Origin of the sequence: Streptococcus azizii (genome assembly GCF_001984715.1) — a bacterium.
GTDB classification, from domain to species: domain Bacteria; phylum Bacillota; class Bacilli; order Lactobacillales; family Streptococcaceae; genus Streptococcus; species Streptococcus azizii.
Genome location: NZ_MSPR01000014.1, coordinates 1 through 57,671 on the forward strand (window position 1 = coordinate 1; position 57,671 = coordinate 57,671).

Below are 57,671 nucleotides of genomic sequence, written 5' to 3' on the forward strand. Positions count from 1 at the left end.
GTGTGTAGCCAGGGATATGTGGCAATGGTGGGTTATCACTTGGGTTTTCTGGGGTCTCATCGTACGGTACTGGTGGACGGTCACCTGGGTTTTCCTCATTTGGAATGTATGGTAGGTAGCTGCCTAGTTCACGGTAGACGTAGGTGACATCTGTGTTGCCCTCTACCACTTGACCAGTTTCCTGACCTTGGGTCCGCTCTGGAATGAGCTTGTACTTCTTGCCATCTTTTTCGATGATGGTTGGCTTCTCACTGTCATTTTCACCCGTATTGTAGTCTGTGCCGACTGGTGCGTCAGTGGTATCCGTGTAGTCATCCTTGATGGTATTGCCCTCGGTGTCCTTATAGTGGACGATGACGCTGCCTTTTGGCACCTCAATCAATCTATAGATAACCTTATCATGATAGTCTTGATCCGTTGCTTGAACCCTTTCGTGTCCCCCTGTGGAGTCTTTAGAAGTAGAGTCCCCTCTGTCCACTTCTTCGGCATAAAGGGTATAGCCCTCTAAGGTTGGATTTGGGTAGTCTGCAAAAGAACCTGTTTTCTGATTGGTCACTAATTCATAGCGCTCATCAGTGACGGTCCAATCATTCCAAACAACCTCACCTGTCACCAGATTGATAGTACCGGTCCGTCTGAAATGCAGACTATCGGTCTTGGTCGCAATCTTATCTGCAGCTACTGGTTGACGATTGCTACCGTCAGTATTCTCAGTGTAGTAGGTCACTGTCCGTGTGACCGTTTTCTTCATGCTGTTTGGATCCTTGGCATCCGGATCTTTTGGATCTGGATAGGTTGGCTTATTGGGATCATTTGGCACCTCACTGCCTGGGACAACCGGTTTGTTTGGCTCAAATGGTACGATTTTCGGTGTCAAGTCAATGTAGTAGGTATCTACTCCATCTTGACCGTTAAAGTCTTTTCCAGCTCCGTATTGGTCTGCGACTAGCTGATAGCCTTGCTTCAAGTATCTATCAATCACAGCTTGCTTAGTGGCTTCGGTATACGGAATGGCAGTAGCACCTCTGCCTTCGAACTCCTCTGTCCGTTCCAATTCCTGCACAACCTTGGTTCCGTCTTCATTGACATGACGGAAGATGACAACCGCCTTATCCTTTTTGACTTCTCTGTAGACGTAGGTGACGTCCTTGGTACCTTCTGTTACCTTGCCAGTCGTTGGGGCAGAGCTTACTAGGTGATTGTCCCCATCAACCCGACCAACAGGATAGGTACCTGCTGGCACCAATTCATAGGTCTTACCATCTGTTCCAGTAAAGGTTGGCAACTTATGCTCACTGGTATTGTAGTCAGTACCTGTAGCCAGCTGGTCAGAGTCGGTCACGGGTGCTTTAATGGTCACTCCATTTTCATTGACATAGTGAACGACAACCGTTCCCTTAGCCAATTCGTAGTAGTAGACGATACGGGTTGTTCCTTCGACAACCTTACCAGTTTCATTACCGCCAACTCTCCCCTCGATACGGTTATATACCTTACCATCTGCCGTGGTAATTTTCGCAGGTCGATTATCAGTAGTGCTATAATCTGTGCCTGTAGAGCTTGCCCTAGTATCTACCACCGCTCCTTCCCAGGCTGTCTTTTCTTGGGTTTCTGAATCAGAGACACGACCGATTGTTTTGCCGTCTGAGGAAATTCCTGTAATCGGGGCATTGCTTCCGTCTACCCTGTAAAGGACAACAACATCCCCCTTCACCTCTTGGTAGACATAGGTCACCGTTTGATCGGTCTCTGTCACTTTTCCAGAAACAGGGGCGCTAGATGCCAGATGACTGTCTGCTTCGACACGTCCAACAGGATAGTTACCAGCTGGAGCTAGCTTATAGGTTTTCCCGTCCGCTGTTTTAATGGTATTCGGCTTGTGATCATTTGTATCGTAGGCCGTATCATACTTCCCATCCTGGGTATCAGTCACCCGATCCACGTAAGTTCCGCCTTTTGGAACTTGGAGGGTATTTCCATTGACATCCTTATAGGTTACATAGACATTGGCCGTCTTCGCACGATAGTAGTAAATCACATCGTCTGGTTGATAGACGGAATTATTCACATCCAATGTTCGATTTAAATTGTAGCGTGAATTAGTAGCTGTAAACGGTTCTAGAGTTACTTCACGATAGGCAGTTGCATATTCATCTGGTGTTGGAGCTACATTTGAACCCGTTGGGCTGGAGTAGCGGACTTGGATAAACTCAACCATTCCTCGAACTCCGTTAAGCGTTCTTCTGGTCTGCTCTTCCTGAGTTTTATCCAAATCTGTATAAATGAAGTAGTTCCCTCTATTCTCAAAGAATTCGCGAGCAGAAGGTAGTGTGGCTGCCACACGATCTTTGTCCACCTTGACTGAATTAGAAAATGTCCCCGCTGCTTTCGCCCATGTTATATAGGCTTCAACCTTTGTTTTTCCACCCTCTAACATCGTTAACTTACGGTACAAGGTTCCCCTATTTGTGACAGTGCGCTTATAGAGGATATCTCCAACTTTTTCAGCACTATCACTATTGATAACATAATTCTCATTACCTTCTGTTTTAATCAAGTCATAGCCCTTGATATCAACTGGTCTAGTAGTATAGTTGGTCAAATCATCCCAGCCGTATTGAATAAACTCTGGGCGCAATTCCCGATTTGTTCCTTCTTCCAAGAACTTAGTCACCTGAATTCCCCAATGACCAGGAATAACTGTATTATTTACTGAAGGTTGTGTCTGCGTATAAACATTAGTCCCGTAAATCGGCAAGAAATTAGCAAGGGAATTGTCAATACGTTTTTTTATCTGAAGAATTGGCTTTCCAGTTACTGGTGAGAAAGACACATCAATAACCGCATAGGAACCGCTTCCATTTGCAGCCTGATCCAGAGGGATACTCTGCCCAGCAGTCAAAGTTTGCATATCTATTGTGGTTGTAGCAATAACTCCACCGCCTTTAGATACGGTAACATACAAGTATCTCGGCTCTCCTTGCTGGTCTACATCTCTTTTAGAAACCGAGAAGGTATATTGACGTCCTATTTCAGATGGCTTATCTCCTTGACCTCGTTCAGGTGTGTATAAATTTTCAATAACTGATACTGTCTTCCGTCCCGGAGTTGGATCGATATAAGGTGTATAGCCATCTTTTTTTAAGATACGCTCTGAGGTTGTATATCCATCATTCGGCTTATCTGATGATGTCTCGGTCGCCGCCCTAAAGACTCCCCCTGTCGTCCCTCCTCTTTGACGGAGATTTTGGTAGTTCCGGTTAAAGGTCAAAGCCCGAATCTGTTCCTCACTCAGCTGTGAAAAAATTTCCTGCGTCATGTGGAAATCACCAAAATCCCTCTCGCCTAACTGGGCAATCTCTTGTGCTGACATTTCTTTCAAACGACTGACAGTCAAAATCTTGTAGGCAGATTCCTCCAGTGCCTTGTCCTCAAGATTAACATCGTGCTCTCCCACTTCTTGGGACGGAGGAGTTACCTCAGCTAATCCCGCTGGAGTAGTGGATGCTTCAGCTTCAGCTACGGGAGCAACAGGAGCCGCACTGATCGTTCCTTCTGAACCAGCCACTTCTTTGCCTTGCTGATCAAGAGCCTTTGGCTCAGCCTTTTCCTCCACTGCAACTTGAGTTCCTGACGGATCAGCTGTGTCCCCTGACTCCCCTTCTTCTTTTGTAGCCTCCGCTCTCACCTCTGCTACTGGAGTAGGTTGAAGGGGTAGTCCTGCTGCTTCGACCTCCTTGTCAGCTACACTATCTTGCCTCATCACAAGAGCCGTAGTCGACTGATCTTCCAAAGCCACGTTCTCCTCGGCACGTGCCACCTCAGGTCCTGTTACCAGAAGAGCCCCCAATAAAACGCTGACTAGCCCAAAGTGATACTTCCGAAATGAGAAGCATTGCTTCAGTGTATACCAATCAAAACCTTTACGATTTTTCATATAGAACCTTTCCTTTCCATTTATAGTTCCTTCCCCATTATACCCCCCCCCCGACTTTTGCAACTAATATGAGTTAATATTTCAAATTTTATTATCCTATCAAAAAAAGAGGCAAACTTCTTTGTCCTGATAGACCATGCCTTACCTCTTATGAATCAAAAAAAGAACTCGCAAAAGCAAGTTCTTTGGCACACTGATAAAATGACTATTTCGCAATAGGATAGACGGATACTTGTTTTCTGTCACGTCCCTTACGTTCAAAGCGTACGACGCCTTCTACTTTCGCATAGAGCGTGTCGTCTCCTCCGCGTCCTACATTAGTCCCTGGGTAGATTTTTGTACCACGTTGGCGGTAAAGAATAGAACCACCTGATACTGTTTGACCGTCAGCAGCTTTTGCTCCAAGACGTTTTGCTTGAGAGTCACGACCATTTGACGTTGAACCTCCACCTTTTTTGTGGGCGAATAGTTGTAAGTTTGCAAGATTCAAGTTTAACATACTGTTATTCCTCCAATATTCTGTGATGAGTGTTGTTTGCTAGAACAGCATTAAGCGTTGATAGCCTTGATAACAACTTTTGTATAAGGTTGACGATGACCTTGTTTACGGTGGCTACCTTTTTTAGGTTTGTATTTGAAAGTAACAACTTTCTTTTGTTTTCCTTGTTTTTCAACAGTTCCAACAACAGTAGCACCTGCTACAAGTGGAGTTCCGACAACAGTCTTTTCACCACCAACAAGAACAACTTCGTTAAATGTAACGTCTTGACCAGCTTCAACGTTTAATTTTTCAACGTAGACTGCTTGTCCAACTTCAACTTTAACTTGCTTTCCGCCAGTTTTAATGATTGCGTATGTGCTCATTATGCACCTCCTATGATAGTATGGGGATCTCCCAATTTTTGTGAAGACTCGCCTAGCATCGTGGGACGAACCACTTAAACGATGATCGAGCGGTTGCACAGGCTGTGCATAGTCAACATTCTTATTCTACCACCCTTCTTTCTATTTGACAAGTATTTTGTGCCTTAAAAATTATAAACACATTCTAGATTTTCTAACTGTTGGTACAAACTCTCTTTCATCAACAGGTCGGGTGTCCATCCTAAACATTCTTTAAAAAAGTATTTTTAAATATATCACCTACTTCAAAGGTTTACCTGTTTATTTTTTGTTCCAAGAAGAATTTATGCTATAATACTATTTGGCACCAACAAAACACCGCCTGTCGAAAGGAGTGAGTTGTTAGTGTGATCAAATATCTTTCAAAATCTCATCGCACCAATCTTGGTTGGGATAGTCCTTGCACTACTTTCTAAATGGCTAGATAAGAAAGACGATGAGTAAGTGCCACTAGCTCGGACGTAGTCAAGTTACAGACTACGCAAAAAAATCCCCTTGTAAAGTCCTACAAATGCAAGGGGATTTTCCGTTGCCTCGTGTAGAGGTCAGACATCTTTCCTCACACTGTTATTGTAGCATGCAAGCGTTGAAATTGTCAAGAAAAAACACCAGCCTTTCACAGCTGGCAGAAATAATGTATATTAACTCCTCACTCTTCAATACTTGCCATCCAATCGTTTAGGAGAACTGGCACTGGTAGCTTAGTGAATAGTAACAACTCCTGTAATTGCGGCTACAGCGCCAGAGGCTTTGATCCCCTCCAACTATTCTTGTCCTGCATAGTATTCTTGACCATAGCCGTCAACTTCTGCATTGATTTGCCAAGAAATCCCGAACTTATCTGTCAAGCTACCATAGGCTGGAGACCACGGAACTGCCTGTAGTTCCATAGTAATAGCGCTTGCGTCAACAGATAGATTGCTGTACAGTTCTTGAGCTGTTGTCGCGTCATCTGTAATAAGGGCAACTGTCATATTGTCACCAACTGTATAGGGCATCTCAGGATGATTGTCTGAAATCATAAAACGTTGACCATTCACGTAAAGCTGGGCATTCATCACGTAGTTCTCCCATTCCTTCGGGCAATCTGGCACGAAGTCTTTAAACATGTTCACCTGCTCAACGCTTGCTCCTAGAGCAGCCTGATAAAACTCGATAGCTTCTAACCCTCTCCCTTTTATCACCAAATAAACTTCCATTGATTTCAGCATACATAACCTCCAAGATAGTGATAGCCCATTATATCATGACTTCATCCTGCGGACAAACGTTTCATACTCTTCTTTAAAAGCCCGACGATACCTTGGCCTCCTGCGACTGAAGCCAGCCTAAAACTCTAGGCAAAAAAAGAGAACCGACCTCTCAGTTCCCTTAGATATTTTAGAATCTGTCTTACAGTAGATCAGCAAGCCATTCATCGACCTGGTCCTGCTCTACTTGTGGGGTAATGGTCGTTACCATGATACCGCTGACCGCTCTCTCTACCAGCCCTTTTACATCCAGACGGCTTTCGTACTGCTCAACATTTTTAATCTTCGGATTGGTCTTGGGACGATCTGGGGCAAAAATCGTACAGCAGTCCTCAAAGGGCTGAATCGAAATCTCAAAGGTATCGATTTTTTCAGCGATCTCGATAATTTCGAGCTTGTCCATGGTCACAACAGGACGGATAACAGGGGTAGTGGTCACGGCGTTAATAGCCTGCATACTCTCTAGAGTCTGACTGGCTACCTGCCCTAGACTTTCTCCATTGATGATGACGAGACCTCCACGGTCCTCGCGAATGCGATCGGTAATCCGCATCATGAAACGGCGCGTCAGGGTCATGAGATAGGCCTCAGGTGCCTTTGCCTTAATCTCTTCTTGGATCTCTGTAAAAGGAACCTCGATGAACTGGATATTGCCACCGAACTTAGTCAATTTGCGGGTCAGATCCTGGGCCTTTTTTAAGGCGCCTGGGCTAGTGTAGGGGGGACTAGCAAAATGGACAGCTTCAATATCAACACCACGTTTCAAGGCCAGATAACCTGCTACAGGGGAGTCTATCCCCCCAGATAGCATGAGCATCCCCTTGCCGGAAGTTCCGACCGGAAGTCCACCTGCCCCACGAATGGTTTCATAGGAAATATAGGCTGCTTCTGTGCGAATCTCTACCCGTAGCTCAATATCGGGTGCCTTCATCTTGACCTGGGCTGTTGGAATAACTTCAAACACAGCATTTCCTAAGGTTTGATTGAGCTCACGGCTGTCTAGCTCAAAACTGTGGTCACTCCGCCTACTGGACACCTTAAAGGTCATTCCTTCTTGGTAGATGTCCGTCATGATTTCTTGCACCGCCTCGATCAAGGCTGGAACCGATTTTTCAATCCTATAAGACGGGGAGAAATTTTGAATCCCAAAAACCTGCTGGAGACTTTCTGCTACTGGCTGATAGTCTGTTCCATTGAGATAGACATGAGCCCTGTCACGGTCTGCCATGACCTTTACGGCTGGATAAATGGACAGGACATCCTGAATATTGCGTTTAAGTTTAGTGATAAATCGCATCCGGTTCTTGCCCTTTGTAGACAATTCCCCATAACGAATCATCATTTCTGAATAGTTTAAAACCATGTACTATGTTTCCCTTTCCTGTAAGAAAGGAAAGACTCCTTCCTTCGCTAGCTGCCACTTTTCATTTAATTCCCTTGCTTCAGCCAGCCCACGCTCAGCTGTGACCAAGGCAAAATAACCAACGTTGTCGGTGTAGGCCCACTTACTATCTGCCAGGTCCATCTGGTGGGCATCCATGAACCGCATGCGCTCTTCTCGATGTTTAATGGCTGCCAGTTGTCTCTTATCAAATTGATTGGAGACACTCAATGGATTATTGCGCCATGTGTAGATGACTTTGTTCAGATGAAAGATCTTATTTGCCTTTGGATACAATTTCCAAATAAGGGCGCCGTCCCCATCTAACTCATCTTCTACAAATCTAATCGTATCAAATAATTCTTTTTTAAACAGAGAACCCCAAACCGTGGTGATAAGATTGGTTTTGGATACTCCTAATGCAGTCTTCTATGTGCTTCACTCCATTATAAACAGGCAGAACAATAGAAATTAGGCTGCTCTGCTCTGCTCTGCTCTGCTCTGCTCTGCTCTGCTCTGCTCTGCTCTGCTCATAATTATACCCTCTTTTATCTTACTTTGCACGTTTTGTGATATATTTTCTTAAAAATTGTTAAAAATTTCTCTATCTGGCTCCTATCATTTTCCAAGTCTAGACTCAGGCGAATGGCGGTTGTGGCCAGTTGAGGCTGGACTCCCATAGACAAGAGAGTTCCTGCTGGCTTTCCGACCTTGGAAGAGCAAGCCGAGGTCGTCGAGACGTAGATACCGTAGTCCTCAAAAGCATGGAGCAAGACTTCCCCTCGCACACCTTTGATGCCAAAGGTCAGAATATGGGGGGCAAAGTGGTCTGTTCCTGAAAAGATACTGACATCTTTATAGGTGGACAGGTTCTGGATGAGTGCCTGTTTCATCTGACCAGTTTTCCTGCTAAAGTCCTCTTGCTGCTCCATCGCCATACGGAGAGCCTTAGCAGTTGCGGCAATACCTGCTACATTTTCGGTCGTTGAGCGCTTATCCGCTTCTTGACCGCCACCTGCTAGTAGCGAGGTAATCTTCTTTCCGTTTTTGATGTAGGCAAAGCCGACACCGCGAACTCCATGAAACTTATGGCTGGAAAAGGTCGCAAAATCAACACGATCTGTCAGATAGTCAGCTGTAGGGATTTTAGCCAGTGCCTGAACTCCGTCCACGTGAAAAGAGATGGTCGGTCTGTCTTTTAGCAGGTCGGAAATAGCTTGGATGGGCTGAATCGATCCAATCTCATTATTGACGGCCATAACAGATACCAAAATAGTATCCGGACGCAGTAAGGCAGCTAGTTTTGTCACATTGACGAAGCCGTACTGATCAACTGGGGCAAGATCGACCTCAAATCCTTGTGTCGCCAGCCAGAGTGCTGCCTCCTTAACTGCGGGATGTTCCATCTCTGACACAATGATGTGCTTGCCAAATGGCGCCTTTTCAAAGGCAACCCCCTTGATAACCCAGTTATCCCCTTCTGTCCCACCAGAGGTAAAAAAAATCTCCTGTGGCGCAACTCCTAATAAGTCTGCAATTTGCTGTCTGGAAGCCTGCAAGACTCTGTTTGCTTGACTGCCAAGACCATGCAGGCTGGAGGGATTCCCCCACATTTTGCTGGCGACTTCTGCATAGGTTGCTAGCACCTCTGGATAGGGTCGAGTCGTTGCTGCGTTGTCGAAATAAATCATATGTACTCCTCTTTTTCTATCTGTCAACTTCACACCTGATGGCGACAATACACCTGGCTGAGTGAAAAGCTCCCGTCTAGCCTTTCAGACTGTTCTCTGCAAACAGGATGGAACGATTGGGAAAAGTCGGGAATCTTCTGGTAGGTCTAGTGAAAGAGGATAGCCTTGCTAGCCCGTATTTCCGTCGTTACCTTTCACAATTTTCCATTTATAGTCATTTAGTTTATCTTTTATTACTTCGTTAACTCGCTTTGCCGTACTCCAGTACAGCCTTCAGCTCGTTGCCTAGTACTAAAAGCAAACTAAAAGACTGTAAAATCTTGATGTTCATAAGGCACAGACCTGACAGATAAAAACTCTGTGGTGATAGAACTTCTGTTACAACATCTGCGCTAGAGCATTGACATCGGCTTGACTGGTAGACCAACTGGTTGCCAATCGGATAATGGTATAGGTATCATCGTATTTCTCCCAGAAGCCATAGCAGACACCAGACTGCTCTAACTTTTCTAATTCAGCATCTGTCACCAGTAAAAATTGCTGATTCGTAGGGGATTTGAGATAAAAGCGATAGCCTTTTTCTTCCAGCAGTGCGACCAACTGTTCTGCCATGCTAATCGCATGCTGTCCTAATTGTAGGTAGAGATCGTCTGTAAAGAGACGGTCAAACTGGACTCCTGTCAAACGTCCCTTGGCTAAGAGAGCCCCGTGCTGTTTCACAAGAGTCGTAAAATGCTTGGGCTGATTCCCCTTGGTAAAAACAACAGCCTCTCCCATGAGCGCCCCCATCTTGGTTCCACCGATGTAAAAGACATCCGTCAGGTCTGCAATCGCTGGCAAATCAAGGTCGGTCGAGCGAGCTGCTAGGGCATAGCCCAGACGCGCCCCGTCTAAGAAGAGGGGAATGTGGTAGTCCCTGCACACCTTGGATAAGTCAGATAACTCCTGTTTGCTATAGAGCGTCCCGTATTCTGTAGGGTGTGAGACATAGACCATTCCTGGAAAGACCATATGCTCATGGTTAGCATCTGCATAGAAAGCCTCCAAGAACTGACGGACAGCATATGCCTCTATCTTACCATCCTTGTGGGGCAGGCTCAAGACCTTATGGCCTGTATACTCAATCGCCCCTGCTTCGTGTATAGCAATGTGACCTGTATCCGCTGCAATCACTCCCTCGTAGGAAGCAAGCAGGGAGGCAATCACCACTTGATTGGTCTGGGTGCCACCTGTCAAAAAGCTGATCTGGGCCTGGGGACAATTAGTAGCTATGCGAATTTTCTCAGCGGCACGCTGACTATACTCATCTGCACCATAGCCTGCTAAGCCCTCATCATTGGTCGCAAGGAGGGCATCCAGTATCGCTTTATGCGCCCCTTTGTTGTAGTCATTTTCAAAATGTAGCATGGTACTCCTGACCTTTCATAAACTAAAAAGCCTTGGTTTCAAGGCTTTTTATACTAGACAATCCGTCCTGAGGGAATCGAACCCCCATCTCAAGAACCGGAATCTTACGTGATATCCATTACACTAAGGACGGCAAGAGAAAGACTTGCACAGGGCAAGTCAAGTGATTACAATTCAATGTCACCGAAAAGGTCAGCCATTGAGAATCCAGTTTGCGTTTCTGGAAGTTCAAAATCACGTTTTTCTTGACGTTTTGGACGACGTGGACGTGATTCACGTCTCTCAGCTCTCTCTTCACCTTCAGCTTGTGCTGGACGCTCTTCTAAGGCTTTGATAGAAAGAGATACACGTTCATCTGCAGCATTCACCTCAAGAACTTTAACCGTTACATCTTGACCAACTGTTAGAGCATCTTTAGGATTTTCAACACGTTTGTGTGAAATTTGTGAGATGTGGACAAGTCCATCAATACCTGGCAATACTTCGACGAATGCACCGAAGTCTGTCAAACGTTTTACCTTACCTTCGATCACATCACCAGCCGCTAGCTTTTGCTCAACGCCATCCCAAGGTCCAGGTGTTGTCGCCTTCAATGAAAGGGATACACGACCTTCTTCTTCGTCAATGGCAAGAACTTTTACCTCAACTTCTTCGCCCACTGACACAGCCGCTTTAGGGGATACGTTACGCTCATGTGACAATTCAGTCAAGTGAACAAGTCCGTCTACACCACCAAGATCGATGAAGGCACCGAAACTTGTAATACGAGCGACTTTACCAGTGACATTCTCACCGACTGTCAGCTTGCTAAATACTTCTTGACGAGCTGCTACTGCTGCTGCTTCTACCACATCACGACGTGACAAGATGAAGCGGTTATCTGCTGGAGCAACTTCCTTGATTTTTGCTTCAAACTCTTGCCCTACGAAACGTTCTGTGTTACGAGTAAAGCGCGTATCAATCATGGAAGCTGGGATAAATCCACGTAGCCCTTCAAATTCAACGGAAAGTCCACCTTTTACTGCGCGGGTCGCCTTAACAGTAACCACTTCACCTTCACGTCCAACAAGTTTGTCCCATGCCTTGCGTGCTTCTAAACGTTTTTTAGATACAAGATAAGTAACAGTGTCTGTATCTTTACCAACTACTTGGCGAAGTACAAGCAATTCAAGCGTTTCACCAACTGTAACAAGTTCGTTGATGTCAGCTTCGCGGTCGTTTGTCAACTCACGAAGAGTTAGGACACCCTCAACACCTGTTCCAGCAATCGCTACATTCGCTTGACCAGCATCAACTGTCAATACTTCTGCAGTTACCACATCACCAGGTGCAACTTCACTTACACTGTTCAACAAATCTTCAAATTCGTTCATTATAAAAAAACCTCCGACAATCAAGTCTCTCGACTCAACATAAAATATATTTTAATTAAGGCACACGCAAGGACTAACAAAAGAGCAGCTTTGACGAATTAGGAAGCCTTCCTAATACCTTGACTGGGGTAGCTGGATTCGAACCAACGCATGAGGGAGTCAAAGTCCCTTGCCTTACCGCTTGGCTATACCCCAAAGTGATTTTGCTCTAAGATATTTTAGAAATGAACTCGGGCTAAACGCGGTGTAAAAAAGATAAATTGCCTAGCAAACCAGGATTTGCTGTCAATTTCCTATTTTTACTTTGCGTTTTAAACGTCCTTTGTATCCTAGGCATGGAGAGAGAGGGATTCGAACCCCCGAACCCGAAGGAGCGGATTTACAGTCCGCCGCGTTTAGCCTCTTCGCTATCTCTCCTCAGCACTAACAGTCACTATTCTAGCATAAAATAGTGACTATTACAAGAGGTTAGTGGTGCAAATTGTAATTTTCAATAACATTTCCGACAGCTTTTTCTAACTTTTTATAAAAACTCTCTGTATTTCCGTTTTTTACAACGGCAAAATGATGATCGGCTAGCTCTGCAATCTCACCGATGACTTTTTTTCCAATCGTTAATGTATAGCCTGGAAAGTCCTCTCCATTTACTTGCACACTACTTTCTTCTAGTTGAATTTCAATTTTTTTCTCTTTTTTACTCATATCTGACCTCACTTTTTTCATTTTACACGAAAAGAATAGAGCTTGCAAGTGCAAGCCCTAGTTTTCATCTACTTTTACAATCCAGCCCGCTGGAGCTTCAATATCGCCAAATTGAATCCCTGTTAATTCGTCATACAATCTACGTGTGACCGGTCCAACTTCTGTCTCACTGTAAAACACATGGAAGTCATCCGCATGCTGCACACCACCGATCGGGGAGATGACAGCCGCCGTACCACAGGCTCCTGCTTCCACAAATTCTGATAGCTCATCCACAAAGACCTCCCGCTCAATCGCTTTCATCCCCAAGCGGTGTTCTGCTAGATAGAGCAAGGAATACTTGGTAATGGACGGCAAAATGGAGGGACTGATGGGGGTGACAAATTCATTGTTTTTCGTAATTCCAAAGAAATTGGCAGACCCGACTTCTTCAATCTTGGTATGGGTCGCTGGATCCAGGTAAATCACGTCAGAAAAGCCTCTTTCCTTCGCATATTGGCCTGGTAAGAGTGAGGCAGCGTAATTTCCACCAACCTTGGCTGCACCTGTACCATGTGGGGCTGCTCGGTCATACTGATCTTGGATGAGGAAGTTGGTCGGAGCAAGCCCACCCTTGAAATAATTCCCAACTGGCATGGCAAAGACTGTAAAGATATAGTCCTCTGCTGGCTTGACCCCGATAACATCGCCAATTCCAATCAGGAGCGGACGCAGATAAAGAGTGCCCCCCGTTCCGTAAGGTGGGACATAGTCACTGTTGGCACTGGCGACTGCCTTGCAGGCTTCAATAAACATCTCTGTCGGTACTTGGGGCATCAAGAGGCGCTCAGCAGTCCGTTGTAGGCGCTCGGCATTTTGGTCAGGGCGAAAGAGTTGGATAGAACCATCCTTTGCTCGATAGGCCTTTAAGCCCTCAAAGGCTTGCTGTCCATAGTGGAGGGCTGGTGAGGATTCAGACAGATGTAGAGTGGCATCTTCTGTCAAAATCCCCTCCGTCCATCTGCCGTCTGTATAAGTGGCTACGTAGCGATAGGGCAATTTCATATAGGAAAAACCAAGGTTTTCCCAGTCAAGTGATAGGGTCATATCTGTATCTCCAACTATATTTTTTACTATTCTACTACTTTTAAGAATGATTTTCAATTAAAAATTCAGAAAATTTTGTGAATAGTAAGAAAACCCGCCCTTGCGAGTTCTCTTTTCTATTTCAACCAAGCAGCTGCTACTTCCTCATCTGAAATCGTATCGGAGATGAAGCTGCCATTGCTGGTGCGTTCTGATAGAGAAAGGTCTGCTAGGTTGACCTCATATCGTTGCCCCGTCGTCGAAACAACCTGCAATATCTGAGTTTCATCAAGGCTATCTCCTTGGTGGAACAAATCAAGATTAGCCCCTTCTCCCTGGACCATTCCTGCGAGAAAGACGCGATGGGGTTTGGCCTTTAATTCGCGTAACACCTGCAGGCCTCTGTTGGCGCGGCTACTTGCTGGAATATCAGCGACGGCTACTTTTTTCAAGGCTCCACGCTGGGTCAAGAGATAGAAGGCACTACCGGACACCAGAAAGACCGCAGCTACCCTATCGTCCCCTTTTAGGTTGATAGCCTTCACACCAGCTGCCTTGGCACCAACGAGAGGGACTTCCTCACTATGGAAGCGAAGGGCATAGCCAGTCTTTGTCACCACCATGACATCTTCTAGCTGGACGGGGGCGACAAAGACCACTTGATCCTCGTCATTTTTTAATTTAGCAAACTTGAGTGATTTGGACTTATAGGTCCGCCAAGGGCTGAACTCCTTACGCTCCACACGCTTGATTTGCCCCATTTTGGTTGCAGCTAGGTAGACACCTGTGTCGATATTTTCTACCAACTCCGCATAGATAACCTCTTCTCTCACCTCAAAGTTTGAAATGGTCTGACTGAGATGCTCCCCAATCTCCTTCCACTTGATGTCCGACAGTTCATGGACAGGTCGATAAATGACATTTCCGAGATTTGTGAACAGTAAGAGCTGTTGGGTAGTCTTAGCAGGACTCATAAAAATCAAGCGATCATCATCCCGCTTGCCGATTTCTTCCGCCGTTGAAGCCGCAAAGGAGCGGGGACTGGTACGCTTGATATAGCCTGCCTTGGTAATGCTGACATAGGTCTCTTCTTCAACTACGAGACTCGCCGTATCAATTTCAATGGTTTTGGCTATATCTTGCAATTCGCTAAGGCGTGGTGTCCCAAATTTCTTTTTGACCTCTCGGAGTTCTTTTTTCATGAGATTATACATGGTTCGCTCATCGCCGATAATCGCTGCTAGATAGGCAATCTGCTCACGCAAGTCGGCCTCTTCTTCCTCAAGGACTACGACGTCCGTATTGGTCAGACGGTAGAGTTGCAGGGTAACGATGGCTTCTGCCTGCTCCTCGGTAAAGTCATAGCTGACCTTGAGATTTTCCTTGGCATCTGCCTTATTGTCACTGGCACGAATCAGGGCAATGACCTCATCTAAGATTGAAATAACACGGATCAAGCCTTCCACAATATGGAGGCGTTTTTCCGCCTTCTCCTTGTCAAAACGAGAGCGGGCTAAGATGACATCTTTTCTGTGGGCAATGTAGCTGGTCAAAATCGGTACCAGACCAACCTGACGTGGTGTGAAGTGATCGATGGCTACCATGTTGAAATTATAATTGACCTGCAAGTCGGTGTATTTAAACAGGTAATTCAAAATCAAGTCACGGTTGGCATCTTTTTTCAGCTCAATGGCAATGCGTAGCCCTGTCCTGTCCGACTCGTCACGGACTTCAGCAATCCCTGCCACCTTGTTATGAACCCGCACATCGTCAATCTTTTTAACGAGGACAGACTTGTTGATTTCATAGGGAATTTCTGTGACAACGATTTGCTCTTTGCCACCTTTTAGTTGTTCGATTTCAGTTTTAGAGCGTACAACGACACGCCCTTTCCCTGTCTCGTAAGCCTTTTTAATTTCATCGCGCCCCTGGATAATCGCACCTGTCGGGAAGTCTGGTCCCGGCAAGAATTCCATGAGTTTATCCACCTTGGCTGCTGGATGGTCAATCATGTAGATGACCGCATCGATGACCTCTGAGAGGTTATGAGGAGGAATATCTGTAGCATAGCCTGCTGAAATCCCTGTTGCCCCATTGACCAAGAGATTGGGAAAGGCTGCGGGCAAGACTGTCGGCTCTTTTTCCGTATCATCAAAATTCCAAGCAAAAGGCACGGTCTTTTTCTCGATGTCCTCTAGCAGGAAGCCTGCCATTTCAGACAAGCGAGCTTCTGTATACCGCATAGCGGCAGGGGGATCACCGTCCATGGAACCGTTGTTCCCGTGCATTTCCACTAGAATCTCACGATTTTTCCAGTCCTGACTCATGCGGACCATGGCATCATATATGGACGAATCACCGTGCGGATGGAAATTTCCCATGATATTTCCGACGGACTTGGCTGACTTTCGATAGGCCTTATCGAAGGTATTGCCGTCCTTATTCATAGAATAAAGAATCCGACGTTGCACAGGCTTCAAACCATCCCGAATGTCTGGCAAGGCCCGCTCTTGAATGATGTATTTGGAATAGCGACCAAAGCGCTCTCCCATGATGTCCTCGAGGGACATGTTTTGAATATTTGACATAAATTAAGATACAAAGGGACGATTCGGCTCGCCGAAAAATTCCGTAGGAAAATCGAAAATCGACCGACGATGAAAAACATCTAGGGAGATTTCTCTTTTTCACTAGGAATTTAGTCCCGTGTTCAGTTAGGCAGGCTAGCTGAACATTCCTTTCTTTGTTTCTTGGCAAAAAGTGATTATTTCTTTTTTTGATAATCGCCTTAGGTAGTGGGAACAAAAGCGAACCTCCTGCGGAGTTCCATTCCTAAGTTGGAAGCCTTCTGGCCTCCAACTTCCCTAAAGCTCATCATTTTATTAGTAGCTTCGGCTTCAATTATAGGGAAATTAGCCGTGCTAATCTCCTATCCCTTTTTTATTCCACAAACTTCCTTTTATACTTGACATGGCTAGCAATATTGGCTTCTACATCTTTCTCGTCCCACAGTTGCAATTCCCATGGGTAGTAAAAGTTACTCTTGTTTTTAAAATAAACATGAATACCGATATAGCCGTCCTTATCTCGCAGATACCAATTTTTCAGACCATATTTTTTCTGCCAGTCATCCAGACACTCCATGACCTCCGCAATCTCTTCAGAAGTCAGAATCATACGAGCACCGAAAATATCATTTAGAATGGAATTGACAGGATAGCCCTCACTCCTTGCCTTAAATCGCCCTATCTTATCCAAAATCGACTCCGATGTTTTGACACGATAAAAATAGGCAATATCCTTGACATTCGCTCGCATTAAATAGTCATTGATTGCTTCGTGTAAGTTGAGCCGATAAGCCAGTATCGGCTGGGTAGGCACCTTGGCAAAGGTATGCTTGAGATTGACCTTTTCAACCTTTCCTGTTTCAAAATAATCTTTTGAATACTCCAAATGAATACGGTTAACCTCACTTATTAGTCGTTCAACTTTCTCTAACATCACTTTCTCCTCTTGAAAATAGCTGAGCTAGTCTTCTAGCTTGTGCTGACTTGCTTGCCAGTCACGGAAGTCGGTTAAGTCTGACTTGATGAGTTTGAGGCAGGCAGACAGGACAACTGCATCGTCCAGCAAGCCAGCTCCCAGAAGGAAATCAGGCAGGGCATCAATCGGGCTAAAGAAATAGATCAAAGCCCCCACCATTGCCAAGAGGGAACCCTTGGGAACTTCACGATAATCACGTCTGATATAGCTTCGGATAAGGGAAATCATCCCTGGTATCACTGCTAGATTCTCACCAGCAAAAGGGACTTGTTTCAGCTTGAGTTCGACACCTTGGAGAAATTCCTCCATCCTATCCGAATCAGCTAGAAGCTGAGCCGCCTCTGTTTCTGTCTTTTTAGACTTCCAAGACTGGAGGGCTAGGGAAAATTTCTCCTTCAAATCCACCTGAGCCAACTGTTTCTTCTGCTTATCCGTCCAATTCTTCGCAGTCTGTGTCAAACGATTAGGAAGTTTGGGAATGGGTATTGGCATAAAACACCTCACATAGTTTGTTTGTGCTAGATTTACAATTCCTCTGTCCGATAGAGGTTATAGCCTTCATAATAATAGGAATGGTCGATCCCCTTCATGTAGAGCTCTTTACTATCAATCCTATTCGTTAAGGCATTCTTTAAGACATAGTTAATTTCGATATCACGGATTGGACTCCGCTCCATCGCTAGCAGATAATCCTCTTTATCCACCAGTGACCAATCAATAACCTGCCCTAATTCAGACTTCAACAAATGGTCCAACCAAATCCTCATACTACGACCATTTCCCTCACGGAAGGGATGAGCCACATTCATCTCTACATATTTTTCAATGATTTGGTCAAAGGTACACTGGGACATTTTGTCAATCATTTCTAAGGACGTGTGAAGATACATGAGAGGTGCAAAGCGAAAACCTCCTTTTGCTATGTTGACATCTCTTACCCTACCTGCAAAGTCATAGATGTCTTCAAATAGAAAGCGGTGAATGAAAGCTAGGGTTTCAAAAGTACCAGCTTTTTTATCTGCTAGTAATTGTTCCTCAAACAGCCGTTTGGCTTTCTCTTTACTGGCTTTTTCTTCTATTTTTGCCAACTCTAAAGAGTCCCTTATCCCCAATTTATTTTCTAAAACCATGCGCTACCTCCATTTTCCCGAGACTATTTTGCAAAAGCAGTCGCCTCTTCTAAGGTAAAGGTGACATTCTCCTCAATCCATTTCCGGCGGGGTTCAACCTTGTCGCCCATGAGGATAGAGACGCGGCGTTCAGCGCGGGCTAGGTCCTCGATTGTGACACGGATAAGGGTGCGAGTCTCTGGATTCATGGTCGTTTCCCAGAGTTGGTCTGCATTCATCTCCCCCAACCCTTTATACCGTTGTAGCATGGCTCCCTTACCAAAATCCCTGCGGAGTTGCTCCAGCTCGTTGTCTGACCAGGCATAGGCAATTTTCTCTGTCTTTCCCTTGCCCTTACTCATCTTGTAAAGAGGGGGGAGGGCAATATACACCCTTCCAGCCTCCACCAAGGGACGCATGTAGCGGTAAAAGAAGGTCAACAGCAGGGTCTGGATATGGGCGCCGTCTGTATCTGCATCGGTCATGATGATAATCTTATCATAATTTGCATCTTCTAGGTTAAAGTCTGAGCCAACACCTGCACCGATTGTGTAAATCATGGTATTGATTTCTTCATTTTTTAAAATATCTGCCATCTTTGCCTTGGCGGTATTGATGACCTTACCTCGGAGGGGCAAAATAGCTTGGAATTTGCGATCCCGCCCCTGCTTGGCAGAGCCACCGGCTGAATCCCCCTCGACGAGATAGAGTTCATTTTTAGCAGCATTCTTAGACTGGGCAGGGGTGAGCTTCCCAGATAGGAGTCCCTTGTCCTTCTTGTTTTTCTTGCCATTTCGACTTTCATCGCGAGCCTTGCGTGCGGCTTCTCGCGCATCTCTAGCACGGATGGCCTTTCTGATGAGATTAGAAGCCAATTCCCCATTTTCCAAAAGGAAGAAGGTCAATTTGTCAGAGACAATACTATCCACTACTGGACGGGCAAGGGGACTGCCGAGCTTGTCCTTGGTCTGCCCCTCAAACTGCAAATGCTCCTCAGGTACTAGGATGGATAAGACTGCTGCGAGACCTTCACGATAATCTGAGCCCTCGAGGTTTTTATCCTTTTCTTTGAGCAGACCTGTCTTTCTAGCATAGTCATTCATGGCCTTGGTAATGGCTGTTTTAAGACCTGTCTCATGGGTACCGCCGTCCTTGGTGCGGACATTATTGACAAAGGAGAGGATATTATCTGAGTAGCCGTCATTGTACTGGAGGGCTACCTCTACTTGGAAGCCTCCCTCCTCACCATTGAAATACAGCACCGGGGTCAAGGTCTCCTTGTCCTCATTCAGATAACGGACAAAATCCTCTACTCCGTTTTCATAGTGGAACTGGCTTTCTTCCCCTGTTCGCTCATCTAGCAGGGTGAGGGTCACATGTTTCAACAGAAAGGCTGACTCGTTCAAGCGCTCTGCGATAGTGTGATACTTAAAATCAGTCGTTGAAAAGATGGTGCTATCTGGCATGAACCGAACCTTGGTACCTGACTTAGACTTGGGAGCTGTCCCAACTTTTTCAAGACCAGTTATCGGTGTTCCACCATTTTCAAAACGCTGACGGTAGACAAGTCCATCGCGGGTAATTTCTACCTCTAACCAACTAGACAGTGCATTGACGACAGAGGACCCTACACCGTGTAGACCACCCGAGGTCTTATAGCCCCCTTGGCCAAATTTTCCTCCGGCATGGAGGACAGTAAAGATGACTTCCACCGTTGGAATCCCCATCGCATGCATGCCGACTGGCATTCCCCGTCCATGGTCAGCGACACTGAGACTCCCATCTTTATGGATGGTAACATCAATCCTATCACCGAACCCTGACAAGGCTTCATCGACTGCATTGTCCACAATTTCCCAGACCAAATGATGAAGTCCAGCTCCATCGGTCGAACCGATATACATACCCGGGCGTTTTCTAACGGCATCCAACCCTTCTAAGACCTGAATCGCATCGTCATTATAGTTATTTATGTTAATATCTTTCTTCGTCAAAACTGACCTCCATACTTGTCATCCTTACTATATTACAAGTTTTTCAGCATTTTTGCAAAACTTTTCTGCCGACTTTCGGGTGGAACAGGTGCATTTAGACCCATTTGACAAAAAATACGTGAATCTGTGGTATAATGAGAGCATGTTATTGAATTGTATTTTATTGATTACAGCCTATTTACTCGGTTCTATCCCATCTGGATTGTGGATTGGTCAAGTCTTTTTTCATAAGAACATCCGTGACTACGGCTCAGGAAATATCGGAACGACCAATACCTTCCGAGTACTGGGAAAACAAGCAGGCATTGCAGTCTTTCTCCTAGATTTTTTAAAAGGTAGCCTGGCTGTCCTTCTACCGATCTGGCTACAGGCTGAGGGAGTCTCTCCTATCGTCTTTGGTCTCCTTGCTGTACTAGGACATACCTTTCCTATCTTTGCCCAATTCAAAGGGGGGAAGGCCGTTGCTACCTCAGCGGGCATGCTGATGGGATTTGCCCCCTTGTTTTGTCTCTATTTGATGCTCGTCTTTGCGCTGACGCTCTATCTGACATCCATGGTATCCCTATCAAGCATCGTCGGGGCAATCCTAGGCATGATAGGTGCCTTGGTATTTCCTAGCACGGGCTTCCTCATTCACGGCTACGACCCTGTCTTTACTATCATCATCCTCTTCCTAGGTTCCTTTGTCATTGTTCGACATAAGGAGAATATCGAACGGATTCTAAAAAAAGAGGAAAATTTACTTCCCTGGGGTCTAAACCTAACAGAGCAACAGAAAAAGAACTAAGGAATCCTTTCTTAGTTCTTTTTGCTGGCTGATTCTCTTTAAAAATCAACTGGATACGTCGTCACTCGTCAAATTTTCTATTTCCTAGCACGGGCTTCCTCATTCACGGCTACGACCCTGTCTTTACTATCATCATCCTCTTCCTAGGTTCCTTTGTCATTGTTCGACATAAGGAGAATATCGAACGGATTCTAAACAAAGAGGAAAATTTACTTCCCTGGGGTCTAAACCTAACAGAACAACAGAAAAAGAACTAAGGAATCCTTTCTTAGTTCTTTTTGCTGGCTGATTCTCTTTAAAAATCAACTGGATACGTCGTCACTCGTCAAATTTTCTATTTCCTAGCTCAGGCTTCTATAGTCACTTTCTGATTTCTAGGTGACCAGTTGAAACAGTTCACTGAACTGTTTCAAGCCCATTTTCGCTTTGAGTTCTTAACGGGCTTTGTATCTACTAAACAGCCTCATAGACAATCGTTCCATCACAGATAGTGTACTGTACCCGCCCTTGTAATTCTTCACCGACAAAGGGGGAATTACTCGCTTTAGATACAAAATCAGGGGCAACTGTTCGCTTCTCATCTGGAGAAAAAATAGTAATATCTGCTGGTCCATTTTCTGCCAAGTATCCAGCATCAAACTGGTAGAGTCGGGCAGGGTTATAGGTCATTTTTTCCAGCAGTTCCATCAAGCTCAAATGTCCTGCTGCTACTAGGTAGGTCAAACCGAGCGACAAGGAGGTCTCAAGACCGGTCATCCCAGATGGTGCCTGCGTAATATCTGCTACCTGCTTTTCATCTTGGTGATGGGGAGCGTGGTCTGTCGCAATGATTGAAATCACTCCTGATTTCAAGCCCTCAATGACAGCCAAGCGGTCAGACTCTAAGCGTAAAGGAGGATTCATCTTCGCATGACTACCTTGGGTCAATAATAGATTTTCCGTCTTAGAAAAGTGCTGTGGCGCTACTTCTGCTGTCACCTGCGCCCCTAATTGCTGGGCAAAGGCAACTACTTTGACACTTTCTTCCTTCGACAAGTGCTGGATATGCACATGAGCCTTGGTCGCGTAGGCAATCATCACATCACGCGCCACCATACTGTACTCAGCTACACCTGTTGCCCCACATACCTGAAAATGCTGGCGCGCGATTTCTTCATTGAGGCCTAAAATACCATTTAATTCAGGATCTTCTTCATGGAGACTGATAAAGGTCCCTAGTTTTTTGGCTTCCTCCATAGCCTCACGGACCACACGAGAGCTGGTCAAGGGAATCCCGTCATCAGAAAAGCCAACAGCTCCTGCCGCTAATAACTGTTTGAAATCCGTCAGATGCTGGCCATCAAAGTTCTCCGTAATAGTGGCAACAGAGTGGATATGGATAGCTTCACGACTGGCTGATGCCAGCACCTCCTGTAAGGTGGCAACACTTGAAATAGTTGGACTCGTATTGGCCATCATGACGACCCGTGTAAAGCCTCCTGCTGCCGCTGACAAGGCCCCGGTATGAATGTCCTCCTTATGGGTCTGACCCGGCTCTCTAAAATGCACATGAATATCAATCAAACCCGGAGCCACTACCAAGCCTGTCGCATCGATCACTCGGTCGGCTACCGCATCGATCTCTTCTGCAATCTGCACGATTGTATTTCCTTCCACCAAGACATCACAAACGTGGTCAAATCCTGTTTTGGGGTCCATGACCCGCCCATTTTTAATCAGTAACATCTCTACTCCCTTATCCTTATCCATAAAAATCTACTTGGCTATCTACCAGCAAATCTCCCTTATAGCTAAACCTGGCTGAAAAGAAGGGCTTCTTTTCCAATAACCATGAGAGAAAGATACGGTCTCCCTCCCAGGTCGGCTTTGACAGCACCTCCTGATAAGGCACCCATTCCAGCGTTCCCTCATCACACTCACTCAACTCCCCCTCAAACTCGGTCACCGTAAAGACATAGGTATACCAATCTTGATCTGGGGTAAAATCAGGAAAGGTGATAATGCCTTTCAGGGTCGGTCTTGCTCTTAGACCTGTTTCCTCAAAAATTTCCCGAACGGCGCACTCCTGCGGTGTTTCACCTGCCTCTAGCTTGCCACCCACACCAATCCATTTCCCAGCATGGACATCTTCTTTCTTTTTATTGCGGTGTAATAGAAGCAGTTCTTTTCCATTGTCCAAATAACAAATTGTCGCTAGTTTTACCATTCTTCCTCCTATAACAGCCAGTTAATCGGTGCTAAGCCCTTACTCTCTAAAAATTGATTGATCCGTGAGAAGGGCCTACTACCAAAAAATCCACGATAGGCTGAAAGGGGACTGGGATGGGCCGATTCAATCACCAGATGATGAGGATTGGTCACCAGAGCCTTTTTCTTTCGGGCATAGGAACCCCAGAAAACAAAGACAACTGGCTTTTCCTTGTGATTGACGACCTTGATAATGGCATCTGTAAAGGCTTCCCATATCTGGCCTGCATGACCGTTGGCCTGGCCAGCAGGAACTGTCAAGCAGGCATTGAGCAACAAGACACCTTGCTCCGCCCAAGGGGTCAAATCATGTTGCCCTTTTTGCCCCACATCCTCTGCCAATTCTTTCAAAATGTTTTGCAAGGACGGAGGAGCTGGTAGGTCGTTTGGAACAGAAAAACTCAACCCCTGAGCCTGCTTGGGCCCGTGGTAGGGATCCTGACCTAGGATGACGACTTTTACATCTTCCAAGGCCGTTGTCTGAATGGCAGCAAACACCTTTTCTCTCGGGGGATAGACGACCCCCTGTCCATACACCTGATCCAAAAATTGATTGATTTTTCCGAAATACCCTTGCGGAAGTTGCGCTTTTATCAAATCATGCCAAGCTGAATGTTCCATTTGCTTCCCCTTACTCTTCTTCAGGATAGGTCAGTCCCCATTCCTTGCGTAACCCTGTCATCATCTGCATCACATCCTGACTATAAGACAGGTACATCTGCGGTTCAATACCAGCCACAGCACGCTCCATGTCAAGGACCTCATAGCGTAGCGCTTCCTTTGTATCGCCAACTTCGATCACTTCTTGACGCCCATCTTCTGTATAGGTAATCGTGGCACGCTGTCCTCTTGGATAGTCAACGATTTCAATATAGCCCTTCTCATAGGCCAATAACCCACGCTTGGGCTGTTTGGCGTGGAGGGTGAGACTAACCGTTGCCATCTCTCCTGCTTCATTGGTCAGCAAGATACCAACCTGTTCATCCACACCTGTGGGGGCTAGACTGACCTGTGAGACAATCTGATGGGGACAAGACGACATGAACCATCTCACAAAGGACAAGGCATAGACCCCAATATCTAAGAGGACTCCACCTGCTAAATGGCGACTAAAGAAGCGATTGGTCATATCATATTCTTTGTAGCTCCCAAAGTTCATCTGAATCATTTTGAGCGGACCGAGGCTGCCGTCAGCAAGAAAGGCCTTCAACCTGCGATACAGGGGCATGTGATAGATGGTCATCGCTTCTGCCAGTACGAGTCCCTTCTCCTTTGCTAGCTGCATCGCTTCTGCCAACTCAGCACTATTTAGGGTGATAGACTTCTCACACAGCACGTGTTTTCCAGCAGCCAATGCCTTGCGTAGGAAATCGATGTGGGTATTGTGGGGTGTTGAAATGTAGATAATATCGACTGCTTCATCAGCAAAGACGTCATCTATTTCCCGATACACTTTTTCAATCCCGTATCGCTCTGCAAAGGCCAAGCCTTTTTCGTATGTTCGGTTCGCTACTGAGTAGAGATTTCCTCCCAATCCTTGCAGGGCTTGGACAAGCTCCTGGGCAATGACGCCTGTTCCTATCGTCGCCCATTTCCATTCTACTTTTGTCATATCATCCTCCTTTTATAAATGGATAGACAGATTACCGACTTCTTTCTTTTACCAGATAAATCGGACGTTTCTTCGTTTCTAGGAATACTTTTGAGATATACTTCCCCAAAATACCGATGGTCATTAGCTGTAAGCCTCCTAAAAATAAAATGATACAAATCGTCGAGGGCCAGCCGATAGTCGGATCGCCAAAGACAATGGTTTTAAAGATGATAACAACCATCATTAAAAGGGAAAAGAGAAAGGTTAAAAACCCTAGGTAGGAGGCGATATTCAGGGGGACTTCTGAAAAATTGACAATCCCTTCAATGGAATAGGAGAGGAGATTCCAGAAAGACCAGCTCGTCTTTCCCGCTACGCGTTCGACATTCTCATAGGGAAGATACTCCGTTTCAAAGCCAACCCAGGCAAAAATTCCTTTTGAAAAACGGTTGTATTCTGAGACTTCCAAGATACCATCCACCATGTGCCGGCGCATCAAGCGAAAATCACGCGCTCCATCCACCACATCAACCTGACTAATTTTATTCATCATCTTGTAAAAAAGGCTTGCAAAGACGCTGCGAATCGGAGGTTCGCCCGCACGGGTCACACGGCGGGTTCCGACACAATCCAAGTCTGGATTACGGTCCAACATGGCCTTCATTTCCACCAACATCTCTGGGGGATCTTGCAGGTCCACATCCATAACGGTCACCAAATCACCTCGCGCTTCCTTGAGTCCTGCATACAGAGCAGCCTCTTTCCCAAAATTGCGGGAGAAGGACAGATACTGAACCGCCTTATCTTGATCGGCCAAATCTCGTAAAACAGCCAGTGTTCGATCCTTTGATCCATCATTGATAAAGAGGTATTCAAAGGTTTCTGACAGTTGCCTACGAATCTTCTCCATTTCCTGATAAAAGAGGGGGATAGCTTCTTCTTCATTGAAGCAGGGGACAATAACTGAAATCATAATTTCCTTTCCTTATTCAGTAGCCTTGCTAAGCCAAGGCTTGATAATAGTAAGATTTGCGGGAAAAACTGTAGTAGATACCGAGTCTTTCCGCCTTCAAACAGCATGAGAAATAAGAGACCGCCAAAAATCGCTAGACTTAAAAAGTTCATGACATCATCTGTACGGTAGCGCCATACCGCTGCAAAGAAACCAAGGACTGCTACAAGCCATACCAGCTGTTTGATGAGTCGATAATAGTGATAGTAGTGTCCATCATACTGGATGACCGTTTGCCGAACGGCTTCTGCAAATCTGTTTTCTTTTGTATACTGATACAGAGGAGATACAAGCGGTGTTTTCTCATCCTCGGGCTTCCGATAAAGCCAGTTGAGAGAGCCGTCATACAAGGTTCTAGCCAACTTGTAGATAAGATGTTGTGCAAATGTTAGACTCGTATAATTCTTGAGCCTGCGTTTAATCTCTTTGATTTCATTTTCCTGTGCAAACATACCATTGTTATAGTCGCTACGCTTTTCAGGGGCGATATAGGCAAGGAGGCCTGCCTTCATATCTTCTTGATCTGTTCCTGAATAGGTCAAACCAAGATTGATAAAGGTGGTCAGTCCCTTAGCCAAGGTTTCATCATGGACAATCCTAACTTCTTGCTGATGGTTGACTCCATAGGTCAAGCCTGCAAAGACCAGACCAAAACTACAGGCTAATATTCCCATATAGTGGACAAAGCGTTGCCAGTTTCCCTTTAAAAAGAACAAGAGGGAAAAGGCAATGACAATAATCAAGGCTGTAGGGCGAAATACGCTGGCAACTGCAGTCAGTAAACCAAGTAGACACAGGCGTTGATGGACCTTTTGTTCTTCTTTTATCAAGGCAACCATTAGGTAGAGTTGACCCGCCAAAAAGGGAAGCGAGGTAATATCTGTGTAGGTTTGAATGACATAGGGGGAAAAGTCAAGTAGCAAGAGGTAGAGGGTGAACAGAATATCTGCCACCTGCTGACTAAAAAAATCACGACCAAGGCGGTAGAGGATGTAAGCTGTCCCGTTTATATATAGCAATCCTAAAACCTGTAATACCCAAAGAGATGAAAAGCCAAACAGGCGATACAGCCCCCTAGCATACAAGAACATGGGAAGATTATTCGGATTGCGTGTCAGATAATTGGAAATGGACTGATCATCCAGCATCTCCAATGCTCCTGTAATCACAACCGCTGCATCTCGTCTCACGAGCAAGTTGGCCGATACAATCACCAACACTTGAAAGACGAGGGCGATGCTAATCAAGATTCTCTTGTGAGCCATGGCGTATCGATAGGCCTTACGAGCCACCTCCTTTTTCCAGACTAGAAAGAGGGATAAAAGGACCAGTACACAGAGAAGGGCGCTTGGAAAGTTCCCTAGTTCCTGAACAACAACAGCTAGCCAAAATAGGGCTATCAACCACATCACTTTCTGAAGGCAATTAAAAAATAGAGAATACATGCTACTTATTATATCACTTTATACACTAGATTTCTATCTGTTACAAAAAAGTGAGGAAAAGCCCACACAAGCTGCTCTTTCCTCACTCTATGTTATAAATTTGGCTGACCTTCTTCAACCATCAAAGGCTGGTCTCCCCAAACTTGCTAGAGAATATCAATCCTGCCAGGTTTCTTGGTTTTCTTTGAATTTCTTCAATAAGGTCAAGCCATCTGCATTGATATATCCTTGAACCTTCGCCACTTTTATCAGCTCACTATAGTTTGATAGGGTTACCAATTTAACCGCTGCCTGCTCAAAATTATCCGCTGCCTTAGGCAATTCATAGGTAAAAATAGCTACCACACCGAGGACGTCTGCCCCTTCACGTTTTGCAGCTGCTACCGCGTCCAACACAGAGCCACCAGTCGAAATCAAGTCCTCAATCACGACCATTTTTTGCCCCTTCACGATGCGCCCTTCTACTTGGTTACCTGCCCCGTGGTCCTTTGGTTTGCTACGGATATAAGCAAATGGTAAATTCATACGGTCAGCAATAATAGCCCCGTGAGGAATGCCTGCCGTTGCAGTTCCAGCAATCACTTCTACCTCTGGGAAGGATTCCTTGATTTTTTCCACAAACCCATTTTCAATCAGGCTTCTAGTATCTGGATAAGACAGGGTAATCCGATTATCTGTATAAATCGGTGATTTAATCCCTGATGCCCATGTAAATGGCTCCTCTGGCTGTAAATATACCGCCTTAATATCGAGTAAGTGTGCTGCAATTTCTCTTGATAATGTCATGGTTTTCTCCTTTATTTTGTTTTGTGATAATGGTTGACACCTGAGCCTAGAAACTAAGAAGCGAAGATAGTCAGAGGAGTAAAATAATCCAGTGGATTATTTAGCCCAAACTTAGAAATTAAAAATGAAGGCGATAAATAGGCTGAAAACCTCCACTGGAGTTTTTCACTCAGCAAATTTTCTATTTCCTAGCTCAGGCTGCTGGGGTCACTTTCCGATTTCTAGGTGACCGTTGAAACAGTTCACCGTTCTGCTGGGGTCACTTTCTTGTTTCTAGGTGACCGTTGAAACAGTTCACCGTTCTGCTGGGGTCACTTTCCGATTTCTAGGTGACCGTTGAAACAGTTCACCGTTCTGCTGGGGGCACTTTCCGATTTCTAGGTGACCAGTTGAAACAGTTCACCGTTCTGCTGGGGGCACTTTCTTGTTTCTAGGTGACCGTTGAAACAGTTCCCCGAACTGTTTCAATCCTATTTTCGCTTAGACCTTTTAACGTCCTCACATCTTATGTAACTGAGTTCGGGCTAAAAGCTCGGAAAAAAGATAGGCAGCTGTTTTGGCTTTAGCCAAATTACAGATGAGAATCCCTTTGGGGTAGATTTCCTCGTGTTCATCGAACACGTCGTCAATCTCCTATTTTTCAGTCGCTTTTTACACGCCCTCATATCTTAATTGAACACGCCCTAAACTCTGTGCGAAAAAGATAAATACTCCTAGCTTCAAAGGTATAGTATACCTTTGAAGCTGAGAAATAGGCTGAAAACCTCCACTGGAGCTTTTCACTCAGCAAATTTTCTATTTCCTAGCTCAGGCTGCTGTGGTCACTTTCTGATTTCTAGGTGACCGTTGAAACAGTTCACCGTTCTGCTGGAGTCACTTTCCGATTTCTAGGTGACCGTTGAAACAGTTCACCGTTCTGCTAGGGTCACTTTCTTGTTTCTAGGTGACCGTTGAAACAGTTCACTGAACTGTTTCAATCCTATTTTCACTTAGACCTTTTAACGTCCTCATATCTTAATTGAACACGCCCTAAACTCTGTGCGAAAAAGATAAATACTCCTAGAAACTTCAGTTTCTTCGTCGTATTTCCTATTTTCGCTTTGAGTTCTTTACGGGCTTTGTATCTTATTATTCCACTCTTTATAGATGGTTCGGTAGGCTGTTACAGGGTCGGCTGCCTGTGTGATGGGGCGGCCCACAACGATATAGTCACTACCGATTTGATAAGCGTCGCCTGGAGTGACCACTCTCTTTTGATCGCCCACTGCTGCACCTTGCGGACGGATACCCGGGGTGAGACAGATAAAGTCAGGCGCTGTGGCTTGTTTAATAGCCGCTGCTTCTTGGGCTGAGCAGACCACACCATCCAGACCAGCTTCGTAGGTTTTTTGCGCATAGTGTAAGACGGAGTCTCTCAGACTACTTTGAATATTTTGGTATTCCTGCATCTGCTCTTCCGATGTCGAGGTCAGCTGAGTCACGGCAAGGAGCTTGATTTCTTCCCCCAAGCCAGCCTTGGCTGCCCTCATCATCTCAACCCCACCTGCAGCATGGACATTCGTCATATCTACCCCAAGCCCTGCTAAGACCCGCATGGCTGATTCTACCGTATTGGGAATATCATGCAGTTTCAAATCTAGGAAGATACTATGCCCCAGGTTCTTGATATAGGTAATCATCTCAGGACCTACTGCGTAGTACAACTCCATCCCTACCTTAACATACAGGCTTTCATCACTGGGGAAAAGTCCCAAAAAGGCTTTGACCTGCTCAAAACTCGGAAAATCAAGGGCAATAATTGGTCGTTCTTCTCTCATTTCTGCTTCCTCTCTATAAAAATAACCTTGTCCAACTAGACAAGGTTGCACGAAAAGAAGGGCTAGACCCAACTTCTACCATGAATACCTTTCTAGCCTCTCTGGACTGAGTTAAAGGGATAATCTGTTATTCTCCATTCATTCTACTAATTTATCTGACGATTGTCAACTCCTACTCTCATAGACTTATAAAATAGAAGGGTGCAAGTCTTGGCGCACTTCTTGCCGCAATGCTTCCAGACTCCTAATCCCGTATTTGACCAGCTTCTCTGGTAAGTCCTCAATAATGCTAGGACAGGCAAATGGGTCAGTAAAATTAGCCGTACCAACACCGATAGCTGAAGCTCCCGCCATCATCATCTCCAGAGCTTTTTCTGCCGAGTCCACCCCACCCATTCCGATAATAGGGAGGTCCGTCGCCTGCGCTACCTGACGGATCAATTTTAGGGCAACCGGAAAGACTGCTGGCCCCGACATTCCCCCCGTACCATTTGCGAGAATCGGTTTGCGATTTTTCAGATTGATGCGCATGCCTACCAAGGTATTGATCATCGTCAATCCACTGGCACCTGCTGCTTCTGCTGCCTTAGCCAGTAGGGTAATATCTGCCACGCTCGGTGTCAATTTGACATAGACAGGAACAGCGGAAGCATCGACCGCTGCTCGTACAGCCTCATAAGTCAATTCTGGCACCTGACCAATCAGGAGTCCATGGTTCCCGTGGTCAACATTGGGACAGGAAATGTTAAGTTCAATCGCATGAACATTTCTAGCCTGAGATATTTTTCCCGCTACATAGGCATATTCTTCATTGGAAAAGCCTGCGACGTTAGCAATAATTGGGAGATTCGGAAAATTCCTCTCTAGCCAGGGCAATTTCTCTGCTAGGACGGCATCCACCCCTGGGTTTTGTAGCCCAATCGCATTGAGCATACCAGACGGCGTTTCTGCGACACGGGGCGTCGGGTTCCCAAATCGTGGATACTGGGTCGTCGCCTTTATCATAATGGAACCTAGACGATTCAAATCAAAATAATCTGCATACTCCTGACCAAAGCCAAAGCAACCTGAGGCAGGAATTATAGGATTTTTCAAATCAAGACCCGGCAAGGAAACCCTCAAACGATCTACTATCATCTCATCCTCCTTCTCATAAGACGAGGCTCCCTGTCGCAAAGACAGGTCCTTCCTTACAGACACGCTTATTTTCGTGTTCTTGCCTACCTTTGGGGCGAACCACACAGGCATAGCAAGCCCCCATTGCGCAAGCCATACGGGCTTCAAGAGAAAGATAGGCATGCGGATGGTCTTTAAAGTGCTGATCTACATAATTCATCATAGCGGGTGCACCACAAGCATAGACAGCATCAAAGGACTCAGATAGGCGGTCAACAACTGTAGAAACATTGCCTTTTTGTGCATAACTACCATTATCGGTTGTCACAAAAACCTGACCGTAGCGCTGCAATTCCTCCTCCAAGATAACTGCCTGACGGTCTGCAAAGCCAATCACAGAAACCACCTGAACGCCTCTTTGATAAGCCTGTTTTGCCAGCTCCACCAAGGGAGGCACACCGATGCCGCCACCGATAAGGAGGATTGTCTGACCTACTGCTAAATGATCAAGAGGAAAACCATTACCCAGTGGCCCCATGACATCGACTCGGTCTCCTATCTGCAGATGGGAGAAAAGAGCTGTTCCCTGACCTTCAATACGATATATCAAACGAACTTCGCCTTTTTCACCATCGATTTCAGAAATGGAAATCGGTCTGCGCAGCACCATGGACTTATCTGGCACCTTCAGATGCAGAAATTGCCCCGGCTTCATCTCTCTCACCATCTCCCCTTTCAGAATCAGGGAAAAGATGTTTGGAGCCAAGCAATCTTGACGAACAACGGTCATCATTTCTTTTAAAATCATGTCTCCTCCTACAAAAAAATAACCCTGCCTCAGGCAAAGTTACACGAAAAGAATGAACCAGCTACTATTCCAATTTTAACAGCACATCTGTGGCATTACACAGCTTGCATACTCTGAAATCGCTAGTCTCTTATATCTGTATTCGCCTTTTTTGCCTCTCTGGACTCAATTAAAGGTTTTATTATTCTGCATTATACATTTTTCGCCCATTTTTGTCAAATCATGATACAATAGGACTATGAGAATCCAACAACTACACTACATCATAAAAATTGCTGAAACAGGTAGCATGAACGAGGCTGCCAAACAGTTATTCATCACCCAACCCAGCCTCTCCAATGCTGTCCGCGACTTGGAAAGGGAAATGGGCATCGAGATTTTCTACCGCAATCCCAAAGGGATTACCCTTACAAGAGATGGGCTGGAATTTCTCTCCTATGCCCGTCAAGTCGTCGAACAAACCGAACTTCTGGAAGAACGCTACAAGAATCCCGGAGCTAAACGCCAGCTTTTTAGTGTCTCTTCTCAGCACTATGCCTTCGTCGTCAACGCCTTTGTCTCACTCCTAAAAGAGACAGATATGGAGGACTATGAACTCTTCCTGCGGGAGACACGGACCTGGGAGATTATCGATGATGTCAAAAATTTTCGCTCAGAAATCGGAGTCCTCTTCTTAAACAGCTTTAACCGTGATGTCCTCCTGAAGATGCTCGATGACCACCGGCTGAGCCACACCCACCTCTTTACGGCAAGGCCCCATGTCTTTGTCAGCAAGACCAACCCTCTGGCCCAACAATCACTGATTACCCTAGAAGATTTGGCAGACTTTCCCTACCTCAGCTATGAGCAAGGGATTCACAATTCTTTTTACTTCTCAGAAGAAATTCTCTCGCAAGAACACCATAAAAAGTCCATCGTCGTATCCGACCGTGCAACCCTCTTCAATCTCCTCATTGGACTAAACGGCTATACCATTGCCACAGGGATTTTAAACGCCAATCTCAATGGTGACAATATCGTCTCCATCCCCCTTGACTACGACGATGACATCGAATTGGTCTATATTCAGCATGAAAAAACGCTCCTTTCTCCGATGGGGGAAAGATTCATCCGTCACCTGCTCGAAGAAGTAAAATTTGATGACTCCTCGTCCAATTAAGCCCACCCCATGCCAATCACAAAGCATCATGAAAGCGTATCGCAAGAAGAAGTGAAAATAATTCAACTTTTCTTTCGGAAAACGCTTCCATTATGCTTTTTTTTATGCTATAATAATTCTATCATATACATAAGGAGTGATCTATTTTGGCACAAAATAAACTATTAGCAATGATTCTTGCTGGCGGACGTGGAACACGCTTGGAAGGGTTGACCAAAAAGGTTGCAAAACCTGCCGTTGCCTTCGGTGGAAAATATCGGATTATCGACTTTCCACTCAGTAACTGTGCAAACTCGGGGATCGACATTGTCGGTGTCTTGACCCAGTACGAGCCTGTCCTCCTCAATTCTTACGTTGCCCAATCACAGCGTTGGGGCTTGGATGTGCAGGGTTCGGGTGTCTTTGTGCTTCCTCCAAGCGAAAAAATAGAAGGATTCGGTCTTTACAAAGGAACAGCTGATGCCATTACCCAAAATATCGACTTCGTAGACCTTCACGACCCCGAATATGTCCTCATCTTATCCGGTGATCACATCTATAAGATGAACTATGATAAATTGCTGGATACCCATATTCAGAATGAGGCAGATGCAACGATTGCCGTCATCGAGGTACCGATGAAAGAAGCCTCTCGCTTCGGTATCATGAATACCGACAGCGACTACCGCATTGAAGAATTTGAAGAAAAACCAGCCAAGCCAAAGAGCAACTTAGCCTCCATGGGAATCTATATCTTCACTTGGAAAACCCTGCGGAAATATCTTCTTGAAGATGATAAGCTCGACACCTCCTCCCATGACTTTGGACACGATATTATTCCTAAATATCTGGCAGACGGTAAGCGTCTCTATGCGCATCCATTCCGTGGCTACTGGAAAGACGTAGGAACTGTCAACAGCCTCTGGGAATCCAACATGGACTTGATTGAACATGCTGATGATTTAGACCTCTCTGACCCTTCTTGGAGAATCTACTCAGAAGATTCTGGCTCTCCAGCCCAAGTTATCGGCAGCAATGCGACTGTCCGCAGTGCCTATATTGACAAGGGGGCGATTATTGAAGGTCGGGTCGAACACTCTGTCATCTCGACCGATGTTGTCGTCAATCAAGGGGCTTTCGTGAAAAACTCTGTCCTTCTGCCAGGAGCAGTCATTGGAGACAATGTTCAATTAGACTATGTAATCGTTGCAGAAAACGTGAAAATTGCAGAAGGAGTCAAACTCTCCGGTACTGCTGATTCTATTCTTTTAATCGATAAAAACGTAAGCAAGTAAGAAAGGATTACCATGCTAAGAAATACACTAGGAATCGTAAATATTGAAGGAAATAATGTCCATTTTGGAGATGTCATGGATCATCGTGGGATTCAAGCCTTCGGATTTTTAGGGCGCTACCGCTTGATTGACTTCGTCCTTTCCAACATGTCCAATTCTGGTATCAGTGATTTCCAAGTCTACATGCCTGCTAAAATGCGCTCGACTATCCAGCACGTTGGAACGGGAAAGCACTACAATATCAATAGTAAACGTGGCAAATTGCGCCTTTTAAACAGCGTGACTGATCCAAATTCCATCTACCAGCACGACATCAAGGCCTTCTCAGACAATATTCACTATATTGAAAATTCACACAAGGAATATGTTCTCATTGCCCCTTCTTACTTCATCTACAGCCAAGATTTTTCAAAATTATTGGATGAACATGTAGAGACCAAGGCAGACATCACCGTCTTGTATAAAAATGTCACCAATGCCAAAGAAAACTTTATCGGTTGCCAAACCCTTAAATTTGGGGAAGATAAACGAATTGTTGAATTTGAAGAAAACCACGGCAAATACAAGAATCGTCCCGTTTCTCTCGAAGCCTACTTCATGAAACGCACCCTTTTCCTCGAATTGATTAAGCGTGCTAATAAGGTATCGGCTCTTTACTGGCTCAAAGATATTCTGCGTGATGTAGTCGATCAATATCGCATTGTCGGCTATGCCCATCGTGATTTTGTAGCCTGCATCAATACAGTGGAAGCCTATTTCCAAACCCAGCTGGACCTGATCGATCCAGACACGCGCAAACTCCTCTTTAAGAATAACTGGCCGATCCATACGCAGACCAGCGATAGCTCCCCATGTCTCTATGGTCCCCTTGCTGAGGTCAAACGGAGCTTGATTTCAAACGGAGGTACCATCAATGGTCAGGTCGAAAATTCAGTCATCGACCGCGATGTTATCATTGAAGAAGGGGTTGTTATTAAAAATTCTATTATCTTAAACGGTGTTACCATTAAGAGTGGAGCCAATATTGAAAATGCCATCATTGACAAAGCAACCGTCATTTCTCATCCCGTTGATATTAAAGGCAGTGCTACTGCACCAGCGTATTTGAAAGCCTATCAAGTTATTTAGGAGGAACTATGTCCAAAAAATCTGTTCTCTTTGTCGCCTCAGAAGGTCTCCCCTTTATTAAAACGGGGGGACTGGCAGATGTTATCGGATCCCTCCCCAAAGAACTCGTCAAGCAGGGAATGGATGTGCGAGTCGTTCTGCCGCTCTATCTCAAAATCGCCGTCAGCAACCACGCGGATTTTGACTATGTTTCTAGCTTTGATGTTCGAGCAGGTGATATTCAATCCATGGCCAATGTCTACCAACAGGTCGTAGACGGGGTCACTTTCTACTTCATCGAGCATCGTGACTTTTTCGAGCGAAAAGACTTATACGGCTACGATGATGACGCCATGCGCTTTGGTTTCTTCCAGCACGCAACCTGTCGCCTGCTAGAAGCTCTAAACTACTTCCCCGATGTCATTCATAGCCACGACTGGCATACAGCTGCCATCTCCTTCTTATGCCGAACCTTTTATAGCTATCGTGAGGAATTTCGTGCAATAAAGCATGTCTTTACCATCCACAATCTAGCCTTCCAAGGTATCTTCAACAAGCAGGCCCTCTGGTCTGCCCTGGGCATGGATTACAGCTACTACATCGATGGAATTGCTCGTTTCCACGATGATTGTATCAGTTTTATGAAGCTCGGCATCCTGTATGCGGATAAGGTGACCACCGTGTCTGAAACCTACGCTCATGAGATTCTGACCGAAGAATTTGGCGAACATATGGAGCATGTCTTAGAATTGCGTCGCCATGATTTGATTGGTATTGTCAATGGAATCGACTATGATAGTTGGAATAGTCAGACAGATGGCTACCTAGCACACAACTACAGTCTAGAAACCCTTTCAGACAAGAAAATCAATAAACTGGCCCTCCAAGCACAGTTTGGTCTCCCCCAAGATGAACAGGTGATACTGGTTGGAATCGTATCTCGCTTGACCTGGCAAAAAGGCTTCTATCTCTTGACAGAAGTTCTCAACCAACTCTTGCAAGCGCATGTCCAGTTTGTCATTCTGGGAAATGGAGAAGCCGACATCGAAAACGCCTTCCACTACTTCAAAGACGCTCATCCAGACAAATTTGCCTTCTACAAGGGCTACAATGAACCTCTGGCACATCAGATTTATGCCGCTAGCGACCTCTTCCTCATGCCATCTATGTTTGAGCCATGTGGTATTAGTCAACTGATTTCTATGCACTACGGCACTCTACCACTGGTTCGCGAAACAGGCGGACTGCGCGATACTGTTCCTCCCTACAATATCGTGACCAAAGAAGGATGTGGCTTTAGCTTCTGGGGCAAGGATGCCTACAACATGAAACAGGTCTACGACCTTGCCCTTGATACCTATTATAATCGTCCAGAAGATTGGCAAGAGTTGATTCGTCAGGCCATGACCACAGATGTCAGTTGGACTGCTTCGGCCCAACGCTATATCGATCTCTACAAGGAAATCACTTACTAATCCTCAATAAAAATCAAAAGTAGACTAAGATACAAAGGGCGTGTAAAAAGCGAATGAAAAATAGGAGATTGACGACGTGTTTGTTGAACACGAGGAAATCTATCTTTTTTCCGAGCTTTTAGCCCGTGTTCAATTAGTAAGATACAAAGCCCGTAAAAAAACTCAAAGCGAAAATAGGAAATCTGACGAGTGAAAAGCTCCAGTAGAGCTTTTCAGCCTATTCCTTTAAAATAAGATGGAACTAATTGAGAAAAGCGGTGACTTTTCTTAGTTCACCTACCTTCGGCTAACCTTCTAGTTTGCCTTTTGATTTTTAAAGAGTATAACGCGTGTGCCTATGGATACAGGAATGGTTGGGGCAGGATTGTCCCAACCTCATCATTTTCTAGAAAGGAGAGTCTATGACCTTCACAGATCTTGATCTATATTATTTACATACTGGTGAACACACCAGCCTCTATGAAAAATTCGGAGCACATATCGTCAAAGAAGGCAATAAAATTCTTGGTACAGAGTTTCGGGTCCTTGCCCCTAATGCGCAATCTGTATTTCTAGTAGGGGCATTTAACTACTGGCAAAAGACCCATCCGATGCAGAGGGAGCAAGACGGGGTCTTTCAGCTCTATGTAGATGGTTTAAAATCATTTGAGGACTATAAGTACCTCATCGTGACCCATGATGGCAGGGAACTCTACAAGGCAGACCCTTATGCCTTCTTTAGCCAACTTCGCCCGGATACTGCTTCCACCACCTATAACTCCCGCTACAAATTCAAGGATGACACTTGGATGTATCAGAGAGTCAATTATGATTTCAAGGAAGAACCATTTTCTGTCTACGAAGTCCACTTGGGGTCTTGGAGACAAAAATTGGCAGAAGGGAAAGAGGAAGCAGGCAGTTTTTATTCTTACAAAGAAATCGCTCCGCTCCTCATCGACTATGTCAAAGAACATCAGTTCACCCATATCGAGCTATTACCGATTACAGAGCACCCACTAGATGCTTCTTGGGGCTATCAAGTGACGGGCTATTACAGCCCAACTAGTCGCTACGGCAAGCCTGATGAACTAAAGTACCTCATCGACCAATGCCACCAAGCAGGAATTGGCGTTATCCTCGACTGGGTTCCACTTCATTTCTGTAAAGATGCTCACGGACTCTACCAATTCGATGGTAGCTGGCTCTACGAATATGAAGTAGAAGGAGACCGAGAAAACCTACAATGGGGAACTGCTAATTTCGACCTTGGTAAGGGAGTAACCCGTTCTTTCCTCCTCTCCAATATCAAGTATTGGCTGCAAGAATTTCACTTTGACGGGATTCGTGTTGACGCCCTCTCCTATCTCCTCTATTGGCGAGGGGAAACCGAAGAGGACAAGCTCAATCATACCGCCATTGACTTTATCAAGCGGGTCAACGCCTTGATTCATACTGAATTTAAGGGAGTCGTCATGATTGCTGAGGACTCATCCAGCTATCCAAAAGTAACCCATGCACTCGAAGATGGGGGACTAGGATTTGATATGAAATGGGATTTGGGCTGGATGAACGATACCCTCAAACACATGGAACGACCATCCATTTATCGCAAACACCATTCTAATGAGATTACCTTTGGCATGTACTATAATCCGAGCGAGCAGTTCATCCTCCCCCTATCACACGATGAAGTGGTCCACGGAAAGCTCTCCATTGTCAACAAAATGAATGGAGATTATGAAGATAAGTTCCATCTCGCACGTGCCTACTACAGCTACTTTTTTGCCCATCCTGGAAAAAAACTCCTCTTTATGGGAAATGAATGGGGACATATCCGTGAATGGCATGAATACACCCAAATGGACTGGAATCTCCTTGACTTCCCAATCCATCAGGCCTTTGCCCAAATGATGAAGTCCCTCACGACCTTTTATCGCAAACACGATGCCTTCTGGAAATACGACTATCAAGCCCATGAAAAAGGCTTTAGATGGGCGAAAATTTTAGAGGAAGCGAATTGCTATGCCTTCTGTCGCTATAGTGACAAGGAAGAAATCCTTGTCGTGACCAACTTCAACGATCAGGAAGTCTACGACCTGCCTCTCGACTTACCTGACGGCGCTAACTATCAGCTCGTCTTTTCTTCTAATAGCATTCCGACGGCAGATTTTACCTTGACAGCAGATGAGAAGGGCGCTCGTATCACCATACCACGCTTGACGACCTACTATCTCAAGCGCAGTAAGAAAAAAGCAAGAAAAGCAAAGTGATACTCTATAAAGAGAAAAAAACAAAGAAGGATTGAATGAAAATAGACATTCAATCCTTCTTTGTTTGATAGGCTCTTTTATTCAACAGCTGTATACTTAGCTACTTCTTTCAAGTAGTTTTCATATTCACCTGCTTCATCCAATTCTTTAATAATTTTATCAATCTCTTCTTTTAAGCTCCCGCTATCTTTGGGCATCACAATGGCTTTGGCATTGGTATCTATTTCTGGGAAGCTAGCTTCCGCCATGGCAAGGTCCTTATTTTGAGTGACGTACCCCAAGGCAACTGGAGAATCGAGCAAGACGGCATCTACTTGACCTGATTTCAACTCGTTAATGGCTTCTCCCATTTGAGTCAAAGAGACGATGCTAGCCTCTGTCAACTTCTCTTTAGCATAGACTTCTTGGGTCGTTCCCTTTTGAACGGCCAATTTTTTACCGGCTAGACTATCGGTAGAGCGATAGCTAGCTGCCTCATCTTTTTTGACCAACAAGACATCTTGCACACGATAGTAGGCTTCTGAAAAGTCAAATACCTTCATCCGATCTTCTGACATGGAGAGTCCTGCAATCGCTATATCTGCCTTCCCATTTTGGACACTGTTTAACACATTATCAAAGCTCATTGAGGATACTTCCAGCGTAACTCCCAATTTTTCAGCAATCTTTTCTGCCATGAGAATATCAGCACCCACAACCTTATTTTTTCCATCTACCAATGTCTGAAATTCAAATGGTGCATAGTCTGGGCTAGTCGCCACAACTAGAGTCCCCTTTTCTTTGATTTTCTCCAAGGGTGTCTTTCCAGCTTCCTTACTATTTGAGCCACATGCCACCAAGCTCAAGCCTGCTGCTACTGCTACTAGCCCTGCCATCATTTTTTTCAATTTCATCATTCTTCCTCTTTCTATTATTACGATACATGGTTCATCTTTCTAATCATTCCGTCCAGATTAGAAAGTATCATCGGACTTTCGCTATCATTTTCATCTCATTTTCTCCTATTTTCAAAAGATGATTCTATTCTAAAGAATTTTTATTCACTTGTCAAGTATTTTTTTGTATTTTTATGCATTTTATTATAAATAAATAGACTCTCTGTGACTACAGAGACAAGGTGATGACGTATCCTTTTGATTTTTGTTGAGTATTATCCGCTATGTACACCTTCATATCGCGTTTCTGTTCGTAGAGTCACATTTTCACAATCCCTTCCTCTGACAGTCCTCATTTCTTGTGTCAGACTTAAAACAGTCTATTCCCAGACTGTTTTAATCCGCTACCTCTTGATAGTCAGGCTTGGGAGTCACTATTGGGCTCACCGGTAGCAGGTACCTGCGGAGAAATTGCACCTCAGAAGTACGACATGCCGGTCGTACTTCCAAAAAGACCTGACACTGCTGCCAAGCCTTCCCCATCTCCTAGCGAAAATGTTTATCCCATTCCCCATCTTCTCCTTTTTGGGTATAAAAGAATTCAGATAGGTTGGGGTCATCCATGACTGTTAGAACTTCGAGAAGATCGTAGGCTAGATCCATCTGAGCTAGATCTGCTTTCGGCAACCAAAAGACCTCTCCCTCAGCACTTGAACGGAGCTGACCCGAAAAACTGGTGGTTTTATACAGAAAGACCATGTAGCGATGCCCCTCGCTATCTGGCCAATGCTTGAGACCAACTAAGTGAGGAGCCTCAATGGTCAAGCCCGTCTCCTCCTCAACCTCTCGAACCACAGCATCGTGAAAATTCTCTCCAGACTCGATATGCCCTCCTGGAAAAGCAATACCAGACCAGCGGTACAATGTGGGGTCTCTACGCTGGGCAACCACCCGTCCTTCAGCATCTTCAATGAGGCACATATTGGTCAGGGTGACGAATTCTTTACGCGACATTGGTTCTCCCTCCTGTTCTGTTGATAGATCATTCTCTTTTCTACTAGCTCCTTATCTAGGTGGAGCAGCTTGCTAGTGTAATCATTTATACTCTTTAAAAATCAAAAGGATACGTTGTCAAGAGTCTCGGTGAATTGAACTCGAGCTAAAAGCTCGGAAAAAAGATAGGCAGCTGTTTTGGCTTTAGCCAATTACAGCTGAGAATCCCCTTTGGGACAAATCTTCCTAGAGTCTTTAGACTCTTCGTCAGATTTCCTATTTTCGCTTTGAGTTTTTCACGGGCTTTGTATCTTAGTCTCCTTTTGATGTTTATTGAATATAAGAACTGCCTTATGAGGGAGTGACAAAATGGAGTAGTTCCTCCAATAATACTTGGGTTCCCTCTTCATTAAAATGAAGTCCATCAGAAGTATAGGCAAATTTCAAATGTCCATCCTGCGAAAGAGTCTGGTTCACATCTAACAATGCAATCTGCTCCTGTGCACAATAGGTCATCAACCATTTATTGAGTTCTTCTACCCGGCTGTTATCCACCCGATCTCTAAACAGGGCATAAGCGACAGTCGTCACGAAAATTGAAATATGGCGCTCTCTACATTTTGTAAACAGATTGCGATAGTTTTCCTTGATGTCCTCTAGCTCATAGGCTGTGATAATATCATTGATTCCAAGTGAAATCAGGACGGAAGAAAGCGGTTTTTGTAGGATACTATCACTATTTTCTACTACCGTAGCTAGGGTCACTCCTCCTAAACTCAAATTAGTATAGGTCGGAATAGCAACCGAACAAAGACGACTATCTCCTAGAATGATATTCTGTTCCCAATCGGACTCTAGGAACTGCTGGTAGAGGGTCCGATAGTGGTGTTTACTCCTCTTCTCCCGTTTAGGATAATCAAAGTAGATACTTCCGATAATTTTGAGAAAGTCCTCTCTATCATCTACATCTACTGACGACGCTTTATCCATCAAATAAGCCTTTGTTTTTGGTGAAAAATAGGTCTTATATTTTAGATAAACTGCTTTAGAAGAAATGTAAATAGCTCCATTTGGCATGTATAATTTTTTCGGATCGTTTTGTCGCCGATAATTGCCTCCTACGCCAACAATATCCTTTGCATAATCATTGTCATCTAGCTCTGTAAATAAAATAGGAGATTTATCTACTTTTACGAAACTAACCACATTCTCTACATCTTCGCTCTCATACAGTTGCAAAGCCTCTCTGATATGAGCGCCTGTCCGTAAGGGAGAAGTGACTTGGAGAAGGACAAACACTTGGTCGTCATCAAAGTCTTTCAAAAACTCTTCATTCACTTCGTAAGATGTCGTTGTATCCAAGGCTAACTCCTTGGGTCTTAATAAGACCCGAATTCCCTTGCTCTCACAAATTTCCTTGTAAAGGGGAGAATCAGTACTGACATAAATATCTTCCTTGGCAAAGCACCCCGACTCAATAGCCGCATCAATCGTATGGAAAATCATCGGTTTTCCATCTAAAAATAACATATTTTTATTCGGCAATCCTTTAGAGCCCGCCCGCGCTGGAATGATACAAACTGGTTTCATTTTCTTCTCCCTTATTTTATCTTCTTAGCAGGAACACCGACATAGGTTCCCGACTCCAAAATCGGCTGAACAACAACTGTCCCAGCACCTAATACTGTGTAAGGAGCAATCCTTAGGTTCTGAATGATGATGCTACCGCTACCAATATAGCAACCCTCACCAATGGTACAAAGACCATTGATTGTGGTGCCAGGTGTAATATTGCAATGTGGGTGAACCAGTGAATGATGCTCAACAATGGCTCCTGTATTGATGATACAGTTGTCATAAATCTCAGAGTCCATCCCTATGAAACTGCTAAAACCGACAAAAATCCCTCGACCTTTGATACTATCTTGTGAAAAAATATTTGCCTGCCGGCTGATAATATTGATCAAGCAGTCATAATACTGCTCTGCAATTTGCTCAAAAATTTCTTTTCTCTTAATATTATCACCAATCGTGATAAATACACAGTCTACTATCTTATCCCTTAAAAAAGTAATGATATTGGAAGTATCACTAAAGACAGGGTAGCCCCTATATTCCGTAATATCCTTATCATCAAAGTACCCTACAAACTCATACTCTTCTTGATCAATCCAAGGTAGTACCCCATCTGAAAAACTGCCTGCTCCAATAAAGGCTAATTTTTTTTTCATCATCTGTCCTCTACATATCTGAAAATTCTTTAACCACCTTATCGCCATTTTCTTCCAGATAGTCTACAATGATGGCCACCGCCCTATCTGAAGAATGTGCTTGCTCATAAGGATTACTGTAGTCCTCTACAGCCTTCAACTTTTCTAAGCCTAACAGGATTTCCCCCGTATTTGCCCGAACATCTATGACACTTTTCCCTCTTAGACGTCCTAATTGACGGTTTCCAATATTTAGGGTGGCTACCTGTAAGGAGGGAACCTCAATCAAGCCAGAAGAGGAATTGCCGATAAGACCATTGGAATGCTTGATTAGAGAATGGTAGGCCTGGGTCGTTAGAGATGTAAACTGGTGGCAATTTGAGTGTTGGTCAATGTAGTCGTTGATTAACGTCCGTATCATATCCGAGTCTGTATCGGAATTAGAACCGATAAAGATGCACTGTTGAGCTGCTTTATCCAAGGCTGCCAATAGTTGCTGCACCTGTTCTTCTACCCGACCATCCTCTAAGGTTACTGGATGAAATAGAACAACATAGTAATCTTCTTCCAAGCCTATCTGCAACTGCTCCTCTAACTCTGCTTTCGTTAAGAAGGTTTGAGACAAGACATTCTCGACTCCTAGCGCACCTATGGTATGAACGTTTTTCTCCTGTTCTCCTAATTGTAAGACGCGTTTGTGAAATTCATCACTTGCTACAAGGTGAAGATGGGACATTTTTGTAATCGCATGTCGAATCGATTCATCAAAGTTCCCAAGGGTTTTTTCGCCACCGTGAATATGACAAATAGGAATCGTATAGATCAAGGCAACATTGGCTACCGGCAACATTTCATATCTATCTCCTAAAATGATGATCAAATCATACTGGTTCTGTGAAAAAATATGTCCCAACTGCTGGGTTAAAAGAGCCATTGAGGTCACAATCGTCTCTTTAGAAGTGTCTTCCAGATGTAAGGGAACTTTTATGACTTCAAAACCATCCGCTTCAATTATTTTATAAGTATAACCATACTTCTCCTCTAAATGCATGGCTGTTACAATTACTTCCAGCTGAATCCCTTCTTGGGCTCTTAGTTTTTTCAGCAACGTTCTCATGATGCCGTATTCTGCTCGTGAGCCTGTCACTACGCAAATCTTTTTCATTTGTATCATCCGTTCCTTTTATTCTGTTTTTATGAAGTAAGCTACCAGTAACCCCATATTGTTTTGGGTCCCTCCATCCCACCTGCCACACCCAAGGTAGGCCACTGAGTGAGTGGGACATCCCAGTCTATAGTCTTTTCGTTTACTTTTAGTGCTTGCTCCACTCGTGTCAATAGCGAGAGGATCCTTCAACAGTCTAATGACTGTTGAAGCGAGCAAAGCAAAAATGGGATTGAAACCGTTCGGTGAACTGTTTCAGCCTGAGCCTAGAAATTTGAGAGCGAAGTGGGCAAGGTTGGAAATAGGGAAACGGAGTTTCAAACCACCACTTTTTTGATGAAAGGTGGTAGGCTGAAAACCTCCACTGGAGCTTTTCACTCGTCGAAGTAATAAAAGGTAAACTAAGTGAGTATAAAACAAAAGCACTATCATTTTCATCAAGTATCTACTAGCAATCAGGAAATGCAAGTCCCATCGTTTGTCAGCTTATCCCTGCCAATCAAAATCTGAATGTCTAATCAGCTCGTCCTCTATAAAATCATGTTCACTCGTTTGCCCTAGCACCTGGTACCAATCCATGGGAGAAATACCATTTCCTGGGCGTTTTACTGTAATATTTTCTTCTGTAAAGCGTTCACCTTTTTGGATTGCCCTCTTAGCAATAATGGATTTGCGAGCCACAATCTTGTTCTTGATTTCTGCTGCTACAGGTTCTTTGATATTCCGTCCTAACGATTGTTCAGTCACACGTACTCCTGATACTAATTTTGCTAAAATATCTGGAGTTGCGCTGGCTTTATGGTCTGGTCCAGGCATATTCTGATCCAAAGTAAAGTGTTTTTCAATGACTTCAGCCCCCAGAGCTGTTGCTGCAATCGCCGCCTCGTAGCCAATACTGTGATCCGAAAAACCAATCTTATGCCCCTTAAATTCTGCCTGTAGGGTAGGAAGAACTCGTAGGTTTAGATCTGAATAATTGGTCGGATACTCTGTCGTACAATGGAGGATAGTAATATCACTTGTTCCATTCTTCTCTAAAATAGCTACTGCTTGGTGAATCTCTGCCATGGTAGCCATCCCTGTTGAGAGAATGACCTTCTTACCTTGTCTGCCGATTTTCTCCAAATAGGGAAGGTTGGTAATCTCTCCTGATGGAATTTTATAAACAGACATTCCTGTACCAATCAAGAAATCTAATGACACATCATCAAAGGGGGTAGAAAAAACGTCAACCCCTTTTTCATTACAGTAATCTCTCAACTCCAGATATTCGTCAAAACTAAGCTCTAACTTCTTGGTCATCTCTAACTGACTATCTGCTTCTCCCGTTGTCTTTTTTTGGTAGTCTGCTTTGGGAGCAAACTTAGAAATCAGTAAATCTGCTTTAAATGTTTGAAATTTCACTGCATCGACGCCACATTCAACTGCAACGTCCACCATTTTTTTAGCTAGTTGAAAATCTCCATTATGATTACAACCAATTTCTGCGATAAGATAAACCACTAATTTTTCTCCTCTATTGTATTCAATGCAGTTAGGCTACTGCAAAAGGCCAAGAGACACTCGGATGAGGTTCAATAGCCCATTTCTTTCCCTCAACCGCTTCATGATTGCAGAGAATCATCCACGGCTTTGGTTTTGACACTCCATCAAGATTAAAGGGCTTGGTCAACTTGTCTCGGTGAGTAAACAGTTGACCGAGTATCATGTTGATTTTCAAAAAGTATACCTAGCATCGTCTGATTCCAACTATTTGATGCCTACAACAAGAACACCTTATTGTTGTCGTTTATCGTTTACGGACGAACGTTATGATGTAGCTTCGATAATAATAAGCATAGGCGAATAGGATGACGAGACCGATTGACCAACGGAGCCACAGCCATTGGCTAAAGGCAGTCATCATAATAGCGTAAAGGAAACTGACGGTAACTAAGACCACGTAGGTCTTTTCACTGACATCCTGATAGCCATATTTTTTCTTAGAAACCAAATGATGTAGTAACAATAGGAAAAAATAGGATATGAGGGTCGCATAAGCAGCTCCATTGATTCCAAAATTGGGAATCAGAACCAGATTCAAAACAAAATTAAGACCCGCTGCTAGTAAGGTTCCCAAAGGAATCATCCGAGTATCTGCATAATAAAACTGGATATTCACTGGAAAGGTGTAGAGAAACACAAAGAAATAGCTGACAACTATCAAGGCGATGAAGTTATTCCCATACTGATAGGCTGTGCCACCTAGAAGTAAAGAAAGCTCTGGAAAAATCGTCAAATACCCAAGGGTTAAAAAGAGACCGATTGAGAGGTACTGCGTAATCACCTGTTGCAAGTGTGCCAGTTTTTTCTTTCGAGCATCAAAGAACCAGGGAACCCAGGCAGTATTGACACTTCCTAACACAATCTGAATGACCAAGCCGACATTATATCCAAAGCTATAAAGAGCCACTTCCTTCGTTGTCATCATCTTCCCCAACATGATACGATCCAACTGATTCAGTAACTGATGTCCCACATTATGAAAAATGAGCGGCAACGAGACAGCTAAGATAAACTGGATATATTTGCGGTCTAGCAATGGTTCTCGTCGGCTATATAAGAAATAGATGGCTACAAGAGCAACCAATAAGCTGGGAACAAAATTGCCAATGACCCGAGCGAGGAAATCATCCTCCATCCAGTAGATTAGTAGGATGGAAAGAATCGTATTTAAAATAGCACTGATGGCAGAAAAATATAGGGTGACGGTAGCCTTCTGATGTTGGATAAAATACTGTCCCCAAAAATTAACCACATATTGACAGTAGCTTTGAACAACTAAAGCAAGTGTCAAGGGCGGGGTTAAGTCTAGTAGCATAGAGAGTTTATCTTGGATTAGAATAGTCACCAAAAGTACAGTCACAAAGAAGATATTGGAAAGGGTGAAGGCACTCACTGCATACCGCTGATACTCTGCTTCTGGATACTTAACCCTCGCTGAACTCAGAGACCCCGCCGTTTGTAAGCCGATAAAAAGGGAAAACAAACTTATCCAAGCCATGTATAGATTAAACTGTCCATAGACTTCTGGAGAAATAATGCGGGTATAGATAGGCAGAGTAATAAAAGCCAAGCCTTGAATCAGTAAATTTCCAACTGTAAAGATCATACCCGATTTAAATAATTTACTTCTCACACATCTTTCCTCTCATATCCCATAACACTATTTTTTCACCGACACAACTTAGATACTCAAGCGCCGTAGACGAGTGAGTAATTCCCGTATCAAAGTAATACTTGCCGACAAATTCATAGAGTTCCATAGGGACATTCTGTTTCAAAAAAATAACACCTTTAATCGCTGAATAGTCCACCTGATCTCTAGGATGAACCTTAAAATAGATTGTCCTATTATCCTTATAGGAGTCAACGATTTCCTGGTAAAAGGCTAGCTGCTGCTCAGCAGTTTCAAATCCAGGCAAGCCATCTTGATACAGAGGCTGCGTCAGTACCAACAGGCTATCTTGGGGGCCAACCTCAATCGGTTCTACTGCAAACAAGGCAAGCAAACGTTCTTTTTGAGGGTCTGACAAGTTGGAAAATAATTCGACTCTCGGTACTTCTTTACACTTTTTCCTTCGCTTATCTGTTTCTTTCAGTACATCTATGCTATTTAACTCAATCTGTTTGGCATGCTTGCTATAACCAAAAGGTAAATAATTCCTAAAAATAAAATAGTAAATCTGCCGCAGACGAGAAAATTCGTCTGGATAAGAGTGATAGGCATAATAATTGTAGCCATCTTCCAGCAGATAATGAGGGATTTTGTGCCTTCTCAAATATTGACCGATATGTGTCCAATCATTAAACAAGTAAATATCACTATCCGCTTTTAAATCATACTGCTCATAGTTCGTACACGTTTCATCCTCAAGGAAGATCGTTCCTGTATAATTGAGGCTTCTCAACCTCTCAACTAAGAGTTCTCTATCACGAATGCTATCAAATAATAAAAGCTGACTCTCTTCACACCAGTCTACGTGGCACATCGTAATGAGCAGATGGTAGACGGTGTGACAAATGTATATTTTCTTCATTCTTCCCCATTCATTGAAAAATACTAGATATTCTTGGACTTATTGTATACTCAATAAAAATCAAAAGGCAAACTAGAAGGTTAGCCGAAGGTAGGTGAACTAAGAAAAGTCACCGCTTTTCTCAATAGTTCCATCTTATTTTAAAGAAACAGGCTGAAAAGCTCCACTGGAACTTTTCACTCGTCATGTTTCCTAATTTTCAGTCGCTTTTTTCACGCCCTTTGTATCTTGTAATTGAGTTCAGCCTAAAACCTCGGAAAAAAGATAGGCAGCTGTTTCAGCTTTAGCTGATTACAGATGAGATTGAAACAGTTCGGTGAACTGTTTCAACTGGTCACCTAAAAATACGAAAGTGACCACAGAAGTTCGAGCCTAATACTCAATAAAAATCAAAAGTAGACTAGCTTTCACACTTGAGAATTGTGAAAGGTTGGATAGGAGATTAGCACCGCTAATTTCCTTATAATCGAAGGCGAATGTAGTTGAAATAGTTGGTAACTATTTCCATCTTATTTTAAAGAAACAGGCTGAAAAGCTCCACTGGAGCTTTTCACTCGTCATGTTTCCTAATTTTCAGTCGCTTTTTTCACGCCCTTTGTATCTTAGTCAACTGAGTTCGGACTAAAAATGTGAGAAAAAAGATGAATCGGATTGATGACCTGAGTCATCTGCCCCAATTCCCTATTTTTCTTGACATTTTCTTAACGTCCTCACATCTTAGCTAAGTTTGTATTTGTTTTTCCAATGATCACAAAATAGAGTAAAGGGATGACAAAAATTAAGGAGGTTGTTGCCTCAATCAGCGACATTGCAAAGACAAAGGCAAAGATAAGGCCGATATAATCCTTAGACACCTTCCACAAGCGAATAAAGATATGGAGTAGCTGTCCCATAAATGCAATGGTACCTAAAATACCAAAATGAATCAGATACACTAAGAAAGAATTATGGGCTGTTATACCAGTCCCAAACTTGCTCAGCAAGCGAATCGGTGCGACCATTCCTTGACCGAGAATGGGGTTTTCTAAGAATATTTGAAAGCCGTATCCCCATTCACTAAAACGCTTGATATTACTGCCGTCCTTCACATACGATTTTGCAAAGAACCTCTCGAGTAATTCATTAGGAATAAAGAGGGCAAAGAGACCGAGAATACCGACAAACAGCAAGAGCTGCTTCAGAGTAATCCCCTTCTTGGTCACCAATTTATACAGTAGCACCAAGACGATGGGGACAACCGCTCCACGAGAACCGGTCATGACAATCGGAACACTAATCACTAGCCAAATCGGTAAATAAAGTTTCTGTCCCCCTAAAAAACGATAGAGGGCGATAAGATTCGGAATCATTAGATAGGCTGCTGTGAAATTGATGTCATAAAATTGCTCTTTATCAAAAAAGATGCCATATCTCAAAAGATTGTATTCTTCATAGGGCAACTTACGCTGGACCACCATGACAATGGAAAAAATAAGGGCAGACAGTAGGTAGGCTCTTGTTAAGCACTCTACTTGCTCCTTGGAAAAGGGCATTACAGATACCAAGAAGAGGGTCACTAAAATTAATCCATAGGCCTTTAAGGCATCGGGATCGTAGGGGCGGACTAGACTCGATAGTAGAACCACGAGTATCGGGAGACCATGAATGACCAAGTCCCTGACTTTCACCTCTACCTTCAACCGATTGACCAAGAGGTAGGCTCCTATTGCAGCTACTGCTATAACGAGACAGATATAATAGGTCCCTAGGAAGAAAAATTTCGTCCTAGCAAGGATCAAACCAACCATATTGAGCGATAGGGCAAGCGTCACTATCCATGAAAGGTATCGTGATGTATTCATCCCAAATTTCATTCTAATTCCCCCTTGTTAACAACGAATGACCGTATGTCAGACACCTTAATAGTCCATAATTCCTATCATGTACTGCTCTTAAAAATAGTCTCTTACTAAGCCCCAAGGAGCTATTGTACTTATTATGATACCACTTAGGGTATTTCGTAACAAAGCGGTCTACAAACTGAAAAATAGCGGAACGACTTTCGTGTGATTTGATCGCATTTAAAACAGCCCCGTATAGAACAATTTTTATTCCTAGATGTTCCATTTCTTCTTGAAATGCGCTATCACCATGTTCCTCTATAAAAGCAAAGGCAGCTAGCATGTCGTATACTGTACGACTCGAAACAGCATTTGAGAGCGAATCTTGTCTTTGGTAATAATAATAGGTTGGCTTTCTTAGTAGCGCAATGTTCTGCGCCTGAAGCAAAATAACCGGCACCAGGGCTGCATCTTCACAATTATACAAGTGAGGCAGGGTGAATCTCTGTAAAAGCTCGGTCCGAACAACCATTGACCAAAGTGCTTGTGAAGCAAGAGCGACTATCTCTCTTTGGCTGGACGAATCCCTTAACCCCGCAGGGAGAGCGACCCTTATTACACGCTTGTCATTGTAAAATTTATAATGCTCACTCAGCACAATGTCGCTATCATTTTCATTCAGTATGGCCACAATATGTTCTAAAAAATCAAGTGCATACCAGTCATCGGAATCTAAAAAGGTGACATAATCTCCCGTTACGAAAGAAAGCCCCCTATTCCGTGAGTCTCCTGGACCAGAATTCACCTCTTTTTCAACAATGCGATAGGGAATCGACTGCTTGCTTAGATATTCTGAAGCCACCTTGACCGTGCCATCTGAAGAAGCATCATCCACCATCACGATTTCATGAAAGGCATGGGTCTGCTCAAGCACGGACTTTAAACACCTGATCACTGTATGCTCACTATTATAGGTTGGTATAATAACTGAAAACTTTACCATCTACCTTCTCCCCACCTTTCCGACCACTTCAATAGCGTTACGCTTAAAATAGCTGATGAAGCAATACCGTAGTCTGGCACTAAGTGACCATTTACGACAGTTTGCTAACCGTTGCTCTATCTTTTCGTTGCTCAATTTATAGTGTCTTACCAATCCAAAATACTGGGTCGAAAGACAGCTCTCTAGACTTCTGCTTTGGATGTGATGTCTTTCTGCATAGTCTAGTAGAGTCTCGATAATATATAGTTTATTCAACCCATTGATCCTATCGAGACTAGTAGCCATGATAGAATTGGCACGACTACGGTAAAGATAAAATATCAACGGATAATACTTAACCAAGGTCGCTTTCATCAATGCAGTGAAGGTAAAGAGGACATCTTCATGTAGCAAACCGTCTAAAAAATAGAGTTGATGCTCTTTTAAGAAAGAGTGCTGATATAGATTTGCCCAGGCTTCGACCCTGACATTATTGGTGATAGGCTCTAGAAGATGGTCTGCCATTTCCAGCCCTGACATCTTCTCTTGTAATCTTGGATGGGCTAGACGCCTTTGAATACTCTTACTTGTCGAAGTCTCTCCTTCAATCAGGTAATAATATTCCCCCAAGGCAATCTCCACCCCATCTTTCTGAGCTCCGCGTAATAATAACTCAACCTTATCAGCTTCTATCACATCATCGCTATCTACAAAGAGCAGGTAATCTCCCTTGGCCACTCTCATGCCACTATTTCTAGCAGCTGACAAGCCTTGATTCTGCTGGTGAATCACTGTGGTTCTTTCAGCATAACGGGTCGAATAGGTCTCTAGAATCCTACTGCTCGAATCGGTTGAACCATCATCGACAAGAATCACCTCATATTGAATCTGACGATCCAGTTGATACACGCTATCCAGGCACTGGGAGAGGTAGGCCTCTACATTGTAAATGGGGATAATGATGCTTAATTCCATTCCATCTCCTTCTTCCTAACCATCCGTTCCTCGCTAGCTAATAGCAACTGCTGTTTCTCATTTGCTGTCAATGTATCCACATTAAAGCCATACTTTTTTACATAATCTGAGGAAGTTGGGAGCTTTTTGATGATTCTAGCTGGATTTCCTGCTACAATCACGTTGTCGGGAATGCTCTTTGTCACAACACTGCCTGCACCAATGATGACATTGGTGCCAACGCTAACTCCGGGTAGAAGGATGGCTCTAGCACCTATAAATGTATGGGACCCTATCTTGATTCTACCAAAGGTATCTGTATAATTGGCATCTAGCTTGCAAATACTATTATCATGGGTAATAAACTGTACTTCCGTCGAAATGGTAACATAATCGCCTATTTCAATCAGATAGCTCTCAGGAGTCGTAATATCAGAGTAAATCTTACTATTGACACCAATAAGCATTCCCTTTCTCCTGAAATAGTCATTTAATATCTCTGTATCTCTTCCTAAAAGTACATATTTTATTTTCGTTAATAAATAGTTTATATTCATCGTTCTACTGCCTTGCTTCGAAGTAAGTTTTCAAAAATAAGGGTCCGTAACCGATGGGGAAGCAAGGCTACTATCGCCTGGATAAGAACCGTTTGATAGTAGTCGAAATGGCTAATAAATCCCGTTTCCAAAATTTTTCTACGACCCTCACAGTATTTTTTCAGGTAGGAAAAACCGCCGCGTCTTTCAATCATGCCAGCACCTGTTCGGACATCCACTAGGTAGTCATCTAGGTTCGTCCCTTTGGCCCCTGCCAGCAACATTCTGACCCAGAGCATATCATCTTCCATCAAGGGAGCATCTTCATAATTTCCTGCCCTCAAGACACTGCTTTTTTTAAACATTACGGTTACATGATTAAAGGCACTCCGCCTTTTCTGATAGCGCACAATCTCCTCGTGTTCGAGCGGAACCTTGCGGACCGCATTGGGGTGCTGAGGATCTGTCGTAAACTCGAGGATATGGCTACCACAAATATCTAATTCCCCATCCTTTTCAAAGCAAGCTAGTTGCTTTTCAAATCGTTCCTTACGTGCTATATCATCAGTATCCATACGTGCCACCAATTCATGGCTACAATGGAGCATTCCTTCACGTAGGGCGAGACCGAGACCTACATTTTTCTCTAGAGGTACCCGCTTGATAAGGCCGGGAAATCGTTCTTGATAGGAATCCAATACTTGATACAGTTCCTGCGAAAGGGGACCATCTTCTACAATAACCCATTCCGTAGCAGGCTGTGTTTGATGCAGCAAACTATCGAAACACTCCTGTAGATAGCGAGGATTTTCTTTGATATATAAAGATAACAAGACACTAAATCGTTTATCCATTTCCCCTATCATACCCTTTCTTTCACACTGGCTACAATCCTTCTTAGATGATCGGTGATATAGTCCACATCTTCATCACTGAGCTGTGTATGCAGCGGTAAGGTCAGCGTCTGTTCAAAATAGTGGTAGGCATTTGGATACTCTTGAATATCAAATCCCATATTGGCATAGGCTGTCAACAGTGGCAAGGGCTTATAGTGAACATTACAAGCAATCCCAGCTTCTGCCATCTTCTCAATGATCTGGTTCCGTTCCTCTAGGGTAGCCTCTTTGATATGAGTAATATACAAGTGCATAGACGATACATAATCTGTATGAAAATGCTGAAGAGGCTGAATCCTTGTCCCTTCAAAGGCCTGATTATAGGCTGCTACGATTGCTGCCCGTCGCTCCAATAAGTCTGGGTAGCGTCTCAGTTGAACGAGACCAATGGATGCCATGATGTCCGTCATATTGCATTTAAAACCTGGAACGACAATATCATACTCCCAAGCTCCCAACTTGGTCTTTGCCAAAGCATCCTTGGTTTGACCATGAAGTGATAAGATTTGAAATTGACGATACAATTCCTCATCATCTAAGTTTGGATGAACTTTCCAGGTCACTGCCCCACCTTCTGCTGTCGTCAAATTTTTCACAGCATGGAAAGAAAAGGCTGTAAAGTCTGCAATCGTTCCAATTTTTCTCCCCTTGTATGAAGCTCCAAAAGCATGGGCGCTGTCTGATAATACGACAATTCTACCAAAAACTTCTTGAAGGGGGGAAGAGGCGACAAATGTTGAACGATTCCTCTCTACTATCTCGTACAGCCTGTCATGGTCACAGGGAATCCCTGCCAATTCAACAGGAATGATGACCTTGGTGTGGCTTGTGATTGCTTTTTCCACCGCATCATAATCCATTTCAAAATGATCTGCTTGAATGTCTACAATGACAGGCTTTGCACCGACATGTTCGATTACACTACATGAGGCAGTATAGGTCATGGCTGGAACGATAACCTCATCTCCAGGACCAACTTCCAGTACACGTAGGACCAGTTCCAAGGCCGCTGTCGCTGAATTGAGGCAGACTGTCTTATTCGTTTCAGTATACCTTGACAATTCTTGTTCAAATTGTTTGGTTTTGGGACCTGTCGTAATCCACCCTGAACGAAGACTGTCTGCAACCTCTGCAATTTCTTCCTCACTAATATCTGGAGGGGAAAAGGGAATCATTTTCTTTTTCATCATTTCTCTCACTTCACTACTTTAATGACGGTCTGACACATAATCCTAAGGTCATTCCAAAAGGAAAAGGTGCGGATATAGTCTAGATTATAGACCATCTTATCGGGCAATACCTTCTTGACATAGGCCTCATCAGCAGTCATCCCAAGACTCATATAGGTTTCCATCAGCCTGTCTTCATCTTTATAGGCGATGCTAGCCGGTGAGGTAATACCTGCTGGTAGGAGCAGGGTGGCCTTCATCTCATCCGTATAACAGTCTGTATACTTTTTCACTTCAGGTCTCACTCCAACAAAGCTCATGTCTCCTGCCAACACATTACATAACTGCGGAATTTCATCGATACGATACTTCCGGATCAAACGACCGACTCGCGTGATACGACAATCGTTCCCAACCGTCACTAAACTCCCTTTTTTATCCGCATCCGCCACCATTGTCCGAAACTTATAAATGTTAAATGTTCTTCCGTATTGGGTAATCCGTTCTTGACGATAGAAAACAGGTCCTGGACTATCCAATTTTATCCAAAGGGCAAAAAATACTATTATCGGTGACAAGAGAAAAAGCAACAGAACTGCCATCACCCTATCAAAGATAGATTTGCACAGCAAATCACCTTTTTTACTGGCAAGAATCCTTTGATAAGGAGCCAGTACATCCTTATCCCCAGTATTCATAAACATTTGATTGTCCATCCTTACTCCTGCTTGGCAAACTCTAGCAATCTATTTTTTAGAGTCTCAGAATCATCATCTAACAAGGTGCTAATAAATTCTTCAATCTCTTCTCGTTGTTTGTAGGTAACACGTCCTACAAAGATCTTATCGTATATCTGGTCTGTGGTCCGTTCTCTCGTTGCCAGCAGTTCCTCATATAACTTTTCTCCTGGTCGAATACCACTTTCAACAATCCCGATTTCTTCTTCTGAATACCCACTGAGGGAGATAATCTTTTTCGCCAAGTCAAGAATCTTAACAGGCTCCCCCATGTCCAAAATGAAAATTTCTCCACCATTCATCAAGGCTCCTGCCTGAATGACCAGGCGACTAGCTTCTGGAATGGTCATAAAAAAGCGGGTCATACGGAAGTCGGTCACGGTCACTGGACCGCCCTTGGCTATCTGCTCCTTAAACAGGGGAACCACACTACCACGACTCCCTAGAACATTGCCAAATCGAACAGCCGCAAAGCGGGTCTTTCCGGGTTCGTTGAGACTGGTGACAATCATTTCTGCCACCCGCTTAGTGGCCCCCATGATATTGGGCGGATTCACAGCCTTGTCTGTCGAAATCATGACAAATTTCTCCACCCCATATTCTTTGGCAGCCTCTGCCACATTTTTAGTCCCATAAATATTATTTTTAACTGCTTCTGTTGGATTGTATTCCATCAAGGGAACATGCTTATGGGCAGCGGCATGGTAGACCCTATCCGGATGGTATTGCGCCATGATTTGGAAGATCCGTTCCCTATCTTGAATGTCTGCGATAATTGGAATAATTTCAATATTATTGCGGTAGCTCATCGACAGCTCTTTATGAATCAAATAAATCGAATTTTCTCCATGTCCTAAGAGCAACATTCTAGCAGGCGAGAAACGAACCAGCTGGCGACAGAGTTCCGACCCAATGGAGCCTCCTGCCCCCGTTACCAGAATCGTCTTTCCTTGAATGTTCGAGTAAAGACTCGATTGATCTAGTTCAACTTCTTGACGACCTAGCAGGTCCACAATATCAATTTCCCGTAATTTGCTGACGCTCACCTGACCAGAGAGAATATCTTCTTGCCTTGGAATCGAATACATCTTCGCCTTTGTTTTCTTACAGATGTCGTAGACTCGGGCGTATTCCTCCGAATTTAAAGAAGGGATCGCAATGACGATTTGTTCAATTTCATAATTTTTGACAATCTCTGGAATCTTCTCCTCCGGCCCTAGCACTCGGACACCATGCAGTAAGGTTTGCCACTTGGCTGAATCTTTATCTACAATTCCGATAACATCAATATCTTTAAAGGAACGATTGGCCGTTTTCAAAAACAAATCTGCACCTTGACCGGCTCCCACCACCAGCGTTCGCTTAGCCTTAGCGGACTTGCGCCCCAGCAAACCACCATCCTTAAATTCATAGGTCATCCGCCAAATCAAGCGCGATGCCCCAATCAGTAACAGAGAGAAAATATAGCTCAGTAAAATAAAACGATAACTAAAGACAATTTTCTGACTGAAGATAACGATTACTGAAATAGCATAGCTCAACAAGAGATTTTTTGCCATTTGCCAAAGTGCGATGTAATCCGTAAAACGATTTAAGATGGAGTAGACATGGGTCGCATAACCACATATTAGATAGACCAACCAAATCGCAGTCAAAAAGACCAACATTCGTTGCAAGGATAGATCGATGTAATTATCCAAGAAAAATTGAGTGATAAAACCACTCGTATAGATAATCAAAGCGTCTACCACGATTAAAATAAAACGTTTCTGACCACGTGTCAATTCCTAGTCCTCCCTCTTACTATTTGAGGTTCCTTTCTGCAGTTCTACGCCCTTGCTTCTGAACAAGTCTCCTGCTACTTGCTTGATGAATGACATTCAAACCCCACCACTTCTCTTTTTATGGTTCGGGCTACTTCCTTCAACTTTCCTGACAAACGAACAGGTTGGACAAAGTAGCCCTACTATCTCATAAAACGACTCATTTCCCCAGTGGCGGATTCGTCTGACTTCTTACTTACC

At 44.1% G+C, this 57,671-nt stretch carries 51 protein-coding genes, 3 tRNA genes and 1 other annotated feature (1 of these 55 running past the window's edge); of the genes, 7 read left to right on the top strand and 47 right to left on the bottom strand.

Annotated elements, in window-relative coordinates; all coding sequences use genetic code 11:
- The 3 genes from BVE84_RS07325 to rplU form a co-directional block, all read right to left on the bottom strand.
- The coding region (locus BVE84_RS07325) for a MucBP domain-containing protein (RefSeq protein ID WP_076996408.1) at positions 1-3,937 on the bottom strand (3,937 nt) is incomplete at its 3' end.
- 205 nt (positions 3,938-4,142) lie between these two features.
- The gene (gene rpmA, locus BVE84_RS07330) at positions 4,143-4,436 is read right to left on the bottom strand and encodes a 50S ribosomal protein L27 (protein WP_076996409.1); all 294 of its coding nucleotides are present in this window, start codon (positions 4,434-4,436) and stop codon (positions 4,143-4,145) included.
- 50 nt (positions 4,437-4,486) lie between these two features.
- Positions 4,487-4,801 (bottom strand): 50S ribosomal protein L21, encoded by a 315-nt coding sequence (gene rplU / locus BVE84_RS07335; protein WP_076996410.1) that lies wholly within the window; start codon positions 4,799-4,801, stop codon positions 4,487-4,489.
- A 34-nt stretch (positions 4,802-4,835) separates the two neighbouring features.
- Positions 4,836-4,906: a sequence feature (ribosomal protein L21 leader region), on the bottom strand.
- A gap of 291 nt (positions 4,907-5,197) precedes the next feature.
- Here rplU and BVE84_RS10745 point away from each other — a divergent pair.
- Positions 5,198-5,284, top strand: a complete 87-nt coding sequence (locus BVE84_RS10745) for a type I toxin-antitoxin system Fst family toxin (protein WP_135017516.1) — start codon at positions 5,198-5,200, stop codon at positions 5,282-5,284.
- Positions 5,285-5,604: 320 nt separating this feature from the next.
- Here BVE84_RS10745 and BVE84_RS07340 read toward each other — a convergent pair whose 3' ends face one another.
- From BVE84_RS07340 to parE, 16 genes are all read right to left on the bottom strand, one after another.
- Entirely contained in the window at positions 5,605-6,051 is a 447-nt protein-coding gene (locus BVE84_RS07340) for a VOC family protein (RefSeq protein WP_076996411.1), read from the bottom strand.
- Between the two features lie 181 nt (positions 6,052-6,232).
- On the bottom strand, positions 6,233-7,453 hold the full coding sequence (gene thiI / locus BVE84_RS07345; RefSeq protein ID WP_076996412.1) for a tRNA uracil 4-sulfurtransferase ThiI: 1,221 nt from the start codon (positions 7,451-7,453) through the stop codon (positions 6,233-6,235).
- Between the two features lie 3 nt (positions 7,454-7,456).
- Positions 7,457-7,768, bottom strand: a complete 312-nt coding sequence (locus BVE84_RS07350; protein WP_076996413.1) for a hypothetical protein — start codon at positions 7,766-7,768, stop codon at positions 7,457-7,459.
- 251 nt (positions 7,769-8,019) lie between these two features.
- Positions 8,020-9,162: a cysteine desulfurase family protein gene (locus tag BVE84_RS07355; protein ID WP_076996414.1), complete on the bottom strand. Its 1,143-nt coding sequence runs from the start codon at positions 9,160-9,162 to the stop codon at positions 8,020-8,022.
- A gap of 378 nt (positions 9,163-9,540) precedes the next feature.
- Positions 9,541-10,569 carry a threonine aldolase family protein gene (locus BVE84_RS07360; protein WP_076996415.1) on the bottom strand — a complete coding sequence of 343 codons (1,029 nt, stop codon included), beginning with the start codon at positions 10,567-10,569 and terminating at the stop codon, positions 9,541-9,543.
- A gap of 61 nt (positions 10,570-10,630) precedes the next feature.
- A tRNA-Arg gene (locus BVE84_RS07365) sits at positions 10,631-10,702 on the bottom strand.
- A 34-nt stretch (positions 10,703-10,736) separates the two neighbouring features.
- Complete coding sequence (gene rpsA / locus BVE84_RS07370; RefSeq protein ID WP_076996416.1) at positions 10,737-11,942, bottom strand: 30S ribosomal protein S1; 1,206 nt, start codon at positions 11,940-11,942, stop codon at positions 10,737-10,739.
- Positions 11,943-12,065: 123 nt separating this feature from the next.
- A tRNA-Gln gene (locus tag BVE84_RS07375) sits at positions 12,066-12,137 on the bottom strand.
- Between the two features lie 141 nt (positions 12,138-12,278).
- Positions 12,279-12,359, bottom strand: a tRNA-Tyr gene (locus tag BVE84_RS07380).
- A 51-nt stretch (positions 12,360-12,410) separates the two neighbouring features.
- The gene (locus tag BVE84_RS07385) at positions 12,411-12,644 is read right to left on the bottom strand and encodes a DUF2969 domain-containing protein (protein ID WP_076996417.1); all 234 of its coding nucleotides are present in this window, start codon (positions 12,642-12,644) and stop codon (positions 12,411-12,413) included.
- A 57-nt stretch (positions 12,645-12,701) separates the two neighbouring features.
- Entirely contained in the window at positions 12,702-13,730 is a 1,029-nt protein-coding gene (locus tag BVE84_RS07390) for a branched-chain amino acid aminotransferase (RefSeq protein ID WP_076996418.1), read from the bottom strand.
- Between the two features lie 116 nt (positions 13,731-13,846).
- A complete protein-coding gene (gene parC, locus BVE84_RS07395) occupies positions 13,847-16,297 on the bottom strand; it encodes a DNA topoisomerase IV subunit A (protein ID WP_076996419.1) in 2,451 nt (816 codons plus the stop codon).
- A gap of 352 nt (positions 16,298-16,649) precedes the next feature.
- Positions 16,650-17,210 carry a nucleotidyltransferase family protein gene (locus BVE84_RS07400; protein WP_076996420.1) on the bottom strand — a complete coding sequence of 187 codons (561 nt, stop codon included), beginning with the start codon at positions 17,208-17,210 and terminating at the stop codon, positions 16,650-16,652.
- 27 nt (positions 17,211-17,237) lie between these two features.
- Complete coding sequence (locus BVE84_RS07405) at positions 17,238-17,744, bottom strand: YkvA family protein (RefSeq protein WP_083708257.1); 507 nt, start codon at positions 17,742-17,744, stop codon at positions 17,238-17,240.
- Positions 17,745-17,776: 32 nt separating this feature from the next.
- Complete coding sequence (fic, locus tag BVE84_RS07410) at positions 17,777-18,382, bottom strand: protein adenylyltransferase Fic (protein WP_076996421.1); 606 nt, start codon at positions 18,380-18,382, stop codon at positions 17,777-17,779.
- 23 nt (positions 18,383-18,405) lie between these two features.
- Positions 18,406-20,355 (bottom strand): DNA topoisomerase IV subunit B, encoded by a 1,950-nt coding sequence (parE, locus tag BVE84_RS07415; protein WP_076996422.1) that lies wholly within the window; start codon positions 20,353-20,355, stop codon positions 18,406-18,408.
- A 142-nt stretch (positions 20,356-20,497) separates the two neighbouring features.
- Here parE and plsY point away from each other — a divergent pair, with 142 nt between their 5' ends.
- Entirely contained in the window at positions 20,498-21,142 is a 645-nt protein-coding gene (gene plsY, locus BVE84_RS07420) for a glycerol-3-phosphate 1-O-acyltransferase PlsY (RefSeq protein WP_076996423.1), read from the top strand.
- Between the two features lie 453 nt (positions 21,143-21,595).
- Here the strand turns inward: plsY and BVE84_RS07425 are convergent, their stop codons facing one another.
- The 10 genes from BVE84_RS07425 to BVE84_RS07470 form a co-directional block, all read right to left on the bottom strand.
- Positions 21,596-22,867, bottom strand: a complete 1,272-nt coding sequence (locus tag BVE84_RS07425; RefSeq protein ID WP_076996459.1) for a dihydroorotase — start codon at positions 22,865-22,867, stop codon at positions 21,596-21,598.
- A 16-nt stretch (positions 22,868-22,883) separates the two neighbouring features.
- Entirely contained in the window at positions 22,884-23,348 is a 465-nt protein-coding gene (locus tag BVE84_RS07430; protein ID WP_076996424.1) for an NUDIX hydrolase, read from the bottom strand.
- Positions 23,349-23,356: 8 nt separating this feature from the next.
- Positions 23,357-24,010: a uracil-DNA glycosylase gene (locus BVE84_RS07435; RefSeq protein ID WP_076996425.1), complete on the bottom strand. Its 654-nt coding sequence runs from the start codon at positions 24,008-24,010 to the stop codon at positions 23,357-23,359.
- Positions 24,011-24,020: 10 nt separating this feature from the next.
- Complete coding sequence (locus BVE84_RS07440; protein ID WP_076996426.1) at positions 24,021-25,001, bottom strand: Gfo/Idh/MocA family protein; 981 nt, start codon at positions 24,999-25,001, stop codon at positions 24,021-24,023.
- 31 nt (positions 25,002-25,032) lie between these two features.
- Positions 25,033-25,959 (bottom strand): glycosyltransferase family 2 protein, encoded by a 927-nt coding sequence (locus tag BVE84_RS07445; RefSeq protein WP_076996427.1) that lies wholly within the window; start codon positions 25,957-25,959, stop codon positions 25,033-25,035.
- A complete protein-coding gene (locus tag BVE84_RS07450) occupies positions 25,953-27,404 on the bottom strand; it encodes a glycosyltransferase family 39 protein (protein WP_244157398.1) in 1,452 nt (483 codons plus the stop codon). The genes BVE84_RS07445 and BVE84_RS07450 overlap by 7 nt, the downstream gene beginning before the upstream one ends.
- Positions 27,405-27,596: 192 nt before the next feature.
- Positions 27,597-28,226 (bottom strand): orotate phosphoribosyltransferase, encoded by a 630-nt coding sequence (pyrE, locus tag BVE84_RS07455; RefSeq protein WP_076996429.1) that lies wholly within the window; start codon positions 28,224-28,226, stop codon positions 27,597-27,599.
- 1,109 nt (positions 28,227-29,335) lie between these two features.
- Complete coding sequence (gene pyrF / locus BVE84_RS07460; RefSeq protein ID WP_076996430.1) at positions 29,336-30,043, bottom strand: orotidine-5'-phosphate decarboxylase; 708 nt, start codon at positions 30,041-30,043, stop codon at positions 29,336-29,338.
- Positions 30,044-30,229: 186 nt separating this feature from the next.
- The gene (locus tag BVE84_RS07465) at positions 30,230-31,180 is read right to left on the bottom strand and encodes a dihydroorotate dehydrogenase (protein WP_076996431.1); all 951 of its coding nucleotides are present in this window, start codon (positions 31,178-31,180) and stop codon (positions 30,230-30,232) included.
- 13 nt (positions 31,181-31,193) lie between these two features.
- On the bottom strand, positions 31,194-31,967 hold the full coding sequence (locus tag BVE84_RS07470) for a dihydroorotate dehydrogenase electron transfer subunit (protein ID WP_076996432.1): 774 nt from the start codon (positions 31,965-31,967) through the stop codon (positions 31,194-31,196).
- A gap of 238 nt (positions 31,968-32,205) precedes the next feature.
- Between BVE84_RS07470 and BVE84_RS07475 the strand changes: the two genes are divergently transcribed.
- From BVE84_RS07475 to glgB, 5 genes are all read left to right on the top strand, one after another.
- A complete protein-coding gene (locus BVE84_RS07475) occupies positions 32,206-33,126 on the top strand; it encodes a LysR family transcriptional regulator (RefSeq protein WP_076996433.1) in 921 nt (306 codons plus the stop codon).
- Between the two features lie 146 nt (positions 33,127-33,272).
- Positions 33,273-34,400 (top strand): glucose-1-phosphate adenylyltransferase, encoded by a 1,128-nt coding sequence (locus BVE84_RS07480; protein WP_076996434.1) that lies wholly within the window; start codon positions 33,273-33,275, stop codon positions 34,398-34,400.
- A 12-nt stretch (positions 34,401-34,412) separates the two neighbouring features.
- Complete coding sequence (gene glgD, locus BVE84_RS07485) at positions 34,413-35,528, top strand: glucose-1-phosphate adenylyltransferase subunit GlgD (RefSeq protein WP_076996435.1); 1,116 nt, start codon at positions 34,413-34,415, stop codon at positions 35,526-35,528.
- 8 nt (positions 35,529-35,536) lie between these two features.
- Complete coding sequence (glgA, locus tag BVE84_RS07490) at positions 35,537-36,982, top strand: glycogen synthase GlgA (RefSeq protein WP_076996436.1); 1,446 nt, start codon at positions 35,537-35,539, stop codon at positions 36,980-36,982.
- A gap of 401 nt (positions 36,983-37,383) precedes the next feature.
- Positions 37,384-39,231, top strand: a complete 1,848-nt coding sequence (gene glgB / locus BVE84_RS07495; protein ID WP_076996437.1) for a 1,4-alpha-glucan branching protein GlgB — start codon at positions 37,384-37,386, stop codon at positions 39,229-39,231.
- A gap of 77 nt (positions 39,232-39,308) precedes the next feature.
- On the opposite strand, the gene BVE84_RS07500 is transcribed toward glgB, so the two are convergent.
- The 18 genes from BVE84_RS07500 to cpsA all read right to left on the bottom strand — a co-directional run.
- On the bottom strand, positions 39,309-40,124 hold the full coding sequence (locus tag BVE84_RS07500; protein ID WP_416222644.1) for a transporter substrate-binding domain-containing protein: 816 nt from the start codon (positions 40,122-40,124) through the stop codon (positions 39,309-39,311).
- A 528-nt stretch (positions 40,125-40,652) separates the two neighbouring features.
- Entirely contained in the window at positions 40,653-41,120 is a 468-nt protein-coding gene (locus BVE84_RS07505; RefSeq protein ID WP_076996438.1) for an 8-oxo-dGTP diphosphatase, read from the bottom strand.
- Positions 41,121-41,450: 330 nt separating this feature from the next.
- Entirely contained in the window at positions 41,451-42,689 is a 1,239-nt protein-coding gene (locus tag BVE84_RS07510) for a cytidylyltransferase domain-containing protein (RefSeq protein WP_076996439.1), read from the bottom strand.
- Positions 42,690-42,700: 11 nt separating this feature from the next.
- Complete coding sequence (locus tag BVE84_RS07515) at positions 42,701-43,330, bottom strand: NeuD/PglB/VioB family sugar acetyltransferase (RefSeq protein ID WP_076996461.1); 630 nt, start codon at positions 43,328-43,330, stop codon at positions 42,701-42,703.
- 10 nt (positions 43,331-43,340) lie between these two features.
- Positions 43,341-44,474 (bottom strand): UDP-N-acetylglucosamine 2-epimerase, encoded by a 1,134-nt coding sequence (gene neuC, locus BVE84_RS07520; RefSeq protein ID WP_076996440.1) that lies wholly within the window; start codon positions 44,472-44,474, stop codon positions 43,341-43,343.
- Between the two features lie 486 nt (positions 44,475-44,960).
- Entirely contained in the window at positions 44,961-45,977 is a 1,017-nt protein-coding gene (neuB, locus tag BVE84_RS07525) for an N-acetylneuraminate synthase (RefSeq protein WP_076996441.1), read from the bottom strand.
- 31 nt (positions 45,978-46,008) lie between these two features.
- Entirely contained in the window at positions 46,009-46,194 is a 186-nt protein-coding gene (locus BVE84_RS10755; RefSeq protein ID WP_077022227.1) for a hypothetical protein, read from the bottom strand.
- Positions 46,195-46,263: 69 nt separating this feature from the next.
- Positions 46,264-47,652, bottom strand: coding sequence for an oligosaccharide flippase family protein (locus tag BVE84_RS07530; RefSeq protein ID WP_244157399.1), 1,389 nt, complete (start codon positions 47,650-47,652; stop codon positions 46,264-46,266).
- Positions 47,642-48,553 carry a glycosyltransferase family 52 gene (locus BVE84_RS07535; RefSeq protein ID WP_076996443.1) on the bottom strand — a complete coding sequence of 304 codons (912 nt, stop codon included), beginning with the start codon at positions 48,551-48,553 and terminating at the stop codon, positions 47,642-47,644. The genes BVE84_RS07530 and BVE84_RS07535 overlap by 11 nt, the downstream gene beginning before the upstream one ends.
- Positions 48,554-49,263: 710 nt before the next feature.
- The gene (locus tag BVE84_RS07540; protein ID WP_076996444.1) at positions 49,264-50,406 is read right to left on the bottom strand and encodes an O-antigen ligase family protein; all 1,143 of its coding nucleotides are present in this window, start codon (positions 50,404-50,406) and stop codon (positions 49,264-49,266) included.
- A 1-nt stretch (position 50,407) separates the two neighbouring features.
- Positions 50,408-51,376, bottom strand: a complete 969-nt coding sequence (locus BVE84_RS07545) for a glycosyltransferase family 2 protein (protein WP_076996445.1) — start codon at positions 51,374-51,376, stop codon at positions 50,408-50,410.
- Positions 51,377-52,330: a glycosyltransferase gene (locus BVE84_RS07550; protein WP_076996446.1), complete on the bottom strand. Its 954-nt coding sequence runs from the start codon at positions 52,328-52,330 to the stop codon at positions 51,377-51,379.
- Positions 52,321-52,776, bottom strand: a complete 456-nt coding sequence (locus tag BVE84_RS07555) for an acyltransferase (protein WP_228062217.1) — start codon at positions 52,774-52,776, stop codon at positions 52,321-52,323. The genes BVE84_RS07550 and BVE84_RS07555 overlap by 10 nt, the downstream gene beginning before the upstream one ends.
- 86 nt (positions 52,777-52,862) lie before the next feature.
- Positions 52,863-53,699 carry a glycosyltransferase gene (locus BVE84_RS07560; protein WP_076996462.1) on the bottom strand — a complete coding sequence of 279 codons (837 nt, stop codon included), beginning with the start codon at positions 53,697-53,699 and terminating at the stop codon, positions 52,863-52,865.
- Positions 53,700-53,707: 8 nt separating this feature from the next.
- Positions 53,708-54,931, bottom strand: coding sequence for a DegT/DnrJ/EryC1/StrS family aminotransferase (locus BVE84_RS07565; protein WP_135017480.1), 1,224 nt, complete (start codon positions 54,929-54,931; stop codon positions 53,708-53,710).
- Positions 54,932-54,936: 5 nt separating this feature from the next.
- Positions 54,937-55,626 carry a sugar transferase gene (locus BVE84_RS07570; protein ID WP_076996449.1) on the bottom strand — a complete coding sequence of 230 codons (690 nt, stop codon included), beginning with the start codon at positions 55,624-55,626 and terminating at the stop codon, positions 54,937-54,939.
- A 2-nt stretch (positions 55,627-55,628) separates the two neighbouring features.
- Positions 55,629-57,431: a polysaccharide biosynthesis protein gene (locus BVE84_RS07575; protein WP_076996450.1), complete on the bottom strand. Its 1,803-nt coding sequence runs from the start codon at positions 57,429-57,431 to the stop codon at positions 55,629-55,631.
- A gap of 231 nt (positions 57,432-57,662) precedes the next feature.
- Positions 57,663-57,671: the final stretch of an LCP family glycopolymer transferase CpsA gene (gene cpsA / locus BVE84_RS07580; protein WP_076996451.1), read on the bottom strand. 1,446 nt of this gene lie beyond the right edge of the window; only the last 9 of its 1,455 coding nucleotides appear in the window; its start codon lies beyond the right edge, outside the window; it ends in the stop codon at positions 57,663-57,665.

Coding starts and splice junctions, on each gene's coding strand:
- BVE84_RS07510 (WP_076996439.1), bottom strand. CDS start 42,689: ATGAAACCAGTTTGTATCATTCCAGCGCGGGCGGGCTCTAAAGGATTG.
- BVE84_RS07405 (WP_083708257.1), bottom strand. CDS start 17,744: ATGCCAATACCCATTCCCAAACTTCCTAATCGTTTGACACAGACTGCG.
- rpmA (WP_076996409.1), bottom strand. CDS start 4,436: ATGTTAAACTTGAATCTTGCAAACTTACAACTATTCGCCCACAAAAAA.
- BVE84_RS07360 (WP_076996415.1), bottom strand. CDS start 10,569: ATGCTACATTTTGAAAATGACTACAACAAAGGGGCGCATAAAGCGATA.
- BVE84_RS07385 (WP_076996417.1), bottom strand. CDS start 12,644: ATGAGTAAAAAAGAGAAAAAAATTGAAATTCAACTAGAAGAAAGTAGT.
- fic (WP_076996421.1), bottom strand. CDS start 18,382: ATGGTTTTAGAAAATAAATTGGGGATAAGGGACTCTTTAGAGTTGGCA.
- BVE84_RS07435 (WP_076996425.1), bottom strand. CDS start 24,010: ATGGAACATTCAGCTTGGCATGATTTGATAAAAGCGCAACTTCCGCAA.
- BVE84_RS07450 (WP_244157398.1), bottom strand. CDS start 27,404: ATGTGGTTGATAGCCCTATTTTGGCTAGCTGTTGTTGTTCAGGAACTA.
- BVE84_RS07555 (WP_228062217.1), bottom strand. CDS start 52,776: ATGCTTATTGGTGTCAATAGTAAGATTTACTCTGATATTACGACTCCT.
- glgD (WP_076996435.1), top strand. CDS start 34,413: ATGCTAAGAAATACACTAGGAATCGTAAATATTGAAGGAAATAATGTC.
- pyrE (WP_076996429.1), bottom strand. CDS start 28,226: ATGACATTATCAAGAGAAATTGCAGCACACTTACTCGATATTAAGGCG.
- BVE84_RS07390 (WP_076996418.1), bottom strand. CDS start 13,730: ATGACCCTATCACTTGACTGGGAAAACCTTGGTTTTTCCTATATGAAA.
- thiI (WP_076996412.1), bottom strand. CDS start 7,453: ATGGTTTTAAACTATTCAGAAATGATGATTCGTTATGGGGAATTGTCT.
- BVE84_RS07470 (WP_076996432.1), bottom strand. CDS start 31,967: ATGATTTTAAAAGAAATGATGACCGTTGTTCGTCAAGATTGCTTGGCT.
- glgA (WP_076996436.1), top strand. CDS start 35,537: ATGTCCAAAAAATCTGTTCTCTTTGTCGCCTCAGAAGGTCTCCCCTTT.
- BVE84_RS07535 (WP_076996443.1), bottom strand. CDS start 48,553: ATGAAGAAAATATACATTTGTCACACCGTCTACCATCTGCTCATTACG.
- BVE84_RS07565 (WP_135017480.1), bottom strand. CDS start 54,931: ATGATGAAAAAGAAAATGATTCCCTTTTCCCCTCCAGATATTAGTGAG.
- BVE84_RS07500 (WP_416222644.1), bottom strand. CDS start 40,124: ATGAAATTGAAAAAAATGATGGCAGGGCTAGTAGCAGTAGCAGCAGGC.
- rpsA (WP_076996416.1), bottom strand. CDS start 11,942: ATGAACGAATTTGAAGATTTGTTGAACAGTGTAAGTGAAGTTGCACCT.
- BVE84_RS07440 (WP_076996426.1), bottom strand. CDS start 25,001: ATGACAAAAGTAGAATGGAAATGGGCGACGATAGGAACAGGCGTCATT.
- BVE84_RS07505 (WP_076996438.1), bottom strand. CDS start 41,120: ATGTCGCGTAAAGAATTCGTCACCCTGACCAATATGTGCCTCATTGAA.
- BVE84_RS07550 (WP_076996446.1), bottom strand. CDS start 52,330: ATGGAATTAAGCATCATTATCCCCATTTACAATGTAGAGGCCTACCTC.
- BVE84_RS07340 (WP_076996411.1), bottom strand. CDS start 6,051: ATGCTGAAATCAATGGAAGTTTATTTGGTGATAAAAGGGAGAGGGTTA.
- BVE84_RS07355 (WP_076996414.1), bottom strand. CDS start 9,162: ATGATTTATTTCGACAACGCAGCAACGACTCGACCCTATCCAGAGGTG.
- neuC (WP_076996440.1), bottom strand. CDS start 44,474: ATGAAAAAGATTTGCGTAGTGACAGGCTCACGAGCAGAATACGGCATC.
- BVE84_RS07425 (WP_076996459.1), bottom strand. CDS start 22,867: ATGTTACTGATTAAAAATGGGCGGGTCATGGACCCCAAAACAGGATTT.
- BVE84_RS07400 (WP_076996420.1), bottom strand. CDS start 17,210: ATGTTAGAGAAAGTTGAACGACTAATAAGTGAGGTTAACCGTATTCAT.
- BVE84_RS07430 (WP_076996424.1), bottom strand. CDS start 23,348: ATGGTAAAACTAGCGACAATTTGTTATTTGGACAATGGAAAAGAACTG.
- rplU (WP_076996410.1), bottom strand. CDS start 4,801: ATGAGCACATACGCAATCATTAAAACTGGCGGAAAGCAAGTTAAAGTT.
- pyrF (WP_076996430.1), bottom strand. CDS start 30,043: ATGAGAGAAGAACGACCAATTATTGCCCTTGATTTTCCGAGTTTTGAG.
- BVE84_RS07560 (WP_076996462.1), bottom strand. CDS start 53,699: ATGGATAAACGATTTAGTGTCTTGTTATCTTTATATATCAAAGAAAAT.
- BVE84_RS07475 (WP_076996433.1), top strand. CDS start 32,206: ATGAGAATCCAACAACTACACTACATCATAAAAATTGCTGAAACAGGT.
- glgB (WP_076996437.1), top strand. CDS start 37,384: ATGACCTTCACAGATCTTGATCTATATTATTTACATACTGGTGAACAC.
- BVE84_RS07515 (WP_076996461.1), bottom strand. CDS start 43,330: ATGAAAAAAAAATTAGCCTTTATTGGAGCAGGCAGTTTTTCAGATGGG.
- parC (WP_076996419.1), bottom strand. CDS start 16,297: ATGTCAAATATTCAAAACATGTCCCTCGAGGACATCATGGGAGAGCGC.
- BVE84_RS07570 (WP_076996449.1), bottom strand. CDS start 55,626: ATGGACAATCAAATGTTTATGAATACTGGGGATAAGGATGTACTGGCT.
- BVE84_RS07540 (WP_076996444.1), bottom strand. CDS start 50,406: ATGAAATTTGGGATGAATACATCACGATACCTTTCATGGATAGTGACG.
- plsY (WP_076996423.1), top strand. CDS start 20,498: ATGTTATTGAATTGTATTTTATTGATTACAGCCTATTTACTCGGTTCT.
- BVE84_RS07465 (WP_076996431.1), bottom strand. CDS start 31,180: ATGATAGTAGATCGTTTGAGGGTTTCCTTGCCGGGTCTTGATTTGAAA.
- BVE84_RS07545 (WP_076996445.1), bottom strand. CDS start 51,376: ATGGTAAAGTTTTCAGTTATTATACCAACCTATAATAGTGAGCATACA.